The sequence below is a fragment of the Streptomyces bullii genome (genome assembly GCF_042657145.1).
GTDB classification, from domain to species: Bacteria; Actinomycetota; Actinomycetes; order Streptomycetales; family Streptomycetaceae; genus Streptomyces; species Streptomyces bullii.
On sequence record NZ_JBHSNY010000006.1, the window covers coordinates 225609 to 280847 of the forward strand.

General features: G+C 72.3%; 53 protein-coding genes and 3 pseudogenes (2 of these 56 running past the window's edge). 26 read left to right on the forward strand and 30 right to left on the reverse strand.

From position 1 onward, the window contains the following. The 6 genes and pseudogenes from ACFPZJ_RS18530 to ACFPZJ_RS18555 form a co-directional block, all read left to right on the forward strand. A protein-coding gene (locus tag ACFPZJ_RS18530; RefSeq protein WP_381022553.1) for a molybdopterin oxidoreductase family protein crosses the window boundary here: on the forward strand, window positions 1–572 show its 3' portion. 1348 nt of this gene lie to the left of the window's left edge; only the last 572 of its 1920 coding nucleotides appear in the window; its start codon lies off the left edge, out of view; it ends in the stop codon at window positions 570–572. Window positions 573–577: 5 nt separating this feature from the next. Further along, window positions 578–2410, forward strand: a complete 1833-nt coding sequence (locus ACFPZJ_RS18535) for an NAD(P)H-dependent oxidoreductase subunit E (protein WP_381023438.1) — start codon at window positions 578–580, stop codon at window positions 2408–2410. Then, window positions 2407–3267, forward strand: a complete 861-nt coding sequence (locus tag ACFPZJ_RS18540; RefSeq protein ID WP_381022556.1) for a 2Fe-2S iron-sulfur cluster-binding protein — start codon at window positions 2407–2409, stop codon at window positions 3265–3267. The genes ACFPZJ_RS18535 and ACFPZJ_RS18540 overlap by 4 nt, the downstream gene beginning before the upstream one ends. A gap of 17 nt (window positions 3268–3284) precedes the next feature. Next, window positions 3285–4133 (forward strand): formate dehydrogenase accessory sulfurtransferase FdhD, encoded by an 849-nt coding sequence (gene fdhD / locus ACFPZJ_RS18545; protein ID WP_381022557.1) that lies wholly within the window; start codon window positions 3285–3287, stop codon window positions 4131–4133. Between the two features lie 325 nt (window positions 4134–4458). Further along, window positions 4459–4758, forward strand: a pseudogene (locus tag ACFPZJ_RS18550) (LamG-like jellyroll fold domain-containing protein); the annotation flags it as partial. Between the two features lie 18 nt (window positions 4759–4776). After that, the gene (locus ACFPZJ_RS18555) at window positions 4777–6018 is read left to right on the forward strand and encodes a DUF4185 domain-containing protein (RefSeq protein ID WP_381022560.1); all 1242 of its coding nucleotides are present in this window, start codon (window positions 4777–4779) and stop codon (window positions 6016–6018) included. On the opposite strand, the gene ACFPZJ_RS18560 is transcribed toward ACFPZJ_RS18555, so the two are convergent. After that, window positions 5954–6967, reverse strand: coding sequence for a bile acid:sodium symporter family protein (locus tag ACFPZJ_RS18560; RefSeq protein WP_381022563.1), 1014 nt, complete (start codon window positions 6965–6967; stop codon window positions 5954–5956). The genes ACFPZJ_RS18555 and ACFPZJ_RS18560 overlap by 65 nt on opposite strands. Before the next feature lie 153 nt (window positions 6968–7120). Between ACFPZJ_RS18560 and ACFPZJ_RS18565 the strand changes: the two genes are divergently transcribed. The 3 genes from ACFPZJ_RS18565 (at window position 7121) to ACFPZJ_RS18575 (ending at window position 11093) form a co-directional block, all read left to right on the forward strand. Continuing rightward, the gene (locus ACFPZJ_RS18565; RefSeq protein ID WP_381022566.1) at window positions 7121–7999 is read left to right on the forward strand and encodes a LysR substrate-binding domain-containing protein; all 879 of its coding nucleotides are present in this window, start codon (window positions 7121–7123) and stop codon (window positions 7997–7999) included. Between the two features lie 315 nt (window positions 8000–8314). Then, complete coding sequence (locus ACFPZJ_RS18570) at window positions 8315–10141, forward strand: AMP-dependent synthetase/ligase (RefSeq protein WP_381022569.1); 1827 nt, start codon at window positions 8315–8317, stop codon at window positions 10139–10141. Window positions 10142–10217: 76 nt separating this feature from the next. Beyond that, window positions 10218–11093 carry an aldo/keto reductase gene (locus tag ACFPZJ_RS18575; RefSeq protein WP_381022571.1) on the forward strand — a complete coding sequence of 292 codons (876 nt, stop codon included), beginning with the start codon at window positions 10218–10220 and terminating at the stop codon, window positions 11091–11093. Window positions 11094–11480: 387 nt separating this feature from the next. Here ACFPZJ_RS18575 and ACFPZJ_RS18580 read toward each other — a convergent pair whose 3' ends face one another. Both ACFPZJ_RS18580 and ACFPZJ_RS18585 read right to left on the reverse strand, forming a co-directional pair. Further along, on the reverse strand, window positions 11481–12344 hold the full coding sequence (locus ACFPZJ_RS18580) for a methyltransferase (RefSeq protein ID WP_381022574.1): 864 nt from the start codon (window positions 12342–12344) through the stop codon (window positions 11481–11483). Between the two features lie 144 nt (window positions 12345–12488). Then, window positions 12489–14210 (reverse strand): glycoside hydrolase family 6 protein, encoded by a 1722-nt coding sequence (locus tag ACFPZJ_RS18585; RefSeq protein WP_381022577.1) that lies wholly within the window; start codon window positions 14208–14210, stop codon window positions 12489–12491. Window positions 14211–14734: 524 nt separating this feature from the next. Here ACFPZJ_RS18585 and ACFPZJ_RS18590 point away from each other — a divergent pair. Together ACFPZJ_RS18590 and ACFPZJ_RS18595 are read left to right on the forward strand one after the other, a co-directional pair. After that, a complete protein-coding gene (locus ACFPZJ_RS18590) occupies window positions 14735–17656 on the forward strand; it encodes a glycoside hydrolase family 48 protein (protein ID WP_381022579.1) in 2922 nt (973 codons plus the stop codon). Window positions 17657–17819: 163 nt separating this feature from the next. Further along, on the forward strand, window positions 17820–20477 hold the full coding sequence (locus tag ACFPZJ_RS18595) for a cellulose binding domain-containing protein (protein ID WP_381022582.1): 2658 nt from the start codon (window positions 17820–17822) through the stop codon (window positions 20475–20477). Window positions 20478–20642: 165 nt separating this feature from the next. On the opposite strand, the gene ACFPZJ_RS18600 is transcribed toward ACFPZJ_RS18595, so the two are convergent. Further along, entirely contained in the window at window positions 20643–21455 is an 813-nt protein-coding gene (locus tag ACFPZJ_RS18600; RefSeq protein ID WP_381022583.1) for a class I SAM-dependent methyltransferase, read from the reverse strand. A gap of 5 nt (window positions 21456–21460) precedes the next feature. Continuing rightward, window positions 21461–21766: a 4a-hydroxytetrahydrobiopterin dehydratase gene (locus tag ACFPZJ_RS18605; RefSeq protein ID WP_381022586.1), complete on the reverse strand. Its 306-nt coding sequence runs from the start codon at window positions 21764–21766 to the stop codon at window positions 21461–21463. A 137-nt stretch (window positions 21767–21903) separates the two neighbouring features. On the opposite strand from ACFPZJ_RS18605, the gene ACFPZJ_RS18610 reads away from it, so the two are divergent. Then, window positions 21904–22731 carry a helix-turn-helix domain-containing protein gene (locus tag ACFPZJ_RS18610; RefSeq protein ID WP_381022589.1) on the forward strand — a complete coding sequence of 276 codons (828 nt, stop codon included), beginning with the start codon at window positions 21904–21906 and terminating at the stop codon, window positions 22729–22731. Here ACFPZJ_RS18610 and ACFPZJ_RS18615 read toward each other — a convergent pair. Next, window positions 22713–23138 carry a hypothetical protein gene (locus ACFPZJ_RS18615; protein ID WP_381022591.1) on the reverse strand — a complete coding sequence of 142 codons (426 nt, stop codon included), beginning with the start codon at window positions 23136–23138 and terminating at the stop codon, window positions 22713–22715. The two genes, ACFPZJ_RS18610 and ACFPZJ_RS18615, sit on opposite strands and share 19 nt — an antisense overlap. A gap of 356 nt (window positions 23139–23494) precedes the next feature. Here ACFPZJ_RS18615 and ACFPZJ_RS18620 point away from each other — a divergent pair, with 356 nt between their 5' ends. The 3 genes from ACFPZJ_RS18620 (at window position 23495) to ACFPZJ_RS18630 (ending at window position 26063) form a co-directional block, all read left to right on the forward strand. Further along, window positions 23495–24358, forward strand: a complete 864-nt coding sequence (locus ACFPZJ_RS18620) for a helix-turn-helix domain-containing protein (protein WP_381022593.1) — start codon at window positions 23495–23497, stop codon at window positions 24356–24358. Window positions 24359–24578: 220 nt separating this feature from the next. Beyond that, complete coding sequence (locus ACFPZJ_RS18625) at window positions 24579–25394, forward strand: SAM-dependent methyltransferase (RefSeq protein ID WP_381022595.1); 816 nt, start codon at window positions 24579–24581, stop codon at window positions 25392–25394. A gap of 180 nt (window positions 25395–25574) precedes the next feature. Continuing rightward, window positions 25575–26063 (forward strand): nitrate reductase molybdenum cofactor assembly chaperone, encoded by a 489-nt coding sequence (locus ACFPZJ_RS18630; RefSeq protein WP_381022597.1) that lies wholly within the window; start codon window positions 25575–25577, stop codon window positions 26061–26063. Here the strand turns inward: ACFPZJ_RS18630 and dnaK are convergent. From dnaK to ACFPZJ_RS18650, 4 genes are all read right to left on the reverse strand, one after another. After that, the gene (gene dnaK / locus ACFPZJ_RS18635) at window positions 26060–27952 is read right to left on the reverse strand and encodes a molecular chaperone DnaK (RefSeq protein ID WP_381022599.1); all 1893 of its coding nucleotides are present in this window, start codon (window positions 27950–27952) and stop codon (window positions 26060–26062) included. The genes ACFPZJ_RS18630 and dnaK overlap by 4 nt on opposite strands. 94 nt (window positions 27953–28046) lie before the next feature. After that, the gene (locus ACFPZJ_RS18640) at window positions 28047–28604 is read right to left on the reverse strand and encodes a PI-PLC domain-containing protein (RefSeq protein WP_381022602.1); all 558 of its coding nucleotides are present in this window, start codon (window positions 28602–28604) and stop codon (window positions 28047–28049) included. Beyond that, complete coding sequence (locus ACFPZJ_RS18645) at window positions 28514–28891, reverse strand: glycerophosphodiester phosphodiesterase family protein (protein WP_381022605.1); 378 nt, start codon at window positions 28889–28891, stop codon at window positions 28514–28516. Before ACFPZJ_RS18645 ends, ACFPZJ_RS18640 begins: the two co-directional genes overlap by 91 nt. Before the next feature lie 105 nt (window positions 28892–28996). Further along, complete coding sequence (locus tag ACFPZJ_RS18650) at window positions 28997–29425, reverse strand: OsmC family protein (protein ID WP_381022608.1); 429 nt, start codon at window positions 29423–29425, stop codon at window positions 28997–28999. Window positions 29426–29601: 176 nt separating this feature from the next. On the opposite strand from ACFPZJ_RS18650, the gene ACFPZJ_RS18655 reads away from it, so the two are divergent. After that, window positions 29602–29778: a hypothetical protein gene (locus ACFPZJ_RS18655; protein ID WP_381022610.1), complete on the forward strand. Its 177-nt coding sequence runs from the start codon at window positions 29602–29604 to the stop codon at window positions 29776–29778. Window positions 29779–29977: 199 nt separating this feature from the next. Here ACFPZJ_RS18655 and ACFPZJ_RS18660 read toward each other — a convergent pair. The 3 genes and pseudogenes from ACFPZJ_RS18660 to ACFPZJ_RS18670 all read right to left on the reverse strand — a co-directional run. Beyond that, window positions 29978–30205, reverse strand: a pseudogene (locus ACFPZJ_RS18660) (AAA family ATPase); the annotation flags it as partial. A gap of 114 nt (window positions 30206–30319) precedes the next feature. After that, window positions 30320–32356 (reverse strand): phage holin family protein, encoded by a 2037-nt coding sequence (locus tag ACFPZJ_RS18665; RefSeq protein ID WP_381023441.1) that lies wholly within the window; start codon window positions 32354–32356, stop codon window positions 30320–30322. Between the two features lie 157 nt (window positions 32357–32513). Further along, window positions 32514–32915, reverse strand: a complete 402-nt coding sequence (locus tag ACFPZJ_RS18670; protein ID WP_381022613.1) for a hypothetical protein — start codon at window positions 32913–32915, stop codon at window positions 32514–32516. Window positions 32916–32997: 82 nt separating this feature from the next. Here ACFPZJ_RS18670 and ACFPZJ_RS18675 point away from each other — a divergent pair, with 82 nt between their 5' ends. Both ACFPZJ_RS18675 and ACFPZJ_RS18680 read left to right on the forward strand, forming a co-directional pair. Then, complete coding sequence (locus ACFPZJ_RS18675) at window positions 32998–33771, forward strand: MBL fold metallo-hydrolase (protein WP_381022616.1); 774 nt, start codon at window positions 32998–33000, stop codon at window positions 33769–33771. A gap of 50 nt (window positions 33772–33821) precedes the next feature. Next, window positions 33822–34439 (forward strand): DedA family protein, encoded by a 618-nt coding sequence (locus ACFPZJ_RS18680; protein ID WP_381023444.1) that lies wholly within the window; start codon window positions 33822–33824, stop codon window positions 34437–34439. Window positions 34440–34524: 85 nt separating this feature from the next. On the opposite strand, the gene ACFPZJ_RS18685 is transcribed toward ACFPZJ_RS18680, so the two are convergent. The 4 genes from ACFPZJ_RS18685 to ACFPZJ_RS18700 form a co-directional block, all read right to left on the reverse strand. After that, window positions 34525–35580, reverse strand: a complete 1056-nt coding sequence (locus ACFPZJ_RS18685; RefSeq protein WP_381022618.1) for an MBL fold metallo-hydrolase — start codon at window positions 35578–35580, stop codon at window positions 34525–34527. After that, window positions 35577–36827: an aminotransferase class I/II-fold pyridoxal phosphate-dependent enzyme gene (locus tag ACFPZJ_RS18690; RefSeq protein WP_381022621.1), complete on the reverse strand. Its 1251-nt coding sequence runs from the start codon at window positions 36825–36827 to the stop codon at window positions 35577–35579. The genes ACFPZJ_RS18685 and ACFPZJ_RS18690 overlap by 4 nt, the downstream gene beginning before the upstream one ends. Before the next feature lie 203 nt (window positions 36828–37030). After that, window positions 37031–37972: a hypothetical protein gene (locus ACFPZJ_RS18695; protein WP_381022624.1), complete on the reverse strand. Its 942-nt coding sequence runs from the start codon at window positions 37970–37972 to the stop codon at window positions 37031–37033. A gap of 128 nt (window positions 37973–38100) precedes the next feature. Continuing rightward, window positions 38101–38892, reverse strand: coding sequence for an RNA polymerase sigma factor SigF (locus ACFPZJ_RS18700; RefSeq protein ID WP_381023447.1), 792 nt, complete (start codon window positions 38890–38892; stop codon window positions 38101–38103). 243 nt (window positions 38893–39135) lie between these two features. Here ACFPZJ_RS18700 and ACFPZJ_RS18705 point away from each other — a divergent pair, with 243 nt between their 5' ends. From ACFPZJ_RS18705 to ACFPZJ_RS18720, 4 genes are all read left to right on the forward strand, one after another. Beyond that, window positions 39136–40932 (forward strand): thiamine pyrophosphate-requiring protein, encoded by a 1797-nt coding sequence (locus ACFPZJ_RS18705; protein ID WP_381022626.1) that lies wholly within the window; start codon window positions 39136–39138, stop codon window positions 40930–40932. 292 nt (window positions 40933–41224) lie between these two features. Further along, entirely contained in the window at window positions 41225–41656 is a 432-nt protein-coding gene (locus ACFPZJ_RS18710) for a DUF2795 domain-containing protein (RefSeq protein ID WP_381022629.1), read from the forward strand. Window positions 41657–41757: 101 nt separating this feature from the next. Beyond that, a complete protein-coding gene (locus ACFPZJ_RS18715) occupies window positions 41758–42189 on the forward strand; it encodes a CBS domain-containing protein (protein WP_381022631.1) in 432 nt (143 codons plus the stop codon). 118 nt (window positions 42190–42307) lie between these two features. Further along, window positions 42308–42856 carry a type 1 glutamine amidotransferase domain-containing protein gene (locus ACFPZJ_RS18720; RefSeq protein WP_381022633.1) on the forward strand — a complete coding sequence of 183 codons (549 nt, stop codon included), beginning with the start codon at window positions 42308–42310 and terminating at the stop codon, window positions 42854–42856. Window positions 42857–42972: 116 nt separating this feature from the next. On the opposite strand, the gene ACFPZJ_RS18725 is transcribed toward ACFPZJ_RS18720, so the two are convergent. Next, window positions 42973–43260 carry a DUF6158 family protein gene (locus ACFPZJ_RS18725; protein ID WP_381022636.1) on the reverse strand — a complete coding sequence of 96 codons (288 nt, stop codon included), beginning with the start codon at window positions 43258–43260 and terminating at the stop codon, window positions 42973–42975. A gap of 62 nt (window positions 43261–43322) precedes the next feature. On the opposite strand from ACFPZJ_RS18725, the gene ACFPZJ_RS18730 reads away from it, so the two are divergent. Continuing rightward, window positions 43323–44438 (forward strand): baeRF2 domain-containing protein, encoded by a 1116-nt coding sequence (locus ACFPZJ_RS18730; protein ID WP_381022637.1) that lies wholly within the window; start codon window positions 43323–43325, stop codon window positions 44436–44438. A gap of 15 nt (window positions 44439–44453) precedes the next feature. On the opposite strand, the gene ACFPZJ_RS18735 is transcribed toward ACFPZJ_RS18730, so the two are convergent. After that, window positions 44454–46073, reverse strand: a complete 1620-nt coding sequence (locus ACFPZJ_RS18735) for an ABC-F family ATP-binding cassette domain-containing protein (protein WP_381022639.1) — start codon at window positions 46071–46073, stop codon at window positions 44454–44456. 112 nt (window positions 46074–46185) lie between these two features. On the opposite strand from ACFPZJ_RS18735, the gene ACFPZJ_RS18740 reads away from it, so the two are divergent. The 3 genes from ACFPZJ_RS18740 (at window position 46186) to ACFPZJ_RS18750 (ending at window position 48828) form a co-directional block, all read left to right on the forward strand. Beyond that, window positions 46186–47682, forward strand: a complete 1497-nt coding sequence (locus ACFPZJ_RS18740; RefSeq protein ID WP_381022642.1) for a bifunctional phosphatase PAP2/diacylglycerol kinase family protein — start codon at window positions 46186–46188, stop codon at window positions 47680–47682. Between the two features lie 112 nt (window positions 47683–47794). Further along, window positions 47795–48616 (forward strand): class I SAM-dependent methyltransferase, encoded by an 822-nt coding sequence (locus ACFPZJ_RS18745; protein WP_381022644.1) that lies wholly within the window; start codon window positions 47795–47797, stop codon window positions 48614–48616. Window positions 48617–48657: 41 nt separating this feature from the next. Continuing rightward, window positions 48658–48828, forward strand: a complete 171-nt coding sequence (locus tag ACFPZJ_RS18750) for a hydrophobic protein (RefSeq protein WP_381022646.1) — start codon at window positions 48658–48660, stop codon at window positions 48826–48828. A 21-nt stretch (window positions 48829–48849) separates the two neighbouring features. On the opposite strand, the gene ACFPZJ_RS18755 is transcribed toward ACFPZJ_RS18750, so the two are convergent. From ACFPZJ_RS18755 to ligD, 11 genes and pseudogenes are all read right to left on the reverse strand, one after another. Beyond that, window positions 48850–49131: a gas vesicle protein K gene (locus ACFPZJ_RS18755; RefSeq protein WP_381022647.1), complete on the reverse strand. Its 282-nt coding sequence runs from the start codon at window positions 49129–49131 to the stop codon at window positions 48850–48852. After that, complete coding sequence (locus ACFPZJ_RS18760) at window positions 49128–49316, reverse strand: gas vesicle protein (RefSeq protein ID WP_365674545.1); 189 nt, start codon at window positions 49314–49316, stop codon at window positions 49128–49130. Before ACFPZJ_RS18760 ends, ACFPZJ_RS18755 begins: the two co-directional genes overlap by 4 nt. 122 nt (window positions 49317–49438) lie before the next feature. Further along, window positions 49439–50200 (reverse strand): annotated as a pseudogene (locus tag ACFPZJ_RS18765) (GvpL/GvpF family gas vesicle protein); the annotation flags it as partial. Beyond that, window positions 50197–50535 (reverse strand): gas vesicle protein, encoded by a 339-nt coding sequence (locus tag ACFPZJ_RS18770; RefSeq protein ID WP_381022649.1) that lies wholly within the window; start codon window positions 50533–50535, stop codon window positions 50197–50199. The pseudogene ACFPZJ_RS18765 and the gene ACFPZJ_RS18770, both read right to left, overlap by 4 nt. Beyond that, on the reverse strand, window positions 50532–51680 hold the full coding sequence (locus ACFPZJ_RS18775; RefSeq protein WP_381022651.1) for an SRPBCC family protein: 1149 nt from the start codon (window positions 51678–51680) through the stop codon (window positions 50532–50534). Before ACFPZJ_RS18775 ends, ACFPZJ_RS18770 begins: the two co-directional genes overlap by 4 nt. Continuing rightward, entirely contained in the window at window positions 51677–52348 is a 672-nt protein-coding gene (locus ACFPZJ_RS18780; protein ID WP_381022653.1) for a DNA primase, read from the reverse strand. Before ACFPZJ_RS18780 ends, ACFPZJ_RS18775 begins: the two co-directional genes overlap by 4 nt. Beyond that, a complete protein-coding gene (locus ACFPZJ_RS18785; RefSeq protein ID WP_381022656.1) occupies window positions 52345–52608 on the reverse strand; it encodes a gas vesicle protein GvpG in 264 nt (87 codons plus the stop codon). The genes ACFPZJ_RS18780 and ACFPZJ_RS18785 overlap by 4 nt, the downstream gene beginning before the upstream one ends. Before the next feature lie 4 nt (window positions 52609–52612). Next, window positions 52613–53386 carry a GvpL/GvpF family gas vesicle protein gene (locus ACFPZJ_RS18790; protein WP_381022657.1) on the reverse strand — a complete coding sequence of 258 codons (774 nt, stop codon included), beginning with the start codon at window positions 53384–53386 and terminating at the stop codon, window positions 52613–52615. Continuing rightward, a complete protein-coding gene (locus ACFPZJ_RS18795; protein WP_381022660.1) occupies window positions 53383–53817 on the reverse strand; it encodes a gas vesicle structural protein GvpA in 435 nt (144 codons plus the stop codon). The genes ACFPZJ_RS18790 and ACFPZJ_RS18795 overlap by 4 nt, the downstream gene beginning before the upstream one ends. A gap of 46 nt (window positions 53818–53863) precedes the next feature. Continuing rightward, complete coding sequence (locus ACFPZJ_RS18800) at window positions 53864–54223, reverse strand: gas vesicle protein GvpO (RefSeq protein WP_381022662.1); 360 nt, start codon at window positions 54221–54223, stop codon at window positions 53864–53866. A gap of 94 nt (window positions 54224–54317) precedes the next feature. Then, a protein-coding gene (gene ligD, locus ACFPZJ_RS18805; RefSeq protein ID WP_381022665.1) for a non-homologous end-joining DNA ligase crosses the window boundary here: on the reverse strand, window positions 54318–55239 show its 3' portion. It continues 5 nt past the right edge of the window; 922 of the gene's 927 nt are visible here — the last part of the coding sequence; its start codon lies off the right edge, out of view; it ends in the stop codon at window positions 54318–54320.

A 55239-nucleotide genomic window follows, 5' to 3' on the forward strand; every position in this document is an offset into this window, starting at 1 on the left:
GGTCCGTCTCTCCGGACCACCACGGCATGACGTACGAGCGGCTGGAGGAGCACCAGGGCATCCAGTGGCCGTGCCGCAGCACCGAGCGGCTCGAACCGCCCTATCTGCACGGCCGGTTGTGGGAGACGGATCCGGCCGCACGCGGCAGGCCCGCGCCGTTCGGGATCGTGCACCACGATCCGCCGGTCGACCTCACGGACGAGGAGTACCCGATCCGGCTCACCACCGGCCGGCGCCTCGACTCGTACAACACCGGTGTGCAGAGCGGCGGTTACCCCTCGCCCCTGCGGCGCGGCGAGTACATCGAGCTGTGCCCGGAGGACGCCGAGCGGTACGGGGTCGTCGTCGGCGAGGAGGTCCAGGTCACCTCCCGGCGCGGATCGGTGGTGGCGCCGGTGTGGATCGACACCGCGCTGCGGCCCGGGCTCGCCTTCATGACCATGCACTTCCCCGACGAGGTGGACACCAACCAGCTGACGATCGAGGCCAACTGCCCGATCGCGGGGACGGCGGAGTTCAAGGCGTCGGCGATCCGGATCGAGAAGCTCCCCGTGGCGACCATCGTGAGGTGACGCAAGTGGACCTGCGCTTCGGCGACAGCAAACCGACGGACGAGGAGAGGGCAGCCGTCGACGCCCTGCTCGGCCCTCCGGAGTCCTCCTGGGAGGGCGCCGCCCGCGACGAGATGAGGGCCGCCGATCTGAGGTGGGCCCGCGGCGGACGGGAGGCCCGGGACCGCCGCGACCTGCTGCTGCCGGGGCTGCACGCGATCAACGACCGGGTCGGCTGGATCAGCGAGGGCGCCCTCGACTACCTGTGCCGGCGGCTGACCGTGCCGCCGGCGGAGGCGTACGGGGTCGCCACCTTCTACGCCATGTTCTCCGTCAAGCCGCGTCCGGCGACCGTGCTCCAGGTGTGCACGGACCTGGCGTGCACGGCGGCCGGAGCGGCCGGGCTGTGCGCCGGGATCGAGGCACGGCTCGGCCTCGGCAGCGGGGTGAGCGTGGAGCGCAGCCCCTGCCTCGGCCTGTGCGAACGCGCCCCGGCGGCGCTCGCGATCAAGGCCGGGGACCCGGTGCGCACGGCGGTGTCGGCTCCGGCGACCGTGGAGGAGGCCGTCCTCGCCGCGACCGCCCCCGACTCGGCGCCGGAGGAGCCGCCCGCGGCGATGGCGGTGCCCCAGGCGCCTCAGGGGGACCTGATCCTGTTGCGCCGGGTCGGAATCGTCGACCCGTCCTCGCTGGACGACTACCGCGCCCACGGCGGCTACGCGGCCCTGCGCCGGGCCTTCGAGCTGGGCCCCGCAGGGGTCATCCGCGAGGTCACCGACTCCGGTCTGGCCGGGCGCGGCGGCGCCGCCTTCCCCACCGGCCGCAAGTGGCAGGTTACGGCGTCCCAGCCCGACCACCCGCACTACCTCGTCTGCAACGCCGACGAGTCCGAGCCGGGCACCTTCAAGGACCGCGTGCTCATGGAGGGCGACCCGTACGCGCTGGTCGAGGCGATGACCGTCGCGGCGTACGCGATCGGCGCGCACAAGGGCTACCTGTACCTGCGCGGCGAGTATCCGCGGGCCCTCGCCCGCCTCACCCACGCCCTTGCGCAGGCCCGCGCGCGCGGTCTGCTCGGCGAGGACATCCTCGGCCAGGGCTACGCCTTCGACATCGAGATCCGGCGGGGCGCGGGGGCGTACATCTGCGGTGAGGAGACCGCCCTGTTCAACTCCATCGAGGGCTACCGGGGCGAGCCGCGCTCGAAGCCGCCCTTCCCGGTGGAGAAGGGCCTGTTCGGCAAGCCCACCGCCGAGAACAACGTCGAGACGCTGGTCAACGTGCTGCCGATCCTGACGATGGGGGCCCCGGCGTACGCGGCGATCGGCACGGCGAAGTCCACCGGGCCGAAGCTGTTCTGCGTGTCGGGGAGCGTGGACCGGCCCGGGATCTACGAACTCCCCTTCGGGGCGACGCTGGGCGAGCTGCTGGAGCTCGCCGGAGTACGCAAGGGGCTCCGGGCCGTGCTGCTCGGCGGAGCGGCGGGCGGGTTCGTACGGCCCGACGAACTCGGCATCCCGCTCACCTTCGAAGGCACCCGACAGGCGGGCACGACGCTCGGCTCGGGGGTCGTCATGGCCTTCGACGACACGGTGCCCCTGCCGCGGCTGCTGGTGCGCATAGCGGAGTTCTTCCGGGACGAGTCGTGCGGGCAGTGCGTGCCGTGCCGGGTCGGGACCGTGCGCCAGCAGGAGGCACTGCACCGGATCGTGGAGCGTACGGGGGTCGCCGCCGCCGATGACATCGCCCTGCTCAGAGAGGTCGGCCGCGCGATGCGGGACGCCTCGATCTGCGGTCTCGGGCAGACCGCGTGGAACGCCGTGGAATCCGCCATCGACCGTCTGGGGGCGTACGAATGACCGCGATACCGCTGGGGGTGCCGCGCCGGCTGGTGGAGTTCACGATCGACGGGCAGGAAGCGCGGGTCCCGGAGGGCTCGACGATCCTCGACGCCTGCCGGGCCGCCGGGAAGGACATCCCCACCCTCTGCCAGGGCGACACGCTCACTCCGAAGAACGCCTGCCGCGTCTGCGTCGTCGAGGTCGAGGGCTCCCGCACCCTCGTCCCGGCCTGTTCCCGCAGGGCCGAGCCGGGCATGGAGGTGCGGACGGGCACCGAGCGCGCCCGGCACAGCCGCAAGATCGTCCTGGAACTGCTCGCCTCGTCCGTCGACCTGTCGACGACGCCGAAGGCCGCCGAGTGGATCAAGGAGTACGAGGCGAAGCCGGACCGCTTCGGCCCGGACGCGGCCCGGCTGAACGAGGAACCGAAAATCGACAACGACCTGTACGTGCGCGACTACGACAAGTGCATCCTCTGCTACAAGTGCGTGGACGCCTGCGGCGACCAGTGGCAGAACACCTTCGCGATCTCGGTCGCCGGGCGCGGCTTCGACGCGCGGATCGCCGTCGAGCACAACGCGCCGCTGACGGACTCGGCCTGCGTGTACTGCGGGAACTGCATCGAGGTGTGCCCGACGGGGGCGCTGTCCTTCAAGTCGGAGTTCGACATGCGGGCGGCGGGTACGTGGGACGAGTCGCGGCAGACGCGGACGACCACGGTGTGCGCGTACTGCGGCGTGGGCTGCAACCTCACCCTGCACGTGCAGGACAATGAAATCGTCAAGGTCACCTCGCCGCACGACAACCCGGTGACCCACGGCAACCTGTGCATCAAGGGCCGCTTCGGCTACCAGCACGTACAGAACCGGGACTGAACGGGACTGATGGGGACATGGGACGAGTCACGGAACGACGCAGGGTGCTCCGGATCCGGGACGGGGCGGTCTCCAGCCGTCCGGACACGCTCGTCGCCGAGGAGCCCCTGGAGATCCGGCTGAACGGCAAGCCGCTGGCGATCACGATGCGGACGCCCGGTGACGACTTCGCGCTGGCGGCGGGCTTCCTGGTCAGCGAGGGGGTGCTCGGCACCGCCGCGGACCTGCGGAACATCGTGTACTGCGCGGGCGCCACGGCGGACGGCTCGAACACGTACAACGTGGTGGACGTGCAGACCGCGCCGGGTGTGGCGATCCCCGACATCACCCTGGAGCGCAACGTCTACACCACCTCCTCCTGCGGCCTGTGCGGCAAGGCGAGCCTCGACGCGGTCCGTACGACGGCCCGCTGGCAGATCGCGGACACTCCCCCGGTCCGCGTGGACCCGGAGCTGCTCGCGCGCCTCCCCGACCGGCTGCGCGCGGCCCAGCGGGTCTTCGACCGGACCGGGGGCCTGCACGCGGCCGCCCTGTTCGACGAGGACGGGGAGCTGCTGGACGTACGGGAGGACGTCGGCCGGCACAACGCGGTCGACAAGCTGGTCGGCCGCGCCCTGCAGGACGGCGGTCTGCCGCTGTCCCGGACGATCCTGCTGGTCTCCGGCCGGGCCTCCTTCGAGCTGGCGCAGAAGGCGGTCATGGCCGGGATCCCGGTCCTGGCGGCCGTCTCCGCGCCGTCCTCGCTGGCCGTGGACCTGGCCGCCGAGACGGGGCTGACACTGGTGGGCTTCCTGCGGGGCAGCTCCATGAACGTGTACGCGGGCGAGGACCGCATCGCCCTGCGGGCCGCGGCCGCCCAGGGCTGAGACGGTTCCCCGCGACACGGCGGCGGGGCCCCGACCGGCGGGGAGCGCCCCCTGCGCCGCAGGGGCCCCGTCTCACCCCACCCGACCCCACCACCACCCTCGCCCCTCCGTGCCGGAGGTCCGCAACCGGCGACCGCGTCATCCGCACGACGTCCGCCCGCTCGGCCGCCGACAGCGGCGCCAGTGAACGGGCGCTCGCTCCGGTGCCGCCGATCGGCCCCCGACAGCGCCGCCAGGCGCGTCGTTCGCCGGCCGGGCGCCTGCTCACCGTCGCGACGGCGCCGCACCCCCGCGGTCGGCGTACGTCGGCACCGCCGGTGCCGGCGCGCCCGACGACGGCCGCTGGCACCACCTCGCCCCGCGTCACGGCGGAGGGCGGCTCACGCTCCTCCTCGACGGAAGGGCCGTAGCACCGCGGACATGCCCGGATCCGGTCCACCGCGACGTGCCGTTCGGTGCGAACGTCGGCCGACGCCTGGACGGCCGGGCCCACTTCGCCGACGCCATCGACGACGTGCGCGTCCGGAACCGGGCCTCCGGCGACGAGGAACCGGCCACCGGCCGCCCGGCTTCGGCCACGGCCGGCGCCGTTGTGTGGCTCCCCGTGGACCGGGTGCGCCGGTAGCCACTAACGTCCCGGAGCGTGCCCGACGCCACAGCACGAGCACGACAGCGCGCGGGAACCGGGATCGGCCTGGTGCTGGCCCTGGTTCTCGGGGCCGTGCTGCTCACCGGGCTCCCGCAGGACGGGGACCCGGAGGGCGGCGGACGGCGCGACGGCAGCGGCTGCGCACCGCGTGCGGTCGCCGCCTGGTCGGCCGACGACCGCCTCACCGGCGAGTTCGCCCGCTACGGCGACGACCCGGTCCGCACCGACGACTGGACCGGCGGGGACGGCACCCACTCGCTGCGGCTGCCGGACGGCCGGATCCTGTGGCTGTTCTCGGACACCTACCTGGGCCGGGTGCACGGCCCGCCCAACCCGGCCGGTGAGTCCCACGCATGGCGGGACGCGACCGCGCCACTCGTGCGCAACTCGGCCGTCGTGATGCGCGGCGGCCGCCTGGAGACCACCCTGCCCGCCCCGCTCTTCCCCGACCCGGCCCCGAACCAGTGGCGCTGGCCGGTGGCCGCCCGCGTCGAGTCGCGCTCCCCCGGCTCGTCCGAGCAGGTGGTGCGGGTGCTGCTGTGGGTCCGCGCGGCCGGTGCCTCCCCCTGGATCTACGGCGTGCCCACCGCGACGGAGGTCGCCACGCTGTCACTGCCGGACCTGCGCCTGGAATCGGTCGTGAACGTGCTCGACCAGCAGCTGGTGCCCGATCCGTCCCGGCGTGTCCTGTTCGGCACCACGCTGGTGAAGGAGGACGGCTGGACGTACGTCTTCGGCGGCGACGACGGCCAGGCCGCCTCCCGTCCCGCCTCGCAGGCGTACGTGGCCCGCGTCCCCGAAGGCCGGCTCGCCGATCCGGCCGCCTGGCGGTACTGGAACGGCTCCGCCTGGGGCGCGCGGCCCCGCCCCGTGCTGGGGGACGGGCGCCGCACGGGAGTGGGCAGCGCGTTCTCGGTGGTGCGGCAGGACGGGACGTACGTGCTGTTCACGATGGCGGCGGGCACCAAGGGGCTGACCACGGTCACGTCGTACTGGGCTTGTTCCCCGACCGGGCCGTGGCACGGGCCGACCGGGGAGTTCAGCCCGTCGCTGCCGCGCGGCGGGGTCGCCGCGTACAACCCGCAGGCGCACCCGGCGCTCAGCGGCGAGGGCCGTCTCGTGCTCAGCTACGACGTCAACTGGCTGGAGACCACCCAGGCGGCGGCGCAGCTCAGCCGGAACGTGTCCCTGTACCGACCGCGGTTCGTGACGCTGCGGCTGGCGCCGACGCGGTGACCTCTTCGCGGGGGTCGCGGGCCCGGCGCTTGGCGATCACCGCGCACACCATCAGCTGCATCTGGTGGAAGAGCATCAGCGGCAGCACGGCCAGCGAGGCCTGGGCGCCGAACAGCACGCTCGCCATGGGCAGCCCGGCCGCCAGGGACTTCTTCGAACCGGCGAACTGGAGCACGATGCGGTCCTCGCGGCCGAAGCCCAGCACCTTGCCGCCGTACCAGGTCAGCAGCAGCATCACGGCCAGCAGCACGGCCTCGACGGCGAGCAGCCCGGCCAGCCGGACCGGACTGACCTGGTGCCAGATGCCCTGGATCATGCCCTGGCTGAAGGCGGTGTAGACGACGAGCAGGATCGAGCCGCGGTCGACCAGCCCGAGAACCTTCTTGTGGCGGGTGACGAACCCGCCGATCCAGCGGCGCAGCAGCTGCCCGGCGAGGAACGGCACCAGCAGTTGCAGCACGATCTTCACCAGCGAGTCGGCGGAGAAGCCGCCGCCCGTGCCGCCGAGCAGCGCGGCCGCCAGCAGCGGGGTGGCGACGATGCCGACGAGCGAGGAGAAGGAGCCCGCGCAGATCGCGGCAGGCACGTTGCCGCGGGCGATGGAGGTGAAGGCGATCGACGACTGCACGGTCGACGGCACCAGCGTCAGGAAGAGCAGGCCCAGGTAGAGCGGGTGCGTCAGGAACACCGGGACGAGCCCGCGCGCGGCGAGCCCGAGCAGCGGGAAGACGGCGAAGGTGCAGGCCAGGACGGTGACGTGGAGCCGCCAGTGCTTCAGCCCGTCCAGCGCCTCACGGGTGGACAGCCGGGCCCCGTAGAGGAAGAAGAGGAGGGCGATCGCGGCCGTCGAGGCCCCGGACGCCGCGTCGGCGGCCGTTCCCCGCGCCGGGAGCAGCGCGGCGAGTCCCACCGTCGCGAGCAAGAGCAGGATGTAGGGGTCGATCGGCATCCAACTCGGCCATCGCAGGCTTTTCACGGTGCTCCACTTGCTCGGTGCTGTCGGCGGTACACGGGTCCCCCCTCCATCGTGCTCCCTCACCCGCCGATCGGGAATCCGGCACACCACACTCACTGTCATCACGTTCTGCGATAAGCTGCGGGAGTGTACGACCCCTCTCACCTGCGTACGTTCCTGTCGGTGGCCCAGACCCTGAGCTTCACGCAGGCCGCCCGGCGGCTCGGGCTGCGCCAGTCCACCGTCAGCCAGCACGTCCGGCGGCTGGAGGACGCCACCGGGCGGCAGCTGTTCACCCGGGACACCCACTCCGTGGAGCTGACGGAGGACGGCGAGGCGATGCTCGGCTTCGCGCGGCGGATCCTGGAGGTGCACGAGCAGGCCACGGCGTTCTTCACCGGCACCCGGCTGCGCGGCCGGCTGCGCTTCGGCGCGTCGGAGGACTTCGTGCTGACCCGGCTGCCGGAGATCCTGGAGGGCTTCCGCCACGACCACCCGGAGGTCGATCTGGAGCTGACGGTCGAGCTGTCCGGCACACTGCACGAGCAGTTGACGGCCGGAAAGCTGGACCTGGTGCTGGCCAAGCGGCGCCCGGAGGATCCGCGCGGCGAGCTGGTGTGGCACGACCGGCTGGTGTGGATCGGCGCGGAGCGGCTCCGCCTGGACCCGGACCGTCCCGTGCCGCTCATCGTCTATCCGCCGCCCGGCATCACCCGGGCGCTGGCCCTGGAGGCACTGCAGCGGCAGGGCCGTGAGTGGCGCGTCGCGTGCACGAGCGGCAGCCTCAACGGCCTGATCGCGGCGGCCCGGGCGGGCCTCGGGGTGATGGCGCACTCGCGGGGCCTCATCCCGCCGGGCCTGGTGCGGATCCCCGACCGGGCGGGCCTGCCGGAGCTGGGCCGCGTCGACTTCGTCCTGGTCCACGGCCGCCGCCTCAGCTCCGCCCAGGGCGCGGCGGACGCCCTGGCGGCGGCGATCCTGGCGGGCGGGGACAGGCTCCAGCGCAGCCGGCACCGGGGGTTGTGAGGGCCGGCGCGGCCGGCCGGAGTGACGGATTCCGCTGCTCCGACGCTGGGAGAAGAAAGGACGGTGGCGCTGTGGCCACATACCGGTGAGCGGCGCCGGCCGTGGCGTGGTCGTACAGATTCGGTGGAGATTACGGCACCGAAACTTACTCAACCGTCAGTTTTCTGTCCGACCCTTCCGCATGTGAGCGCATTGTCTGCCCGTGACCAGCCCGTACAAGTGCGTCACTCCCCTTCCCACCCCCTCCCGCCCCTTCTGCGCGTGGGGTAGCTTTCACGCGCTGTGCGGAGTGGCACGAAGAGCGGGGAGCGGGGTTTGCGCGAGTTCACCAACCCTCCGTTGACGCTGGCACCGCCGGTGGGCGGTCTGGCCGACGTCGTCTTCCACCATGCCCAGGAGGACCCGCTGCACATCGCGCTCGGCCGCAAGGACGACAGCGGCCGGTGGCGGGACGTCACCAGCGCCGAGTTCCGCGACGAGGTGCTCGCCCTCGCCAAGGGCCTGCTGGCCCAGGGGGTCCGCTTCGGCGACCGGGTCGCGATCATGTCCCGTACCCGCTACGAGTGGACGCTGTTCGACTTCGCGCTGTGGACGATCGGCGCGCAGGTGGTGCCGGTGTATCCGACGTCGTCGGCCGAGCAGTGCTTCTGGATGCTGTACGACGCCGAGGTCACCGCCGCGGTCGTGGAGCACGAGGACCACGCGATGACGATCGCCACCGTCATCGACCGGCTGCCGCAGCTGCGCCGGCTGTGGCAGCTGGACGCCGGCGCCCTGCAGGAGCTGTACGACGCGGGCGCCCACCTCGACGACGAGGTGGTGCACCGGCACCGGCAGGCGGTCACCCCGGACTCGGTCGCCACCATCATCTACACCTCGGGCACCACGGGCCGCCCCAAGGGCTGCGTCATCTCGCACGGCAACTTCATGTACGAGGCGGACACCGTGATCCGGCGCTGGGAGCCGGTGTTCCACTCCAGGAAGGGCGACGAGGCGGCGACGCTGCTGTTCCTGCCGCTCGCGCACGTCTTCGGGCGGATGGTGGAGGTCGCCGGGATCCGCGGCAAGGTGAAGTTCGGCCACCAGCCGCAGCTGAACGCCGCGGCGCTGCTGCCCGATCTGGCCGCGTTCAGGCCGACGTTCATCCTCGCCGTGCCGTACATCTTCGAGAAGGTGTTCAACGCCGCGCGCCGCAAGGCCGAGAAGGAGGGCAAGGCCGGGCCGTTCGAGAAGGCGGTCGAGGTCGCCGTGCGGTACGCGGACGCCATGGAGAACAAGGCGTGGGGCGTGGGCCCCGGCCCCTCGGCGGGGCTGCGGATGCAGCACCAGCTGTTCGACAAGCTCGTCTACTCCAAGGTGCGCGCCGCGATGGGAGGCCGTATCCGGCACGCGATGTCGGGCGGATCGGCGATGGACCGGCGGCTCGGGCTGTTCTTCGCGGGCGCGGGCGTGCACATCTACGAGGGGTACGGCCTGACCGAGTCCACGGCGGCCGCGACCGCGAACCCGCCCGAGCGCACCCGCTACGGCACGGTCGGGCAGCCCATCCCGGGCGTCACCGTGCACATCGCGGACGACGGCGAGATCTGGCTGCGCGGCGACAACGTCTTCCAGGGCTACCTCAACAACCCCAAGGCCACCGACGAGACGCTGCACGACGGCTGGCTGGCCACCGGCGACCTCGGTTCCCTCGACGAGGACGGCTACCTGACCATCACCGGCCGCAAGAAGGAGATCGTGGTCACGTCGGGGGGCAAGAGCGTCTCGCCCGGCGTGCTGGAGGAACGCGTCCGCGACCATCCGCTGGTCAGCCAGTGCATCGTCGTCGGCAACGACCGCCCGTACATCGCCGCCCTGGTGACCCTGGACCAGGAGGCCGTCGAGCACTGGCTGATGATGCGCGACAAACCGAGGATGACCCCGCAGCAGCTGGTGCGCGACCCCGACCTTGAGGCGGAGGTGCGGCGGGCCGTGGTCGCGGCCAACACGCTGGTCTCGCAGGCCGAGTCGATCCGCACGTTCCGCATCCTGGCGCAGCCGTTCACCGAGGAGCACGGACTGCTCACGCCGTCGCTGAAACTGAAGCGCAAGGCGATCGAGAAGGCGTACGCCACCGAGGTCGATGCCCTCTACCGTGCCTGAATCGTCCCGTCACGGGCACTTCGTCAACCCTGGAATTCTCCCGTCAGGAATGCATCGCGGCCTGTGATCGTTGACGATGGGAGTACCACCTGACGACAACCGTAAGGATCGAGAGCTCGTGAGCAAGGTCCCCCCGATCATCCTGAACAACGGCGTCGAGATGCCCCAGCTGGGCTTCGGTGTCTGGCAGGTGCCGGACGACGAGGCCGAGTCGGCCGTCACGACGGCCCTGCAGGCCGGGTACCGCAGCATCGACACAGCGGCGATCTACGGCAACGAAGAGGGCACCGGCAAGGCCATCGCCGCGTCCGGTGTCCCCCGCGAGGAGATCTTCGTCACCACCAAGCTCTGGAACAGCGACCAGGGGTACGACTCCACGCTGCGCGCCTTCGACGAGTCCCTGGCGAAGCTCGGCCTGGACTACGTGGACCTGTACCTGATCCACTGGCCGCTGCCCAGCCGGGACACCTACGTCGACACCTACAAGGCGTTCGAGAAGCTGCACGCCGACGGCCGGATCCGCGCGATCGGCGTCTCCAACTTCCTTCCGGAGCACCTGGAGCGGCTGATCGCCGAGACGTCGGTCGTCCCGGCGGTCAACCAGATCGAGCTGCACCCGCATCTGCAGCAGCACGCCGCCCGCGAGTACCACGCCGAGCAGGGCATCGCCACCGAGGCGTGGTCGCCGCTCGGCCAGGGCAAGGGCCTGCTGGAGGTCCCGGCCGTCGTGGCGATCGCCCAGAAGCACAACCGCACCCCGGCCCAGGTCGTGCTGCGCTGGCACATCCAGCTCGGCAACGTGGTGATCCCCAAGTCCGTGACACCGTCGCGGATCAAGGAGAACATCGAGGTCTTCGACTTCACCCTGGACGCCGAGGATCTCGCGGCGATCAGCGCCCTGAACGAGGACCGTCGCCTGGGCCCGGACCCCGCGACGTTCGAGATGGCCTGACGACCAGGCGCGGTGTGAAACGCCCCGGGCGGACCCCTGGTGGGTCCGCGCCGGGGCGCGTCGCGTTCTCAGGTGGGCTGTCCGAGGGCCGTACGACCACATCCGCCCGCGCGTCTGCGTCAGGGCGTCGATCGAACCCTGATGAGCGGGGCCGGGCCGAGCACGTCGGTGAGCGCGATGCCGGACCGGGCGGCGGGGTGGCTCTCGGCGGCGGCACCGACGCCGCTGCCGCCGCCGGTGATGAGCGTGACGTGAGAAGCGGTCCTGGTGCCCCCTGGGTGTCTCGACGAGCGCGAGTCACATGGGAGCACCGGGGAGTCCCTCGCTTGAGGCGCTGTCGAAGTCAAGCGCCGCATCCCGCAGCCGGACGCCGCGGGGCCGCGGTGGTCAGCCCGTCCGTACGGCCGTGTGCACCGTGTGCGCCGCCAGGACGAACACATCCGGCCGGCGGTGCACGCTCGCCTCGTCCTCGGGGTCGAGGAGCCGGTCGAGGGTGGCTCGGTCCTCGGCGTCGAGCCCGTCGGCGAGTCCCTCGCGCAGACGGGACAGGGACGCCGCGACATAGGCCCGGACCCGGTCGGAGGCCGGGGCGGGCAGGTCGAGGAGGAAGCTGCGCGTCCGGGTGTGCTTCAGGCCCGCCGCGGCCAGCAGGGCGGGCCAGTGCTCGGTCTCCGCGACATGGCCCGGCAGGTCGGCCCGCATCCGGGCGAACCACTCCGCCTCCAGCGCGTCGATCCTGGCCTGGAGCCCGGGCCGCCCGATGCCGATGTCACGCGGCAGGAACCGCGCCGGCAGACCGCCCTCCATGATCGCCAGAGTGCCGCCGGGGGCCAGCCGCGCGGCGAACGCGGCGAGCCCGGCACGCTGGTCACCGAGGTGGTGCAGGCTGCGGCTCGCCCACAGCAGGTCGGCCGGGTAGTCCAACTGGTCGAGGACGTCGGGCAGTTCACCGGTGAGCGTGCTGAAGCGGTCGGCGGCTCCCTGGCGGGCGGCGCGGGCCCGGGCCCGCTCCAGCAGCGGTGCGGAGCCGTCCACGGCCACCACCCGGGCGCCCGGGAACATCTCGGCGAACAGGCACGACAGGACGCCGGGTCCGCTGCCCGCGTCGACGATCAGCCCCGGCTCGGTCACCTCCTTCCCCAGCCAGGCCAGCGCCCGTTCGTTCATCGGCATGAACAACTCGGCCTGGGCTTCCAGCAGCGGGGCCATCTCGGCCCAGTCGATGTCGGTGTGATCGTGGTGGTGCGCCATGTCGTCAGCCTCTCGCTCGGATGCGCTCAGCGTGCGACGACGCACCGCGCGCGGGCCACTCCTGTTGCCGGTACCGCAAAAAGGCGATCCGCCGGAGCGGGGCCCCGAGGGCCGGCTCCGGCGGATCACCCGGGGGTCACCGGGTCAGGACAGCGGCGGGTACGCGTTCCTCATGAGCTCCTGGAACTGGGCGGAGAACCAGTGGCCGGAGATGGGCGCGTCCGGCAGGGCGCCCGACAGGTTGTTGCCGTTGCGCGGGTTGCCGGTGTACGTCGGGTCGCACATCCGGTCGAAGCCCTTGCCCTCGTCGTTGTCGATGAACTTGCTGGAACCGTCGGACTCCCCCGGCGGCTTCATCCACACGTAGGCGTCGATTCCGGGCTCCGGGTTGGCCCTCGGGCGTTCGCCGAGGCCGGCCCCGGACTGGTTGCACCAGTTGCCGACGTTGATGCGCCGGTCGATACGGCCGCCGTTGACGTAGGTGTCGACGGTGGTCGTCGCACCCGGGCCGGTGGGCCGGGCGGAGCCGCCCCAGCCGTTGCGGGAGGTGTCGATCAGCATGCCGACGCCCGAGGCGAAGCCCTGCTTGACCGCCTCGCCCCGGAAGGCCTGGGCGAAGGACAGCTCGTCGACGTAGCGGTTCCAGTCCACCCACTTCGACTCGCGGACCGACTTGCCGCCGACGGAGTCGTTGATGGTGAAGTACTGCTCCTTCAGGGCGCTGTAGTTGGCGGTGTTGGTGATGAAGCCCTGGACGTCGTTGACCGTGGCGCCCTCGGCGGTCGCCGCCTGCTTGATGGTCTGGACGGACGCCGAGAAGTTGTCGTCCCAGCCGATCCAGCCGTGGTGCCCGGCGTCCACGTAGTTGTAGACGTTCGGCACGTCACCGAGCTTGTTGAGCGCGTAGCCGACGCCCTTGACGTAGTTGCCGTTGGCCTTCATCGTGTCGCAGTTGGCGGTCGCGGTGGGCCGCGGCGTGACGTTGGTGACGAGGTTCGGCAGGGAGTCGATCTCGATCGTGTTCACGATCCGCAGCGAGGCGTACTTCGGGTCCGCGAGGATCGCCTTGATCGGATCGATGTACTGCGTCTTGTACTTGTCGATCTCGTCGGCCTTCAGCTCGCCGTTGGAGGCGAGCGCGGCGCAGTCGCGGCCGGGCAGGTTGTAGATCACCAGCTGGACGACGAGTTCGCCGCTGCCCTTCTGCCTCAGGGCCTCGTCGAGGTGGGCGCGCAGCCCCATACCGCCGTTCACACCGTTGATGGCGGCGATCCGGTCGAGCCAGACACCGGTGGGCTGGTTGGCGATCCGGCTGCCGCCCGGCTCGGCGGCGGCCTTGCGCGACCACTCCGGGTTCACGTACACCTTGGCGCCGGCGTACGGGTTGTCGACCCGGTTGCCCGTTCCGGGGGGCGGATCGGTGGGTCCGCCGGGCCCGCCGCTGCCGTCGTCGACGTTGCAGGTGACGCCGTCGAGGGTGAAGGTGCCGGGGACGGCGTTGCTGCCGCTGTAGGTGGCCTGGAAGCCGAAGCTGACCGAACTGCCGGTCGCCAGCGTGCCGTTGTAGGTCTCGTTGGCGGCGGTGACGGCGGTGCCGCTCTGGCTGAGCTTGGCGTTCCAGCCGCTGGTGATCTTCTGGTCGCCGCCATAGGTCCACTTCAGCGACCACGCCGACTTGGCGGCGCCGTTGTTGGTGACGGTGACGGCGGCGGTGAAGCCGGTGGACCACTGGTTCTGCACCTTGTAGTCGACCGTGCAGGGGACGGCGGCGGTGCCGGTCCCGCCGGGGTCGGCGGCGAGTGCCGTCCCGGAGGCCCCGGCGGTCAGCGCCAGGGCGGCGAGGAGTGCGGTTCTGGTGCGGCTCATGAGTGGGGGTTTCCTCTTCCGTAGGGGGTCCGTTGTCCGTGCGTCGTGGATCGCGTGGGATTCCCTCGGCCCTGCGTGAAGGACAGGGCGGGACCGGAGCTGCGGTCCCAGGTGGTCCAGGTCCGGTCCGGGCAGGAGAGGTCACTGCGGACGGGGAGTTGCGTGCGCGCGGGTGCGGATGCCGAAGCCGTGGCGACCGGTACGGGCGCCGTGCCGGGGGCGGTGACGACTCTCGCGCCGGCTGAAAGTACTGAACGCGGGGGGTGTCGCATGAGCGAGTCCTTGCAGTTCAGGCGCGTCGCGGCGGACGCGTCGACTGATGGAACCGCTCCCACTGGTGTCAACGAAGCTAGCGCCAAGTCACGGTAAAGAACAGGGGATTCACTGACTTTCGCTCAACTCGCCCCGTCGAATCTTTTCGACTCTTCGAACACCTTGACCCCCTTGACCCCCGTCCCCACTATGGGAGCGCTCCCACTGGTTCAAGCCTTGACTTCTCCGAGCCGCAAGGAGGAACCAGCACCATGCATCCCCCACCCAGGAGACGCAGAGCCGTGCGGCGGTTGTGGACCGCTGCCGTGGCGGCTCTCGCGCTTCCGCTGACGATGCTCTCCACGGCGTCGACTCCCGCCCAGGCGGCGGCGGTTCAGTGCAGCGTCGACTACAGGACGAACGACTGGGGTTCCGGCTTCACCGCGGACCTGACCATCACCAACCGCGGCACGGACGTCATCGACGGCTGGACGCTGGCCTACTCCTACACCGGCAACCAGAAGCTCCAGGGCACCGGCTGGAACGGCACCTGGTCCCAGTCGGGCCAGAACATCACGGTGAAGAACGCCTCGCACAACGCGCGGATCGCCGCCAACGCCGCCGTCTCCACCGGAGCGCAGTTCAGCTACAGCGGCACCAACACCGCTCCGGCCTCTTTCGCGGTCAACGGCACGACGTGCGCCGGCGCCCACCAGCCGCCGATCACCGTGCTGACCAGCCCGGCCGCGGGCGCCGTCTACACCCAGGGCGAAGCGGTCCCGATGGCGGCCACCGCCGCGGCCGCCGACAACGCCACCATCACCAAGGTGGAGTTCTACGACGACACCAAGCTGTTGGGCACGGACACGAGCTCGCCCTACTCGCTCTCGGTGTCTGATTTGACCGTGGGCAGCCATTCGCTGGTGGCGAAGGCGTACGACAGCCTGGGCGCCTCCGCGAGCTCCACGCCGGTCGGCATCACGGTCTCCTCGGGCCCGACGGTCGTCGCCTCGCCGACCCAACTCGGCGTGCAGCAGGGCAAGACGGGCACGTACGAGGTGAAGCTCTCCAAGCAGCCGACCGCGAACGTCACCGTCACGACGGCCCGGGCGAGCGGCAATTCGGGGCTCACGGTCACCGGTGGCGCGACGCTCACCTTCACACCGTCGAACTGGAACACCGCGCAGAAGGTGACCATCACGGCCGCGAACTCCGGTACGGGCTCGGCCGTGTTCGAGTCGACGGCCCCGGGTCACGCCAAGGCCGCGGTCACCGTGACGCAGCTGGCGGCGACGAAGGCGTACGACGCCCGGTTCCTGGAGCTGTACGGGAAGATCACCAACCCGGCGAACGGCTACTTCTCGCCCGAGGGCATCCCCTACCACTCGGTCGAGACGCTGATCGTCGAGGCGCCGGACCACGGTCACGAGACCACGTCCGAGGCCTACAGCTACCTCCTCTGGCTGCAGGCCACGTACGGCCGGGTGACCGGCGACTGGTCGAAGTTCAACAACGCGTGGGAGCTCATGGAGAAGTACATGATCCCCACCCGCGCCGACCAGCCGACGAACTCCTTCTACAACGCCTCCAAGCCGGCGACGTACGCGCCCGAGCTGGACACACCCAACGAGTACCCGGCGAAGCTCGACACCGGGGTCTCGGTCGGTTCTGACCCGATCGCGGGCGAGCTGAGGAGCGCCTACGGCACGGACGACGTCTACGGCATGCACTGGCTCCAGGACGTCGACAACGTCTACGGCTACGGCAACGAGCCCGGCAAGTGCGAGGCCGGCCCGACCGCGACCGGACCGTCGTACATCAACACCTTCCAGCGCGGTGCGCAGGAGTCGGTGTGGGAGACGGTGCCGCAGCCGACCTGCGACGCCTTCAAGTACGGCGGGAAGAACGGCTACCTCGACCTGTTCACCGGTGACGCCTCCTACGCCAAGCAGTGGAAGTTCACCAACGCCCCGGACGCCGACGCGCGTGCCGTGCAGGCCGCGTACTGGGCCGACAAGTGGGCCAAGGAGCAGGGCAAGGGCGGCGAGGTCTCCGGGACCGTCGCCAAGGCGGCGAAGATGGGCGACTACCTGCGCTACGCCATGTACGACAAGTACTTCAAGAAGATCGGCAACTGCGTGGGGCCGGCGTCCTGCCCGGCGGGGACCGGCAAGGACGCCTCGCACTACCTGCTGTCCTGGTACTACGCCTGGGGCGGCGCCACCGACACCTCCGCGGGCTGGGCCTGGCGCATCGGCTCCAGCCACGCCCACGGCGGCTACCAGAACCCGCTGGCCGCGTACGCGCTCGCCAACTACGCGCCCCTGAAGCCGAAGTCGGCGACGGGAGCGGCGGACTGGGCCAAGTCGATGGACCGGCAGCTGGAGTTCTACCGCTGGCTGCAGTCCAGCGAGGGCGCCATCGCGGGCGGCGCGACCAACAGCTGGGCGGGCCGCTACGCGACCCCGCCGGCCGGGAAGTCGACGTTCTACGGCATGTACTACGACGAGAAGCCGGTGTACCACGACCCGCCGTCCAACCAGTGGTTCGGCTTCCAGGCGTGGTCCATGGAGCGGGTCGCCGAGCTGTACCAGCAGACCGGCAACGCGCAGGCCAAGACGGTCCTCGACAAGTGGGTCGACTGGGCGCTGTCCAAGACCACGGTCAACCCGGACGGCACCTTCCGGATCCCGTCGACGCTGCAGTGGTCGGGCCAGCCCGACACCTGGAACCCGTCGAGCCCCGGCGCCAACAGCAATCTGCGTGTCACCGTCGTCGACTACACCAACGACGTCGGTGTGGCGGGCGCGTACGCCAGGACCCTGACGTACTACGCCGACCGCTCCGGTGACAGCGAGGCCGCGAGCACGGCCAAGGCGCTGCTGGACGGCATGTGGAAGAACCACCAGGACGCGCTCGGCATCGCCGTGCCGGAGACCCGCGCCGACTACAACCGCTTCGACGACCCCGTCTACATCCCGAGCGGCTGGACCGGCACCATGCCGAACGGCGACGCGATCAACTCCTCGTCGACGTTCGACTCGATCCGCTCCTTCTACAAGAGCGACCCGGCCTGGTCGAAGGTCGAGACCTATCTGAAGGGCGGGGCCGCACCCTCCTTCACGTACCACCGGTTCTGGGCGCAGGCCGACATCGCCCTCGCCCTGGGCTCGTACGCGGAGCTCCTCGAATAAGTCCCCGCTAACGCTCCGCGTGCACGGCCCCGGCACCGTCACGCCGGGGCCACGGCCGGGCGGCCCCCACCCGCACGGGGGCCGTCCGGCCTCGCGCGCCCGCCTTCTGAGAGGTCCCCGAAGGGTCTTGCTCGCGAGGCCCCTGAAAGGAAGGTCCCCCACCGTGCGAAGAATCCGCATGCTGACGGCCGTGCTGGCGCTGGCGGCCGGGCTGCTCGCGGGCGCCCCGCCCGCGCCGGCCGCCGAGAAGCCGAAGGTGACGGTCGCCGCCGACACCTACACCTGGAAGAACGCCCGGATCGACGGCGGCGGTTTCGTCCCCGGCATCGTCTTCAACCGCAAGGAGAAGAACCTGGCGTACGCCCGCACCGACATCGGGGGCGCCTACCGCTGGCAGGAGTCGACGAAGACCTGGACCCCGCTGCTGGACCACATCGGCTGGGACGACTGGGGGCACACGGGTGTGGTCAGCCTCGCCTCCGACTCCGCCGACCCGAACAAGGTGTACGCGGCGGTCGGCACGTACACCAACAGCTGGGACCCCAAGAACGGCGCCGTGCTGCGCTCCTCGAACCGGGGTGCGAGCTGGCAGAAGGCGAACCTGCCGTTCAAGCTGGGCGGCAACATGCCCGGGCGCGGCATGGGCGAACGGCTGGCGGTCGACCCGAACAGGAACAGCGTGCTGTACCTGGGCGCGCCCAGCGGCAAGGGACTGTGGCGGTCGACGGACTCGGGCGTGACCTGGTCCCAGGTGACGAACTTCCCCAACGTCGGCACCTACGTGGCCGATCCGAGCGACACGTCCGGGTACTCCAGCGACAACCAGGGCATCGTCTGGGTCACGTTCGACGAGTCCACGGGCACCTCCGGCAGCGCCACCAAGACGATCTACGTCGGGGTCGCCGACAAGGACAACGCGGTGTACCGCTCGACGGACGCGGGCGCGACCTGGCAGCGGCTGGCCGGGCAGCCGACCGGGTACCTCGCCCACAAGGGCGTCCTGGACGCGAAGAACGGCCATCTGTACCTCGCCTACAGCGACAAGGGCGGCCCGTACGACGGCGGCAAGGGCCAGTTGTGGCGGTACACGACGGCGACCGGCACCTGGACGAACATCAGCCCGGTGGCGGAGGCCGACACCTACTACGGCTTCAGCGGTCTGACGGTGGACCGGCAGAAGCCGGGCACGGTGATGGTGACCGCCTACAGCTCCTGGTGGCCGGACACCCAGCTCTTCCGCTCCACGGACAGCGGCGCGACCTGGACCAAGGCGTGGGACTACACGTCGTACCCCAACCGCGAGAACCGGTACACGATGGACGTCTCGTCGTCGCCGTGGCTGACCTGGGGCGCCAACCCGTCGCCGCCCGAGCAGACCCCGAAGCTGGGCTGGATGACCGAGGCGCTGGAGATCGACCCGTTCGACTCCGGCCGGATGATGTACGGCACGGGCGCGACGATCTACGGCACCGAGAACCTCACGAACTGGGACAGCGGCGGCAAGTTCACCATCACACCGATGGTGCAGGGCCTGGAGGAGACCGCGGTCAACGACCTGGCCTCTCCCCCGTCGGGCGCCCCGCTGCTCAGCGCGCTCGGCGACATCGGCGGCTTCCGGCACACCGACCTGACAAAGGTGCCGTCGATGATGTTCACGCAGCCGAACTTCACGACGACCACGAGCCTGGACTTCGCCGAGTCCAACCCGAACACGGTGGTGCGGGTCGGCAACCTCGACTCGGGGCCGCACATCGCGTTCTCCACGGACAACGGCGCCAACTGGTTCGCCGGCAGCGACCCTTCGGGAGCGAGCGGCGGCGGCACGGTCGCGGCGGCGGCCGACGGCAGCCGGTTCGTGTGGAGCCCGCAGGGCACGGGTGTGCACCACACGACGGGCTTCGGCACGTCGTGGTCGGCGTCCAGCGGCATCCCGGCCGGGGCGATCGTCGAGTCGGACCGGGTGGATCCCAAGACGTTCTACGGCTTCAAGTCCGGCAAGTTCTACGTCAGCACGGACGGCGGGGCCACCTTCAAGGAGTCCGCGGCGACCGGGCTGCCGAGCGGCGACAGCGTTCGTTTCAAGGCCCTGCCCGGCGGAAAGGGCGACATCTGGCTGGCGGGCGGCGCGACGGGCGGCGCGTACGGTCTGTGGCACTCCACGGACGGCGGGGCGAGCTTCACCAAGCTGGCGAACGTCGAGCAGGCCGACACGATCGGGTTCGGCAAGGCGAAGGCGGGCGCCTCGTACCAGACGCTGTACACCAGCGCGAAGATCGGCGGCGTCCGCGGCGTGTTCCGCTCCACGGACAAGGGCGCGACCTGGACCCGCATCAACGACGACGCCCACCAGTGGGGCTGGACGGGCGCGGCCATCACCGGTGACCCGCGGGTGTACGGGCGGGTGTACGTCGCGACCAACGGCCGCGGTGTCGTCTACGGCGACACCTCCGACACCGGCGGCGGGGACAACGGCGGCGGCGAGCCCACGCCTACGCCCACCGGCGCCTGCGCGGTGACGTACAAGGTCACCAACGAGTGGTCGGGCGGTTTCCAGGCGGACGTCCGGATCAGCAACACCGGGTCGAGTGCCTGGAGCGGCTGGTCGCTCACCTGGTCCTTCGCCGACGGGCAGAAGGTCTCGCAGATGTGGAACGCCGGCTTCACCCAGTCGGGTCCGTCGGTGACGGCGAAGAACGTCGGCTGGAACGGCACCGTGGCGGCCGGCTCGTCGGTCAGCTTCGGCTTCACCGGGAGCGCGTCGGGGACGAACGCCCGGCCGACCGCGTTCAAGCTCGGTGAGCAGAGCTGCACCGTGAGCTGACCCGGAGGGCGTGTGCCGGCGACGGCACGCGCCCTCACCGGCCGCTTACAGCTTCCACTCCCCGACCTGCTCGGCGAAGCCCGAGTCCAGGGCGAACTGGACCGTGGCCGCGCTGGGAGCAGGCGTTCTCCGTCGACGGCGGAGGCACCTGGCTGACCAACTGGGTCATGGAGTTCTCGCGGTCGGAGGCTCCAGTGGATGCGGCACGTCCGGCGGGGCCGGCTGGTCCGGCTGGTCCGGCGGCTTCCGGAACGCCCTGAGGGTGAAGACGGGGTCGGGGCGGGGCCGGTCCTGGTCGGGCAGTTCGGCGAGCCGGGCCGCGAACCGGTCGGCGAGCGGGCCGTCCGGGGGCAGCGTCATGAACCAGCCGCGCCTCAGGTCCGCGATCGTACGGCGCGGGCTGCGGCCCTGCCCGTGCCCGCGGAAGCGGGCCTGCCCGGCCGGTACCAGGCCGTGCTCGGCGGCGTACGCCTCGACGTCGGCCGCCGTGTCCGGGACGGGGCTGGGCGGGCGCGCGGCCAGCACGACATCGATGTCACTGCCCACGTTGTGGGAGGGGCCCTTGTCGACCGTGGTGACGTAGACCCCTCCGGGCCGCAGCACCCGAGCGCACTCGCCGACGATCGTCCGCACGTTCTCGGCGCTGCCCGCCAGGTGCAGCAGCCACACGCTGCTGACGGCGTCGAACTCGGCGTCCCGGAACGGCAGGCACCGGCTGTCGCCGCGTACGACGGCGCCGGGCAGGCGGGCGACGGCCCGGCGCGTCATCGCGCGGGCGAGGTCGACACCGGTCACCCGCATACCGTCCCGCGCGGCGGCCAGGCGCCGGGTGACGATGCCGGTGCCGCAGGCGACGTCCAGCAGACTGCGCGTGTCGCGCGGTACGAGACTCAGCACGGCCTCGGCGGCGGCCGCCGCACGGGGCTCGCCGCCGCGCGAGGCGTCGTACCGCTCCGCTTCCTTGTCGTAGTCCAGCACGCGCCTCAGTGTGCCCCGTGTCCCGGCGCCAGGTCTTCCACCCTGCGGGCGAGCTCGAAGTCCTTCTCGGTGACGGCGCCGCCCGCGCTGTGGGTGTGGACGGACAGGGAGACGGTGTTGTAGCCGAGGGTGAGGTCGGAGTGGTGGTCGAGTTCCTCCTGGACCTGGGCGACGTGGACGACCATCGCGGTCGCCGCGAAGTGCGAGCCGAGCCGGTAGGAGCGGGTGAGGCGGTCCCCGTCGAGCGACCAGCCCGGCAGCTCGGCCAGCCGGTCCTCGATCTCCTTGTGCGACAGCGGTTCGACGGCCATGGGCTGCGCTCCTTCCCTCGTACGCCCTGGTGCGGGTCCGGGCGGGGTTCCTCTCAGCCTGCCACAGGCCGGGCCCTCAGGCCCTGGTCAGGACGGCTGCCTCCCCGCTTCGGCCACTTCTCGACTACGGTCCTGGCATGACCACTGTCCCGTCCGGCAACGCCTCCGCCGCCCAGGGCGCGGGCCCGTTACTGCGCGCCTGGCGGCAGCAGCGGCGGATCAGCCAGCTGGAGCTGGCGCTGCGCGCCGACTCCTCCGCCCGGCACATCAGCTTCATCGAGACGGGCCGCGCCCGGCCCAGCGAGGAGATGGTGCTGCGGCTGGCCGAACACCTGGACGTGCCGGTACGGGAGCGCAACGCGCTGCTGCTCGCGGCCGGTTACGCCCCGCGCTACCCGGAGACCCCACTGGGCGACCCGGCGCTCGACGCGCTGCGCGAGGGCATCGAGCGGCTGATCCAGGGCTACGAGCCGTATCCGGCGCTGGTGTTCGACGCGACGTACCAGGTCGTGGCCGCCAACCGGGGCATCATGATGTTCCTCGACGGCATCCCGGAACACCTGCTCCAACCGCCGCTCAACGCGATGCGGCTGACCCTGCACCCCGAGGGCATGGCGCCGCGCATCCGGAACCTGCGCGCCTGGCGCGGTCATCTGCTGGAGCAGATGGAGCGGCAGATGGCGCTGTACCGCTCCGAGCCGCTGCGGGCGCTGTACGAGGAGGTGGCGGCGTATCCGGTGCCGGCGGCCGGGAGCGGGCCCGGGGCGGCCGAGGAGGACGAGCCGCCGTACGCGTACTTCGCGCTGCCGATGCGGATCGAGCACGAGGGCCGGACACTGTCGTTCGTCTCCTCGGTCTCCACGTTCAACACGCCGATGGACGTGACCGTCGCCGAGCTGGCCATCGAGACGTTCCTCCCGGCCGACCCGGCGACGGTCAAGTACCTTCACTCGACGATGGTCTGACGAGCCCTCAGGGCAGTCCACTGAAGGACGGCGAACCCGGCCACGGTCAGCGACTGGAACACGGTCCACACCGCGCCGACCGTGCTCGGCGTGAGCCACAGCCCGAGCGCGAGGAGACTCACCGCGGACCAGGCGAGGTTGACCTCGACGACGACCCGGACACCGAACGCGCCCGGAGCGCGCCGCGAGGCCAGCAGACCCACGCCCGCCGCGTACGCCGCGAGGAAGGCGCCGAGGGCGAGCAGCAGCAGGCCGTCGACGTCGAGGAGGCGTCCGAGCGGGCCGGACAGGGCGAGGTACGCCAGCGCGTTGGCGCCGGTCACCACCGCGTCCAGCGCCAGGAAGCGCCGCAGCATCGACTGCGGCTGCGAGGTCCGGGCGAGCGCGGCAAGCTGGGTCGCGGACATGGCGAATCACCCTCCATCGGGTCGAGCGGGGGAACGAGGACCGGGTCCCGGACCGGAGTGCGCCGCCCCGGAACCCGGCGACCTCCACGATCCCGCCGGGGGCCGGGGCGGGTCGATTACCCGCGGGGTAATGCCGGGGCGGCCGGTGGGTGCCGGCGCACCCCGCCCGCCCGGCCCCGATCCCTCTACCGCCGCCGCACCCCGATCCCTGTACCGCCCACGGCCACCACGAAGCCCCCGCGACCCGCCGTTCACTCATGGCTCCCCAGGGCTGGCGTCTCCCCCGCGTCCCGGTGAGACTGTCGGCGGGACATGACAGACTGATCGCATGCTTCGGCGCGTTGGGGAGGCGTGGCGTGAGTGAGCGGCGGGCCGCGCCCACCGTGGGCCAGGTGGTGCTGGGAAAGCGGCTGCAGGAGCTGCGGGAGGCAGCCGGACTCGGGCGTGAGGAAGCCGCCCGAGTGCTGAGGGTCGCCCCGGCGACCGTGCGGCGGATGGAGACGGCCGAGGTCGCGCTGAAGATCCCGTACGTGCAGATCCTGCTGTCCGCGTACGGGGTGCCGGACGATGAGGTCGCCGCGTTCGTCGACCTCGCCGAGGACGCCAACCGGCCGGGCTGGTGGCAGCGGTACCACGACGTGCTGCCGGACTGGTTCAGCCTGTACGTGAGCCTGGAGGGCGCCGCCCGGATCATCCGCTCCTACGAGCCCCACTTCGTACCCGGCCTGCTGCAGACCGAGGCGTACGCGCGTGCCGTCATGACGGCCGGGACGATCGGCACCGCCGGACCGGAGACGGTCGAGCGGCACGTGGCGCTGCGCATGGAGCGGCAGCGGCTGCTGGAGCGGCCGAACCCGCCCCACCTGTGGGTGATCATGGACGAGACGGTGCTGCGCCGCCCGGTGAGCGTCGACGGCACGGTGATGCGCGACCAGCTCGACAAGCTGCTGGAGTTCGCGGCGCGCGACCGGATCACGCTCCAGGTCGCCGAGTTCGCCGACGGCCCGCACCCGGGCACGTACGCGCCGTTCTCGCTGTTCCGGTTCGCCGAGCCGGAGCTGCCCGACATGGTGTTCACGGAGTATCTGACGGGCGCGCTGTACCTTGACTCCCGCAAGGAGGTCTCCGCGCATCTGGAGGTCCTGGACCACATGACGGCGCGCGCCGCCTCGACGCAGCGCACGGAGAAACTCCTGCGGGAGTACCGCGAGACGTTCTGAGGCGTGCACGGCGACCCCGGGCGGCGACCGCGTGCGGCGCGTGGGCCACGACCCGCGGTGCGTGAGCCGACGATCCGAGGTCCGTGGGCCGGCGATCCACGGCCCGTGGGCGGCAACCCGCAGTGCGTCGGCGGCGTCTTCCCTACGGCCCGCCCGTTGTGACGCGGGTCCGCCGCACCGTCCTTGCCCCGCACAGCGAGCCTCCAGGAGAAGACAGCGCATGACCGGATCCGACGCCGCGCCCGCCCGTGTCGACACCAGCCGGCCGCACCCGGCCCGGGTCTACGACTGGTGGCTGGGCGGCAAGGACAACTACCCGGTGGACGAGGAGCTGGCGCGGAAGATCCTCGCCGCGGATCCCACGGTGCTGCGCGGAGCGCGGGCCAACCGCCGCTTCATGCACCGGGCAGTGCGCACCGTGGCCGAGGCCGGGACACGCCAGTTCCTGGACATCGGCACGGGCATCCCGACCGAGCCGAACCTGCACCAGATCGCACAGGCGGTCGCGCCGGAGTGCAAGGTCGTGTACGCGGACAACGACCCGATCGTCCTGCGGCACGCCGAGGCACTGCTGACCGGCACCGTCGAGGGCGGCACCGACTACGTGCACGCCGACGTCCGCGACATCGGCACCCTGCTGCGCCGGGCGGGCGAGACGCTGGACTTCAACCGGCCCGTCGCGCTGTCGCTGGTGGCGCTGACCCACTACCTGGACGACGATCCCGACGGCGACGACGTCCACGGGCTGCTGCGCGAGTACGTCGCCGCGCTCGCCCCGGGCAGCCACCTGATCCTGTCCCAGGTCACCCCGGACCTCAACCCCGACGCCGTGGAGAAGGCCGCGCACCACTTCCGGCTCAGCGGCACCCCCTTCCATCCGCGCTCGCTGGCCGAGTTCTCCCGCTTCTTCGACGGGCTGGAGCTGCTGGGGCCCGGCGTGATCCCCGTCCACGGATGGCGGCCGGAGCCGGAGGACGTGGTGGCGCAGACGGAGGGCATCGTGCCGGTGTACGCGGGGGTGGCCCGCAAGCCCTGAGCGCAGGCCCTGACGCGAGCCTGACCGCGGCCCCGACGCGAGCCCTGACCGCGCGAGGGCCGCCCGCTCACCCGCGGCGTACGTCCCGCGGGCCCCTGACCCGTACGGGCCCCGCCAACGGGTGCGCTCCCCCGCCCGCCCCTAGCGTCGAGGCGAGGGAGCGCACGCCAAGGAGGCCCGATGCCCGGTTTCGAGGTGCTGTACCAGTCGGCGGCGCTGTGCCTGATGTACCCCGGCGAGGACTTCCGCGCCCGGCTGCCGCTGCTGCGCGAAGCCGCCCCGCAGCTGCGGGAGTTCCTCGACCATGCGGCCGTCACCCCGGCGCCGGAGCTGGCCGCGCACTACCTGCGGGTCTTCGGCGACGAGAACCGCCACCGGCTGTACCTGAGCTGGTGGCACGTGGGCGACAGCTGGCAGCGCGGGAAGGAACTGAGCCGCTTCCAGGAGCTCTACCGCGCCCACGGACTGCGGTTCAGCGACGAGGAACCGGCCGACTTCCTGCCGGGCGTCCTGGAGTTCACGGCCCGCACCGGCGACACCGAGCTGCTGACCGCGTACCGGGACGCCCTGGACCAACTTCGGACGCGGCTGGCCGCGTTGGGCACACCGTACGCGTCCGTCCTCGACGCCGTGCGCGCGACCCTGCCGGCCGCGCGCGCGGGAGGCTAGGCGGCCCCGCCCTTGGTGCCCTTGTCGTCCCTGTCCTCGTCGACGATCTCCGCGTCGACCACGCCCTCCTCGTCCTGGGAGTCCCCGGAGGCGTGGGAGCCCTGGGAGGACGCGGTGGCCCCCTCCGTGGGGGACTGCTGGGCCTGGGCGTACATCGCCTGCCCCATCTTCTGGCTGACGGAGGCGAGTTTCTCCACGCCGGAGCGCAGGGCGGCCGTGTCGGCCTGCTGCTCCAGCTGCCCCTTCAGCTCGGCGACGGCCGACTCGACCTCCGCCTTGGTGTCCGCCGGGACCTTGTCGCCGTTGTCGCGGAGGAACTTCTCGGTCTGGTAGACGAGTTGCTCGGCCTGGTTGCGGGTCTCGGCCGCCTCGCGGCGCTTGCGGTCCTCCTCGGCGTACTGCTCGGCGTCCCGCATCATGCGGTCGATGTCCTCCTTCGGCAGGGCCGAGCCGCCGGTGACGGTCATTTTCTGCTCGCGGCCCGTCGCGAGGTCCTTGGCGGAGACGTGCATGATGCCGTTGGCGTCGATGTCGAAGGCCACCTCGATCTGCGGGACGCCGCGCGGGGCGGGCGGCAGCCCGGTGAGGTCGAAGACGCCCAGCTTCTTGTTGTAGGCGGCGATCTCGCGTTCGCCCTGGTAGACCTGGATACCGACCGAGGGCTGGTTGTCGGTGGCGGTCGTGAAGATCTCCGAGCGCCGGGTCGGGATCGTGGTGTTGCGCTCGATGAGCTTGGTCATGATGCCGCCCTTGGTCTCGATGCCGAGGGACAGCGGGGTGACGTCGAGGAGCAGGACGTCCTTGACGTCGCCGCGCAGGACACCCGCCTGGAGGGCGGCGCCGACGGCCACCACCTCGTCCGGGTTGACGCCCTTGTGCGGGTCCCTGCCGGTGAGGTCCCGGACCAGCTCGGTGACCGCGGGCATCCGCGTGGAGCCGCCGACGAGGATGACGTGGTCGATCGCGGACAGCTCGATGCCGGCGTCCCGGACCGCCTGGTGGAAGGGCTTCTTGCAGCGGTCGAGCAGGTCGGCTGTCAGCTCCTGGAACTGGGCGCGGGTCAGCTTCTCGTCCAGGTGCAGTGGCCCCTCGGCGGAGGCCGTGATGTAGGGCAGATTGATCGTCGTCTCGGTCGACGAGGACAGTTCGATCTTGGCTTTCTCGGCGCCCTCCCTCAGCCGCTGCACCGCCATCTTGTCGCCGGACAGATCGATGCCGTACTGGCCCTTGAAGCGTTTGACGAGGTGGTCCACGATCCGCTGGTCCCAGTCGTCGCCGCCGAGGTGCGTGTCGCCGTTGGTGGCCTTCACCTCGATGACGCCCTCGCCCATCTCCAGCAGCGACACGTCGAAGGTGCCGCCGCCCAGGTCGAAGACCAGGACCGTCTGGTCGTTCTCCTTGTCCAGGCCGTACGCCAGCGCCGCCGCCGTCGGCTCGTTGATGATCCGCAGCACCTTCAGGCCCGCGATCTCACCGGCCTCCTTGGTGGCCTGCCGCTGGGCGTCGTCGAAGTAGGCGGGGACCGTGATCACGGCGTCGGTGACGTCCTCGCCGAGATACGCCTCCGCGTCCCGCTTGAGTTTCTGCAGCACCCGGGCGGACAGCTCCTGCGCCCGGTATCGGGTGCCGTCGATCGAGCCCTGCTCGGGGAAGCGCCAGTGCGCGTCCCCCATGTGCCGCTTGACGGAGCGCGCCGTGCGCTCCACGTTCGTCACGGCCTGCCGCTTGGCGACCTCGCCGACCAGCACCTCGCCGTTCTTGGCGAACGCCACGACCGACGGCGTGGTCCGCGCCCCTTCCGCGTTGGCGATGACGGTGGGCTCACCGCCCTCCAGCACGGCCACCACCGAGTTCGTCGTCCCGAGGTCGATTCCGACCGCACGTCCCATCGCTGTCCCCTTCCGCCAGGGCACCTCCGGACTTCCAGCACAAAACTTGAGTGGACCGTTGTCAATGCCATACGGGGGTACTGGCCGGTCCCGGTCAGGGCGCGGAGTGGCCGAAGGGGCGCGCCGAGCGCTCCGGGGCGTCCGGCGGCTCCCCCGTGTCCCGTGACCGCCCCCGCAGGTCCACGGCGTGCCGGGGCCGGTCGGTGACCAGCACGTCCACGCGGTCGTCGGTGAGGAAGGCCCGCATCAGCGCGTCGTCGTTGACGGTCCACACCAGGGTGAACAGCCCGTTGCGGGCGGCCTCGCGCAGCACGGTGGCACGGGCGAGCCGGTGGTGCACGACGACCCCGTGGGCGCCGCAGGCGCGGACCCAGCGCATCGGCGGCAGCTCGCTCAGCCGGGTCCCGGGCAGCCGGGCCGGCCCCACTTCCCTGCGGTCCCGGCCCAGGGACAGCGCGGTGCGCACGCCCGGGAAGGCCCGGGTGACGGCGGCGAGGGACCGGTCCTCCAGAGACGTGGCGACGAAGCCGTCCACGCCGAGCAGGGCGACGGCCCGGTCGATCAGCTCCCGCTCGTACCCGGCCTCCTCCAGGTCCAGGTGCCCCAGGAGCTTCCCGGCGACCAGCGCCATGACCTCGTCGGCGACGGGCACGGCGTACCCCGCCCGCTCGCACAGCTCGGCGTGGTGAGCGTGGACAGCGGCGGTCCGGTGCTGCGGACCCGGGCGCCGTGGTGGACGACGAGGACGCCGTCCGCGGTGCGCCGCACGTCGGACTCGACGTACTCCGCCCCGGAGTCCAGCGCGTCCTCGTACGCCTCCCGGGTGGCGGGCCGGCCCCGTTCGGCGCCTCCCTGGTGGGCGGATACGGCGGGTCGCGTCAGGGGTCGGCTCCCGGGGAAGTGCGCGGCATGGGAAGGGGGCGTCACGGAACGCGACACAGGGCAGTGTGCACGCCGCCCCGCAGGGGCGGGGGGGCTGACCGACGTCGCGCAGGCCGCCCCTGGTGGGACGGTCTGCGCGAGGTCGTACGGGGCCGGGTCGGGTCAGGCGAGCTTGGCCGACAGCGTGATCGGTACGGCCTTGAGGGCCTGGCTCACCGGGCAGTTGACCTTGGCGTCCTCGGCGGCGGCGACGAACGCGTCGTTGTCGATGCCGGGGACGGTGCCCTCGACCGTGATGTGGATGCCGGTGATGCCCTCACCGGGCTGGAAGGTCACATCGGCCGAGGTGGTCAGCCGGGTCGGCGGGGTGCCCGCCTTGTCGAGGATGTTCGAGAAGGCCATGGAGAAGCAGCTGGAGTGGGCGGCGGCGATCAGCTCCTCGGGGCTGGTCTTGCCGTTCGCCTCCTCGGCGCGCGAGGGCCACGACACGGGCTGGTCGCCGATGGCGCCGGAGGAGTCGAAGGTGACGACGCCGCTGCCCTTGAGCAGGTTGCCTTCCCAGACGGTGTGTGCAGAGCGCGTGGTAGCCACGGTTCTTCCTTTCGCATGTGGTCCCTTGGAGGGGTTCCGTGTCCCCATCCGATCACACTCCGGCTCAACGTACCCGGAAGACCGGACCGCGCGCGGTGAACGGCCGCCTGGCACCCCACGGAATCAGGTAGGCGTGCTCGCGCCGCACCCTCAGGACGTCGCACCACCCGTCGGTTATGACGAGGACCGGCGCGCCCAGGCGGGGAGTCGTCGGCGCGCTGCAGCAGGTCGATGCCGGGCTGGAGCACCGTGCCGCCGCGCCCGTGGACGCGGACCCGCCCGGCGATCTCCGTGACGGGCAGATAGCCCGCGTCACGACCCGGGCGGCCGGTACGTCCCGGGCCTGGGCGTAGGAGGCGATGGCGCCGAGCGCCTTGCCGAGCAGGACCCGGCCCATGGAGCCGGAAATGTCCAGGACCACGCCGAAGGTGCAGCGGGCGACCTCCTCCGGCGGGAAGTACCGGCCCGCGCGGGGCAGGTCAGCTGTGGCCGTCTGCCGCCGCGAGGGGCGGGCGTAGGACCGTACGGGCTCGGGGCGGGGCAGGAACTCTAGAACACCGAGCGCCCGTCGCGGATCTGCGGGACGCCGATCAGGTCCTCGGGGGCGAGATGGGTGCCGAGCAGGCTCACGCACTCCAGTCCCAGCGACTCGGCGAACTCCCTGACGAGGGAGGACTTTCCGATGCCGGGGGCGCCCCAGAGGAAGACCGGCCGCACGGTCGCGAGGCCGAGCAGCAGGTCCGGGACGCGGGCAGGGGTGACGGTGACGGCGGCCTGCAAAGCAGGGGCTCCTTGGAGGGAAGGGACGGGAAACGCTGGGAAACACGCGCGCGGTTGTGTGCGGCGGGAAGCGGTCCAGTGTGTGCGGACGAGAGCGACGGCGCAGCCGGTTTTTCAGGCGGCGCGCTCGTCCTCCTCCCCGTCCCGGTCCTGCCCCAGCGGCACCTGAGGCCCGTCCGACTCGCGCAGCCAGCGCCGCAGCACGCGGTGCACGTGCTCGGCGCCGACGAGTTCGGCCCCGTCGCCGGCCGGGGCGGAGAAGGCGCGCGGCGACAGCAGGAAGGCGCGGCCCTGGGCGCCGCCGAGGCCGCCGTGCGAGCCGATCTGCTCCTCGAAGGAGAGCACCTCGCCGTCGGCCGGGTCGTAGAAGGAGTTGACCATGATGTCGGCGGTGTGCGGGAAGGAGTGCGTACGGCGGACCACATCGGCGGCGCCCGGGCCGAACGGGGCGAGCGGTCCCGGGTTGTCGTCGAGGTCGTCGAGCGGGATCTCCGCGCCGTACGCGCCGAGGACGACGCCGCCGTGCCGTTCGCTGCGCACCAGCAGGAAGCCGACCCCCGGGTGGTTGGCGAGCGTGGGCAGCAGCGCGGGGTGCCGGGCGTCGATCTCCTCCTTGCTCATGCGGTGCGGCACGTCGGGGAAGCAGACCAGGCCGAGGTTGCCGGAGGCGAGCACGATCGGCTCCGAGCGGCGACCGGGGCGGTACTTCTCGCGGCCCTCCTCCACGGGGATGCGCAGCGCGGCGCGGACGGCCGCCCGGGCCTCGGCGCCGCTGCGGGTGCGCTCGGCCCGGCGCGGCACGGGCAGCCCGCACCCGGCCCGCACCAGGTCGCCGAGGGTGAGGCCGTAGCGGGCGCGGAAGGTCTCGCCGGGGCTCTGGCCGTGGTCGGAGAGCACGACGATCCGGTAGGGGCGCGGGGCGTGTTCGGCGACCTTCTCGATCAGCGCGAGGGAGCGGTCGAGGCGTTCGAGGACCCTCTCGGCGTCGTCGCTGAACGGCCCGGAGTGGTGCGCCACCTCGTCGTAGGCCACCAGGTCGGCGTAGACGGCGGTGCGCCCGGCGAGCATGTCGCCCATCACCGCGGCGACGACGACGTCCCGTTCCACGACGGTCGCGAACGCCCTCACGAGCGGGTAGAGGCCGCCCCGGGAGACGCGCGGGCGCCGCTTGCTCAGTCGGGCGCGGGTGGACTGGCCGATCTCCCGGCCCACTTCGGCGACGAAGGACAGGGCGGTGCGCACGGCGTTGGCCGGGTCGGAGAAGTAGGCGAAGTAGCCCGCGCGGGAACGGTTCTCCCGGCTGCGGCGGCGGGTGGCGATGGACAGCACCAGGGCCTGTTCGCCGGCGCCGCCGCTGAAGAGGTTGCCGCGGCTGGCGCCGTCGACGGCGAGCAGGCCGTCGTGTCCTGTACGCCGTGCGGCGCGGCGCTGGAGCTCGGCCGCGCTGGTCGGCCGGTTGCACACCACCACCTCCCGGCTGTCCTTCTCGTACCAGCGGAACGCGGGGACGTCGAAGGTGCTGCCGTGCAGGATGCCGAGCTGGCTGGCGCCGGTCTGGCTGGACCAGTCGGTGCGCCAGGGCGTGAGCCGGTGGGTGGGGCGGTGGCCGTCGCCGGCGTTGAGCCAGCGGGCGACGGTGGGCATCAGGCCCTTGCCGACGGCGTCCGTGAGCACGTCGTGGCCGACGCCGTCGAGTTGCAGGAAGACCGTGCCGGGGGTGGCGGGGCAGGGCGGTCCGGCCCGGCGGCGGCGCCGGTCGGCGAGCCGGTAGAGCCGGCGCCGGTAGGCGTCGTCGTCGCGTACGGCCAGGGCGGCGCCGGTGGCGGAGGCGACGGCGGACATCACGGCGGCGACCACGACCGCGGTCTCCCAGGCCGCGCCGCCGCGCTCGGCGGGGTTGAGGCGCAGGGCGAGCAGCAGCAGCGCGCCGTTGAGGAAGAACACCAGCAGCCCGAGCACGAGCGCCGGGACGAGCAGCAGCAGACGCACCAGCAGCGGCCACACCAGGGCCGACAGCACACCGAACGCGCCGGCGCCGAACGCGGCGGTGACCGCGATGTCGGTGGCGCTGTCGCCGTCCGCCGAGCGGAGCCGGAAGTCGGGCAGGATGCCGGCGAGCACGAGCATGGTGACCGTGGAGACCGCCCACACGGCGACGCTCCGGCCGATCTGACTGGCGGCCCGCCGCCAACGCCCGTCCCGCACGCAGCACACCTCACGTCCCGGCCCGTCGTCGGTGCGGGCCCGTACTCACCCTGCCACAACGGCCGGGCGGAGCTCTTTGTCCCCGGGCGCCGGAGCGGGGCGGCTAGCGCCCGTCGTAGCCGGCGGTCGGCATCGACAGCCGCCGGTGCACACAGGCCTTCATCGCCGCGTCGTACGACGGTTCGGTGTGCCCCACCGTCTCGACGCGCACCCCGCGCCGGGCGCACTCCGCGGTGAACTCCTCCACGGACGACAGGGCGCTCGCCAGTACCCGCAGACTGGGGGCGACGAACACGTCCCTCCCGGGCCGCACCCCGTCCCACAGCGCGCAGTGGTCGGGGCGCAGCCCCCGCACCAGCAGCTCACGGCTGACGACGTAGCCCCGCTCGGCGGCCCAGCGGGCGCACATGGCGTGCTGGCTGCGGGAGTCCACCAGGAACGGATCGGCGTCCAGTTCCTCCAGCGGCGTCAGACTCGCGATCGCCGTGACCCGGACCGGCCCCATGGCGTCCCCCTCACCTCCGGTTTCGTCGCCGACCCTACCCTGCCCGTAGGCTTCGGGGGAGTCGCGCGAAGGAGGCGAGGAGGTGCCGGTGGAGATCACCTGGTGGGGTCACGCGACGTGCGCGGTGCGGGATTCGAACGTACGCGTCCTCACCGACCCTCTGTTCGCGCGCCGGCTCGCACACCTGCGCCGCCGGCGCGGGGCGCTGCCGCCGCCCGACGCCCGGCGCGTGGACGTGGCACTCGTCTCCCATCTGCACGCCGATCACCTGCATGTGCCGTCGCTGGCCCGGCTCGCGCCGGGCACGCGCCTGCTCGTGCCCCGGGGTGCGCCGCGGGCCGTGCCGGGGCTGCGCCGGCTCACCCATCTACGGGTGAGCGAGGTGGCGCCCGGGGACGAGATTCGGGTCGGCGACCTGCTGATACGGGCAGTGCCGGCACGGCACGACGGCCGGCGGCTGCCGTTCGGCCCGCACCGCTCCCCCGCCCTCGGGTACGTCGTCGAGGGCGAGGCCCGCACCTACTTCGCCGGGGACACCGGCCTGTTCGACGAGATGGCCAAGGAGGTCGGGCCCATCGACGTGGCGCTGCTGCCGGTGGGCGGCTGGGGGCCCTACCTGGGCGAGGGTCACCTGGACGCGGCACGGGCGGCGCAGGCGCTGGCCCGACTGGCGCCGCGCAGTGCCGTGCCGGTGCACTACGGCACGTACTGGCCGATCGGGATGGACGCCGTGCGGCCCCATGAGTTCCACGCGCCCGGCGACGAGTTCGTGCGCCTGGCGGCCGGGCACGCGCCCGGCGTGACGGTGCACCGGCTGGCGCACGGGGAGAGCGTGCGCCTGGAGGTCGCGCGGTGACCTGGCCCGTCGCCGTGGCGCTGTCCGGGGCGCCGCTGTCCGCCGCGGCCGTGCTGGCCGCCGCACCGGTGGGTGTGCCGCCGGAGTCCACGCAGCAGGCGATCGGCTATCCGTCGCTGTTCCTGCTGGTGCTGATCGGGGCGCTGGTGCCCGTGGTGCCGACGGGGGCGATCGTGAGTTCGGCTGCGGTGGTGGCCGTCCATCAGACGGCGCCGTTCTCGCTGGCGCTGGTGTTCGCGACGGCGTCGCTGGCCGCGTTCCTCGGGGACATGGCGCTGTACTGGCTGGGTCGGCGCGGCATGCAGTCGAAGAACGGCTCGCGCTGGCTGGAGGCGCTGCGGGCGCGGGCGCCGGAGGACCGGCTGGCGCAGGCGCAGGGAAAGCTCGCCGAGCACGGCGTGGCGGTGCTGGTGCTGTCCCGGCTGGTGCCGGCGGGGCGGATTCCGGTCATGCTGGCGTGTCTGATGGCGAAGTGGCCGATGCGCAGATTCGCCAAGGGCAATGCGCCCGCGTGTCTTGCGTGGGCGGTGACGTACCAGTTGATCGGGATCCTCGGTGGGTCGCTGTTTCCGGAGCCGTGGGAGGGCGTGGTGGCGGCGGTCGCGCTGACCTTGCTGATCAGCGCGGCGCCGAGCGTCGTGCGGCGGGTGCGGGGCGGGGTCCGGTAGCGCCGCAGGGGGTCACGGTCGTCGTCGGGGTGCGGGTGGCGGGTGGTTGCTCGCGCGGTTCCCCGCACCCCTGAACTCCGGTGCCCTACAGGACTTTTGAAGCGCCCACCGGGAGGTCCCACAGGTCCTCGCGAGGCAGGCCCGCCTTTTCCCACGCCGCGCGTACACGGGTGAGGGGCTCGAGGACGGGTTCGGCGGACAGGACGAACGTCGCCCAGTGCATCGGCGCCATACGGCGGGCGCCGAGGTCCTGGGTGGCCCGGACCGCCTCCTCCGGGTCGCAGTGGACGTCGCTGAGCCACCAGCGCGGGTCGTAGGCGCCGATGGGCATGAGGGCGAGGTCGATGCCGGGGTAGCGCTGTCCGATGCGGGAGAACCAGTGGCCGTAGCCCGTGTCGCCCGCGAAGTAGACCCGCTGCCCGTCGGGCGCGGTGAGCACCCAGCCGCCCCACAGGGTGCGGCAGGTGTCGGTGAGGGTGCGCTTGGACCAGTGGTGGGAGGGGACGAAGTCGAAGCGGACGCCGCCGAGTTCGGCCGCCTCCCACCAGTCCAGTTCGGTGACGTGGGTGAACTGGCGGCGGTGGAACCAGCGGCCGAGACCGGCCGGCGCGAACACCGGTGTGTCGCGCGGGAGACGGCGCAGTGTGGGGGCGTCCAGGTGGTCGTAGTGGTTGTGGCTGATGACGACCGCGTCGACGCGCGGCAGGCTGTCCCAGGGGATGCCCACGGGGGTGATCCGGGCCGGGGTGCCGAGGATACGGCGGGACCAGACCGGGTCGGTAAGCACGGTCAGCCCGCCGATCTGGACCACCCAACTGGCGTGTCCCGCCCAGGAGACGGCGACCGTGCGGGCGTCGACGCGGGGCAGCGGCTGCGGCGCGAAGGGCAGCCGGGGGATGTCGGCGAGGCCCTCCTTGCCGGGGCGCACGGAGCCCTCGCGGGCGAACCGGGCGATGCCCTTCAGGCCGGGCAGCGGCGCGGTCAGCCGGTCGTGGAACGTGCGCGGCCACACCCGCCGTTGCGCCAGCGGCAGCGGGTCGGCGAGCGGCGGGAACGGGGGCGCCAGGGGGGACGGGTCCCCCGGAACGTCGGCCTCTGGGGTGGTCGTACTCGTGGTGGTCGACTCGGACTGCTGCGTCATCGAGGAGGCTCCCATCGCTGAGCGTCGTCGCGGAGATCGTCGAAGACCGACTTCAGATGGATCAACGCGCGTTGCACGTGTGGCAGTTCCAACGGCGTGGGCGACCTGAGGCATTCCGCGCGTTCCTCGTCCGAGCCGCCCCCCAGCAAGGCGCCGGTGGACAGCCGCACGCGCGGTGCCGCGAGGTCGTCGCCGAAGCGGTGGCCGCCCGGCGCGGGCATGCCGAGCCGGGCGGCGAGGAAGTCCTCCAGTTCCTGGGCGTCGCCGACGCCGTGCGCCTGCAGCGCGGGGCGCAGGGGGTCGAGGTCGACGTACAGGTGACGGCCGGCCTGCGGGGGCCGGGCGACGGCGCCCGCGCCCACGACGGTGGCGTGCGCGGCGGCGGCCACGCGCGCGTGCAGGTGTACGGCGGCACGCACGCGCGCGGTGACCGGCTCCGGTTCGGTCAACGCGTACCCGGCGCCGGCGGCGACGGGGGCGGCGACGCGGGCGCCGAGCGCGGTCAGGACGTCGAGCACGCGCGCGTGCAGGCCGTCCCCGGTGCCGTCCACCGGGAAACGGGCGACGGCGACGGGCCAGCCGGACGGCAGCAGGGCGCCGGCCAGGTCGGTGACGACGGTGACCCGCTCGGGCAGCATCTCGGCCGGGCTGAGCAGCACCGTGTCGTGCGGGTCGTGCAGGGTGTCGCGCCAGGTCTCGTCGCTGACCAGGTGCAGGCCCTCGCCGGCGGCGGCCTCGACGGTCTCGTGCAGCAGTTCGGGCGGGGCGACGGTGGCGGTGGGGTCGTCGGCGACGGACAGCACGAGCAGGCGCGGATCACCGCCCTCGGCGCGGACCCGGCGCACGGTCTCCAGGAGGGCGTAGGGGTCGGGGACGCCGCCGTTCTCGGCGGGGGTGGGCACATGGAAGGCGGGTCTGCCGAGCAGACGCGCGTACGGCGCCCACCAGGCGGCGCAGGGCCGCGGCACCAGGACATCGCCGCCGAGCGCGGCGGTCAGGGCGAGCAGCAGGGCGGGCGCGCCGGGGCCGGCGGCCACGCGCTCGGGTCGGCAGGCCAGGCCGCGCCGGTCCCAGTAGCCGCAGGCGGCCTCCCGCAGCGCGAGGCCGCCGCCGACCGGTTCGGCCTCGGCGCGGGCCGCTGCGGCGGCGACCACGGCGGACAGTTCGGGCAGCACGGGCAGCCCGTCCTCGGGGAGCGGTGGCCCGAACCGGACGGGGCCGTGGCCTTCCGGGTCCGTCCGCCGCATGCGTACCTCCGCGCTCCTGGTGCCGGGCCGGGCTGTCGGCGCGTCCTCGGCTCATGCTCCTGTGCCGTCCGCTGCCGGGTGGTGCGTACGGTGCGGCTCGTGCCCTCGGCCATTGAGTACCCCGGGTGCCGCCGCCCCATGGGCGCGCGGCCGGGTCGCGACGGTCACAGCATGGGCGCCGCGCAGCGGGGAACGCGGACGGGTCAGCCGTGGCTGCCGGTGTCCCGGTGCCGCAGCCGGTGCACGGCGGCGCCGGCCGCGCCCGCGATCAGCAGCCCGCCGGCGACGAGGGCGGGCACGGAGTCCGTGAAGGCCCCGCCCCGCCCGGCGCGCACGCCGTGCTGCACCGCCGCGCCGCCGCAGGGGGTGGCGTGCCGGTCGGCGCACCAGTGGCTCCTGCCGTGCGACGGCGGGACCGCGTGGGACGGGGGGTGGACGGGACGGGCGGAACCGGCGCCCTCGTCACAGGAGTCGCTGTACGACTCGGCGCACGGGTCGGTAGTGTGGCCGGAACCCGGACTGTCCTCACCGCCCTCGCACGAGGCGGCGTCCGACTCGGCACACCAGTCGGTCGCCGCCGACGCCGATGTCGACTTCGGCTCCGACTCCGACTCCCTTTCCGACTCCGACTCCCTTTCCGACTCCGACGACGACTCGGCCTCCCTTTCCGACGTCGGCTCCGAGGTCGAGGTCAGGGTGGACGGGCCGGAGCCGGAGTTGCCGGCGTGGGAGACCGTCAGCGGGGCGCTCCACGGCTCGCCCTCCGTTCCGGGCTCCGCCGGGCAGGTGCCGTCGACCGTCCACCCGGAGTCCTCCCCGGTCGCATCGGGGTCACCCTCGAAGTTCTCGGCGGGGGCGATTTTTGCGGTGCCGAGGTAGGCGGGGCCGGACTCCCCGTCGTCAGCGCCGGTGACCAGGCTCAGCTCGACGGTGCCTTCCTCGAAGGCCTGCGAGACGGCGTCTATGGTGGCGGGCGGTGTGCCGCTGGTCGGATCGCAGGAGACGGAGACGGTGACGCGCGCACCCCCGGCGACGGTGCTCGGGCTGACCTCCACGGTCGGCTCCGCCGAGGCGGGCGGCGCGAACACGCCCAGGGCGGCGCCGGCCAGGACGGCGGCGGACAGGGCACAGGCGGTGCGGGGCATGGGGCGGGCTCCTTCGCGCAGCGACGGCTACCCGGCCATCACAGCCCGCCGGCCGCTCCCCCGCGCGCGGCCGGGCCCCATTCGCGGGACGGGGGACGCCCGCCCGGGTGAAAAAGGACCGGCCGCGGCTACTGCGCGTCCCGCAGCACCTGCTCGCGCACCCGCCCGCAGCACCGGCTGATCAGCCGCGACACGTGCATCTGCGAGATCCCCAGCTGCTCGGCGATGCTGCTCTGTGTCATGTCCCCGAAGAAGCGCATGTACAGGATCGCCCGCTCCCGCTCGGGAAGGGCGGCCAGTCCAGGCTTGACCGCCTCGCGGTCGACGACCGTGTCCAGCGCCGGGTCGGGCGACCCCAGCGCGTCGCTGAGGGAGTACCCGTCCTCGCTCCCCGGCAGCTCCGCGTCCAGGGACAGCGCGGTGAAGCTCTCCAGGGCCTCCAGGCCGACCCGGACGTCCTCCTCGCTCATGTTCGCGTGCTCGGCGATCTCGGCGACGGTGGGCCGGCGGCCGGAGATCGTCTGGGACAGTTCCTGACCGGCGAGGCGGACCCGGTTGCGCAGATCCTGGACACGGCGGGGCACGTGCAGGGTCCACATGTGGTCCCGGAAGTGCCGCTTGATCTCTCCGGTGATGGTCGGCACGGCGTAGCTTTCGAAGGCGTTGCCACGGTCGGGGTCGTACCGGTCGACGGCCTTGACCAAACCGAGGGCCGCGACCTGGCGCAGGTCCTCGAGGCTCTCGCCACGGCTGCGGAAGCGTCCGGCGAGCCGGTCGGCCATCGGCAGCCAGGCCTCCACGATCTCGTCGCGGAGCGCGTCACGCTCGGGCCCCGCGGGGAGCGTGGCGAGCCTGCGGAAGGCGTCCGCGGTGTCGGGGGCGTCGTCGTGCGGGTGCTTCGCGCTGACTTGAGTCGGCATCATGCGTCGCAACTCCCTTGCGGGTGCTTTGGGTTGGACGGTCACCGTGGGAGCGCACCCGCGTTCGGGACAGGCGCGTCCTGGGCGGCGTCGCACCGCTCCCACGGACGTGCCTCCGGTCCGAAGCACTGAGACGCGCCTGCCCCCGGGACCCGGCCGCAAACCCCCGGGCAGGTTTTCCGGCAGCGCGGGGGGTGACTCGTACGGCTGCTGCCCTGTCCTCTGACGTCCGGGAGGTCGTCCATGAGCACCAAGGTCTCCGACCACGTCCTGCAGCGGCTGCGCGCATGGGGTGTGGAGCATGTCTTCGGCTATCCCGGGGACGGCATCAACGGCCTGCTCGCCGCCTGGGGCCGGGCCGAGAACGAGCCCCGTTTCATCCAGTCGCGGCACGAGGAGATGTCCGCGTTCGAAGCGGTGGGCTACGCGAAGTTCAGCGGCCGTCTCGGCGTGTGCGCGGCCACGTCGGGGCCCGGCGCGATCCACCTGCTCAACGGCCTGTACGACGCCAAACTCGACCACGTCCCGGTGCTCGCGATCGTCGGCCAGACGCACCGCACCGCGATGGGCGGCTCCTACCAGCAGGAGGTGGACCTCCACACGCTGTTCAAGGACGTCGCCTCCGACTTCGTGGAGACGGTGACGGTGCCCGAGCAGTTGCCGAACGTGCTGGACCGGGCGATCCGCACCGCGTACGCGCGCCGCTGCCCGACCGCCGTCATCATCCCCGGCGATGTGCAGGAGCTGGACTACTCGCCGCCCACGCACGAGTTCAAGATGGTGCCCTCCAGCCTGGACCGCAGCTCCTGGACGGCGGTCCCCTCCGACGACGCCGTACGCCGCGCGGCGGAGATCCTCAACTCCGGTGACAAGGTGGCGATCCTGGTCGGCCAGGGCGCGGCCGGGGCGCGGGCCGAGGTGGAACGGATCGCGGAACTGCTGGGCGCGGGCGTGGCCAAGGCGCTGCTCGGCAAGGACGTCCTCAGCGACGAACTGCCGTACGTGACCGGCTCGATCGGGCTGCTGGGCACCCGCCCGTCGTACGAGCTGATGCGCGACTGCGACACGCTTCTCACCATCGGCTCCTCGTTCCCGTACACGCAGTTCCTGCCGGAGTTCGGCAAGGCGCGTGGGGTGCAGATCGACATCGATCCGCACATGGTGGGGATGCGCTACCCGTACGAGGTGAACCTCGTCGGCGACGCCAGGGTGACGCTGGAGCGGCTGATCCCGCTGATCGAGGGGGGCCGCGGGCGCGAGTGGTACGACACGGTGTGCGCGAACGTGACGCGCTGGCGGGAGGTCATGGAGCGGCGCGCGGGGCTGAGCGCCGACCCGATCAACCCCGAGTACGTGGCCCGCGCCCTGGACCCGCTGCTGCCGGACAACGCGATCGTCACCTCCGACTCGGGGTCGACGTCGAACTGGTACGCGCGGCACCTGACCATGCGGCCCGGCATGCGCGGCTCGCTGTCGGGGACGCTCGCCACGATGGGCTGCGGGGTGCCGTACGCGATCGGCGCGAAGTTCGCCCACCCGAACCGGCCCGCGATCGCGCTGGTGGGTGACGGGGCGATGCAGATGAACGGCATGGCGGAGCTGATCACTGCGGCGAAGTACCGCGGCCAGTGGGACGACCCGCGCCTGGTCGTGGCGGTGTGGAACAACCACGACCTCAACCAGGTCACCTGGGAGATGCGCGCGATGGAGGGCGCGCCGTCCTTCCTGCCGTCCCAGGAGCTCCCGGACGTGCAGTACGCCCAGTTCGCCCGCTCCCTGGGGCTGACCGGCATCCGCGTCGAGAAGCCGGAGGACGTCGAGGCGGGCTGGCGCGCCGGCCTGGAGGCGGACGGCCCGGCGGTGATCGAGTTCCTCACGGACCCGGCCGTACCGCCGATCCCGCCGCACGCCACCTGGGACCAGATGGAGGCGACGGCCGCCTCGATCCTCAAGGGCGACGCGGACCGGGGGTCGATGGTGAAGCACGGCTTCAGGGCGAAGATGCAGGAGTTCCTGCCCGGGCGGGAGAAGAAGTCCTGACCGGGGGCGCCCCGACCGGTCCGCGCCGGTCGGGGTGCCGCCTGCCGTCCTGCGGCAGCAGCAGTTCCTCGTAACGGGCCAGCCCCAGCACCACTCCGAGCATGAGGAGCGGGAGCAACACGGCGAGCATCGCCATGGCGTGTCCTTCCCCGGGATGTGCGTGGGGGGCAGGGTTCGGGTCTCCCGCCGGGCCTCGGGCAAACTCCCGCGTCGCCGATCCCGCGGGCGAACCCTGTGTCGGCGTCCGGTGGACGGGTACGCGGAGCGGACCCCCGAAGGTCTGGAGGGAGACATGCAGCGAGGCAGCGACCGGCTGAGCCGTCACCGTGACGACGAGATGAAGCACGAACTGCAGGGTCTGCTGCGGTCCGGGCACCCGACCCGCAGCGAGGAGTGGCACGACCCGGAACCGGCCGCCGAGGACGACCCGGAGGTCGCCTACGGCCCGGTGACGCCGAGCCGCGCGCCGACGTCGCTGGAGGCGATCCGGCTGGAGCTGGCCCGGATCCTGGGCCGCAAGGCGTTCCCCGCGAACGCGCGCGACCTGGCTCGTGCGCTGCGCCTCCACCAGGCGCCCGAGGCGCTCGTGGAGGCGGTGGAGCGGCTGCCGCACCAGGCACGCTACGCCACCGTGCAGGAGGTCGCCGAGGCCCTCACCCGGAGCCGGGAGGCCGGGCCGCAGCAGACGGTACGGGCGGACACCGCCGGGCGGTTCCGGCGGTAGGACCGCGCACGAGGACCCGGCCCCGGGGAGCTGCGGGCGGCGTCGCGCCGACCCGGCCGTGGTGCCCCGTGGGCCGGGGAACGCAGGAAGGGCCCACTGTGATGGCTGAGTTCGTCAAGGACGTCATGACCCCGGGCGTGGTCGCCGTCCGCCCGGACGCGTCGCTCGTGGAGGCGGCGCAGTTGATGCGCGCGCAGAACATCGGTGACGTGGTGGTGGCCGACGGGCAGCAGGTCGTCGGCGTGCTCACCGACCGTGACATCACGGTGCGGGCCGTCGCCGAGGGTGTCGACCCGCTGACGGTGAGCGCCCGCACCGTGTGCACGCCCGACCCGGTGACGGTCGCGCCGCACGACCCGGTGTCGGCCGCCGTGGAGCTCATGCGCGCGCACGCCGTACGGCGGCTGCCGGTCGTGGAGAACGGGCTCCCGGTCGGCATGGTGAGCCTCGGCGACCTCGCCGAGGCCCAGGACCCGGACTCGGTCATGGCCGACATCAGCCGTGCCGAGCCGGACGTCAGGGGCGGCGCATGAGCCCACGGCCAGAACAAGCAAGAGCAAGCAAGAACAAGCACAGACAGGCCCGAACAACACAGACAAGCACGGACAAGCACGCACGCCACGTAAAGCACCGAAAGGACGCTGAACCACCATGCGCATCGCGTTTCTGACCGCACCCGAGGGCGTCGAGCAGGTCGAGCTCACCGATCCCTGGCAGGCGGCGAAGGACGCGGGCCACGAGCCCGTGCTCGTGTCGACGAAGCCGGGCGAGATCCAGGCGTTCCACCACCTGGACAAGGCGGACACCTTCCCGGTGGACGAGGTCGTGGGCGAGGCCTCGGCCGACTCCTTCGGCGGGCTGGTGCTGCCGGGCGGCGTGGCGAACCCGGACTTCCTGCGGATGGAGGAGAAGGCCGTCGCGTTCGTGCGGGACTTCTTCGAGCAGGGCCGGCCGGTCGCCGCGATCTGCCACGCGCCGTGGACGCTCGTCGAGGCGGACGTCGTACGCGGTCGGGTGCTGACCTCCTGGCCGAGCCTGCGGACCGACATCCGCAACGCGGGCGGCACCTGGGTCGACGAGCAGGTGAAGGTCTGCGACCACGGCTCGAACAAGCTGGTCACCAGCCGCAAGCCGGACGACCTGAAGGCGTTCTGCGAGACGTTCCTCGAGGTGTTCGCCGACGCCGGCAAGGAGGGCTGAGAGGCGGGCGCGGGCACTCCCCACCCACCTGCGAGGGGGTGCGCCCGCCCGCAGCGCGGAGGTGACGGCCGCGCGGAGTCGTCCGCGCGGCCTTCCTCGTGTCGCTCAGGCGCCGCTCAGGTGCCGGGCGCAGCGGGCGTGGCCGAGTCCGAGCCGGTCCGCTCCCGGGCCCCTTCACGTGTGCGGCCCGCCGCGACCGGGCGCCGGGGGTTGCGGCGCAGGTACTCGCCCTCCAGCTGGGCCATGCGCTCGTTGTGGGCCCGCAGCGCGTCGTTCGAGCCGTACAGCAGGGTGTCGTGGCGCGTGCGGTGGATGGTCTCGAGCTCCTTCATGAGCTGCTGGTCGTCCAGGTGGCTCGGGTCGACTCCGGTCATGGTGTTGCCCCGCTCGTCGTGTTCGTCCATGCGGTCCGGGTACCCGCCCGGTGAGCACTGCACTACCCCCGAGCGGCATCCGGGATGGAGCCATGGATCTCGCTTTTCTGCAGCCACTGTACGAGCGTCCGGGGCCTTGGGCCTCCGTGTACGTCGACACCTCCCGGCACACGGAGGACACCCCCCACGAGCGGCACCTGACCGCGCAGGCGATGGCCAGGCAGCTGGCCGAGCAGGGCGCGGACGAGGCGACCTGCCGCGCCGTGCAGAACGCGATCGAGGATCTGCGGCACTCCTCCGAACCCAATGGACGGGCCCTGTTCGCACGCGGTGGCGAGGTCGTCCTCGACCCGCCGCTGGCTCGTCCCCCGCGCGGCGGCGACTGGGCGCAGTGGGCGCCCCTGCCGCGGGTGACACCGCTGCTGGAGCTGCTGGGCGAGGATCCGGTGTGCGTCGTGGCCTACATCGACCGCAAGGGCGCCGACTTCGAGCTGCGCAGCGCGCTGGGCCGGGAGGACGCCGGCGGCGTCACCGGACGCCAGTGGCCCATCCACCGGACGAGCTCGGTCGACTGGTCCGAGCGGCACTTCCAGCTGCGGGTGGAGAACACCTGGGAGCACAACGCGGCGGAGATCGCCGACGCGCTCGCCGTGTGCCAGGAGGAGACCCGCGCCGACCTGCTGATCCTCGTCGGCGACGACCGCGAGCGGCGGGCGGTGCACGAACGGCTGCCCCAGCGGCTGCACGACCTGGTGGTCGAGGCGCCGCACGGCACCGGCAGCCGACTGCTCGGCGAGGACGTGGAGAAGGCGCGCACCGAGCATGTGCGGCGCCGGGCGGCGCAGGAGCTGGAACGGTTCCTCGCGGCCCGCACCCCGGACGACGAGGGCCGGGCCGGGGCCGTGGAGGGCGTGCCCGCGCTCGTCGAGGCGGCGCGTGAGCACCGTATCGACGAGCTGCTGATCCGGCCCGACGGACCCGACGCGCACCGCGAGGTGTGGATCGGTGAGGACCCGGACCAGCTGGCGGTGCGGCGCACCGACCTGAAGGTGCTCGGTGAGCAGCACTCCTGGCCCGCCCGTGCGGACGACGCGCTGATCCGCTCGGCGGTCGCCACGGACGCGCCCGCCCTGTCGGTGACCGCCGCCCCGGCGACCGAGCGGGAGGCGCCGGTGGGCGGCCTGGGGGCGCTGCTGCGCTGGAAGTAGGCCTGCTCGGCGGGCCTATCTGACCCGCTCCACCCGCCGCTCGTCCCAGACCGGGTCCGGGGTCTCCCGGACCCGGCCGTCGCTGCCGAACACCAGGTAGCGGTCGAAGGAGCGGGCGAACCAGCGGTCGTGGGTGACCGCGAGGACCGTGCCCTCGAACGCCTCCAGCCCCTGCTGGAGCGCTTCGGCGGACTCCAGGTCGAGGTTGTCGGTCGGCTCGTCCAGCAGCAGGGCCGTGGCGCCCTGGAGCTCCAGCAGGAGGATCTGGAAGCGGGCCTGCTGGCCGCCGGAGAGCCGCTCGAAGGTCTGCTCGGCCTGGTGGGTGAGCTCGTAGCGGCGCAGCCGGGACATGGCGGCGCCGCGGTCCTGGGAGTGTTCCGTCCACAGGATGTCGAGGAGGGTGCGGCCCTCCAGCTCGGGGTGCGCGTGGGTCTGGGCGAAGTGCCCGGGCACGACGCGCGCGCCCAGCTTCCACTGCCCCGTGTGCGCGACGTCGTCGCCGGCGAGCAGGCGCAGGAAGTGCGACTTGCCGGAGCCGTTGGAGCCGAGCACGGCGACGCGTTCGCCGTAGAAGACCTCCAGGTCGAAGGGCTTCATCAGGCCGGTGAGTTCGAGCCCCGCGCAGGTGACGGCCCGTACGCCGGTACGGCCGCCGCGCAGCCGCATCCTGATGTCCTGCTCGCGCGGCGGCTCGGGCGGCGGACCGGCCTCCTCGAACTTGCGCAGCCGGGTCTGGGCGGCGTGGTAGCGCGAGGCCATCTCGTGGCTGACGGAGGCCGCCTGACGCAGGTTCAGCACGAGCTTCCTCAGCTGGGCGTGCTTCTCGTCCCAGCGTCGGCGCAACTCCTCGAAGCGGGCGAAGCGTTCCCGGCGGGCGTCGTGGAAGGTGGCGAAGCCGCCGCCGTGCACCCAGGCGTCGGCGCCGGCGGGGCTCGGCTCCAGGGAGACGATGCGCTCGGCGGCGCGGGCGAGGAGTTCGCGGTCGTGGGAGACGAACAGGACGGTCTTGCGGGTCTCGGCCAGCCGCTCCTCCAGCCAGCGCTTGCCGGGCACGTCGAGGTAGTTGTCCGGCTCGTCCAGCAGCAGCACCTCGTCCGTGCCGCGCAGCAGCGCCTCCAGGACGAGACGCTTCTGCTCACCGCCCGAGAGGGTGCGGACCTGGCGCCACTGCGCCTTGTCGTAGGGGGCGCCGAGCGCGGCCGTGGTGCACATGTCCCACAGCGTCTCGGCCTCGTAGCCGCGGGCCTCGGCCCAGTCGGCGAGGGCCTGGGCGTAGCGGAGCTGGGACGCCTCGTCGTCGACGGTCATGAGGGCGTGCTCGGCCGCGTCGACGGCGCGGGCCGCCTCCCGGATGCGGGGCGGGGCGACGGAGACGAGCAGGTCGCGTACGGTCGTCTCGTCCCGTACGGACCCCACGAACTGGCGCATCACGCCGAGCCCGCCGCTGACGGTGACCGATCCGCCGTGGGGTGCCAGTTCACCGGCGAGCAGCCGGAGCAGGGTGGTCTTGCCGGAGCCGTTGGGGCCGACGAGAGCCACGACGGCCCCCTCCCCCACCCGGAAGGACACGTCGCCGAGCAGCGCCCTCCCGTCGGGAAGGCTGTACTCCAGGTGCGCGGCTTCGAGGTGACCCATGAGGAGCGATTCTGTGGGGCACGGACGCGGTCGGGCAAACGCTTTTGCCCGATCGCCGGCCCCGGCCCCGGCACAGGCACAGGAATCGCCCGGTCCCGGGTACTCGCATGACATGACGACCCCCGACGTGGACCTCACCGTCCCCAAGCGCGGTCACCACGTGCTGCGCGACGGTTTCCTGGCCCTGGACTGCCGGCTCTTCGAGGCCGTCGCCGCCCGTCACTGGCCCGGCGCCGACCGCGTGCTGCCCCGGCTGAGCCGGAGCGCGAACCACGGGGTGCTGTGGTTCGGCGCGGCGGCCGCGCTGGCGGCGAGCCGTACCCCGCGGGCCCGGCGCGCGGCGGCCCGCGGGCTGGCCTCGCTCGGCCTGGCCTCGCTGACCATCAACACCCTCGGCAAGCGCACGGTCCGGCGCCCCCGCCCGGTGCTGGACCCGGTGCCGCTGGTCCGGCAGCTGAAGCGGCAGCCGATCACCACGTCGTTCCCGTCCGGGCACTCCGCGTCGGCCGCCGCGTTCGCGACCGGTGTCGCACTGGAGTCCCCGGCCTGGGGCGCGGCCGTCGCGCCGGTGGCCGCGACGGTCGCCCTGTCCCGTGTCTACACCGGCGTCCACTTCCCGAGCGACGTCCTGGCGGGCGCCGCGTTGGGCGCGGGCGCCGCGTTCGCCGTGCGGGGCATGGTGCCGACCCGGGCGCAGATCGCCCCGCCGGCCCGTCCCCGCGCCGATGTGCCGGCGCTGCCGGACGGTGCGGGGCTGGTGCTGGTGGCGAACACCGCCGCGGGAACCGCGGACCGTGCCCGTGCCGTGCGGGACGCGCTGCCAGGTGCCGAGGTCGTCGAGTGCGAGCCGGACGACGTCCCGGCCGAGCTGGAGAAGGCCGCGGCCCGCGCCCGGGTGCTCGGGGTGTGCGGCGGCGACGGCACGGTGAACGCCGCCGCCCGTATCGCCCTGCGGCACGGCCTGCCCCTGGCGGTGCTGCCCGGCGGCACCCTCAACCACTTCGCGTACGACCTGGGCGTGGAGGACGTCCGCGACCTGGTGCGGGCCCTGCGCCACGGCGACGCGGTGCGGGTGGACGTGGGCCGGTTCCGCAGCGGTGAGCGGCAGGGCGTCTTCCTGAACACGTGCAGCCTGGGCGTGTACCCGGAGCTGGTGCGCGAGCGGGACCGCTGGTCGCACCGGATCGGCGGCTGGCCGGCCGGGGTGCTCGCGGCCTGGCGCGTGCTGCGGGCCGACGAGCACCCGCTGGAGGCCGCGTTCCAGGGCCGATCCCACCCTCTGTGGCTGCTGTTCGCCGGGAACGGCACGTACCACCGCATGGGCCTGGCGCCCGGCCGGCGGGTGGACCTCGCGGACGGGCGGCTCGACGTCCGGGTGGTGCACGGCGGTCGCCGGCCCGCCGTACGGCTGCTCGCCGCCGCCGTCGCCGGACCGCTGACCCGGTCCCCGGCGCATGCGGCGGTCCAGGTGGCGCGGCTGCGCCTGGACCGGGTCGCGCCGGGCACGCTGCTCGCCTACGACGGTGAGGTCACCGAGGTGGAGGGGCCGGTGACGCTGGAGAAGCTGCCCGAGGCACTGACGGTGTACCGGCCCCTGACGAACGACTGACGATCCGTCAGTCCGTACTGCTGTCCGTATAGCGATACGGGGGTCTCATCATCCGGTCGGTGTGCGTACGGTGATGCCATCCGGGACCGGACAGAAGGGGTGGGCATCAGCCATGCCGAAACCACGGGAGACCGCCGTCTACACGCACGGGCACCACGAGTCGGTGCTGCGCTCGCACACCTGGCGGACCGCCGCCAACTCGGCGGGGTACCTCCTCGGCTCGCTGGAGCCCCACATGAGGGTCCTGGACATCGGGTGCGGGCCGGGGACCATCACCGCCGATCTGGCGGAGCTCGTTCCCGACGGCCGGGTCACGGGGGTCGACCGGGCTCCCGGGATCCTGGAGCAGGCGCGCGCCACCGCCGACGCGCGCGGGCTCGCCAACGTCACCTTCGCGGTCGCCGACGTGCACGCCCTGGACTTCCCCGACGACACGTTCTGCGTGGTGCACGCCCACCAGGTGCTCCAGCACGTCGGCGATCCCGTCCGGGCCCTTCGGGAGATGAAGCGGGTCGCCAGACCCGGCGGGATCATCGCCGCGCGCGACGCGGACTACGCCGCCATGACCTGGTATCCGGCGTCCCGGGGCATGGACGACTGGCTGGACCTGTACCGGCGGGTGGCCCGCGCCAACGGCGGCGAACCGGACGCCGGACGCCGGCTGAAGGCCTGGGCGCTGCGCGCCGGGCTCACGGACATCACCGCCACCTCCAGCACCTGGACGTACTCCACGCCCGAGGAGCGGGCGTGGTGGAGCGGCCTGTGGGCCGACCGCACCGTCGCCTCCTCCTACGCGCGCCGCGCCGTGGACGGCGGGCACACGACGGAGCGGCGGCTGCGCGACGTGGCCGGGGCCTGGCGGGAGTGGGGCAGAGACGAGGACGGCTGGTTCAGCGTGCTGCACGGAGAAATTCTCTGCCGGAAGGAAGCCTGAAACGCCATATTCGGGAAACTCGGAAAGCAGGAGGTTCAGACATGGTTCCCATCCTGCTCGTGCTTCTTCTGGCGGTGATTCTTTTCGGCGCCGGATTCGCAGTCGAAGTACTTTGGTGGATTGCGTTGGCGGTTCTTGTCGTCTGGCTGCTGGGATTCTTCTTCCACGGCCCGACCGCGACAGGAGGCAGGGGCCGCTGGTACAGGTGGTGAGTTGACGTAAGTCTCCGGAACTCATTCCCGGGGAAGCAGAGGTCCCAGCGGCCCGAGGTCCAGGTTCAGGTCCTCGGGCCGCAGGCCGTAGCGCTCGCGCAGCTCGGTCATGCGGTCGTCGAGCAGCATCAGCGTGAGCCCGATGCGTTCCTCCTGCTCCTCGCTCAGGTCCCCCTGGTCGAACCGGCGCAGCGCTTGCCGCTCCATGAGCTGGCGCAGCAGCTCGACGACGGTCAGCACGAGCTTGACCAGATCACGCTCGACGGTGTCGGGTTCGAGGTCGAGTCGGTTGCGTGGGGTCACGACAGGTCTCCGAAGGGCGAGGGCACGTTCGCGTTCACCGAGCTGATGAGCGCGTTGAGGTCGATGCGGACGAGGTCGACGTCCGCGATGCGCAGCGTGATGTCCCCCGTGATGACGACGCCGCCGGCGAGCAGCCGGTCGAGCAGGTCCACGAGGGCCACCTCACGGCGTTCGACGACGGTCACTGCCGGCCCCCTTCGGTGGTCTCCTCACGGGCCTGGCCGGGCTCCTCGGTGGTCTCCTCAGACCTCCGGCCGGTCCCCCCGAGCGTCCCCTCGCGCGTCTTCTCACCCGTGTCCCCGCCGGCCTCCCCGCCGGCGGTCTCCCCCGCGAACGAATAGGCCGCCCACGGGCCGGTGAGTTCGACCCGCATTCCGGGCGCGTCGTCCTTCGTCCGGTCCACCAATTCCACGAATTCCTCGGAACGCGAGCGCGGCACGAGATAGGCGGCGTTGAGCACGTTCCGTCCGGCGTGGCCGGAGAGCGCCGGATTCTGCGGCGCGTGCAGCCGGGAATCCTCGGCGTAGCCGGACAGCGTTTCGTGCAGACGGCTCGCGAATCGCTCCGCCCGCTGCCACGTCTCCTCGTGCGACCTGGTCTGCATGCGCCGCTGCCGCAGGTAGTCGCGGCCCGACGCGGGCTTCTGAGCGGGCCGCGCGCTCTGCGCCGGCTCGGCCTCGACGTACACCTTGACGCCCCACTCGACGCGGCCCTCCAGCCGATCGAGGGTGCGCCGGAAGTCCTCCTCGCGTGCCTCGATCATCGTGCGGACGCCGCTGTCGTCCCGGAAGACGGTGCCGAGCCGCAGGGGCAGCGGGGTGGTGACCGTGGTGAGCGCGTCGATCACGCCCTGGTGCGCGCGGGCGGTCGCGGTCAGCCAGTCGAGGTCCTCCAGGTGGGCCCGGAGCGGTTCCTCCGCGAAGTCACGCTCCGGCACGTGGCTGACGACGGCGACGAGGCCGTGGTGGGTCAACACTCTGGGCGGGTCGCCCGCCACCCCCGTCAGCTCCGCCTGGAGCGGCGTGCCGAAGGGGCGGCAGACGGCGTAGACGTACCGCAGTCCGCTCACGGTGCCTCCTTCTGCGAGCGGCGGCCGGGCTCCAGTTCCTCCAGGCGGGCCAGCCTCTCGCGCAACTCGGCGTTCTCCCGGGCCAGTTCGTCACGGCGAGCCGACGAGGACAGCGCCGGATCGCTCTCCCACCAGTCGATGCCCATCTCCTTCGCCTTGTCCACGGAGGCGACGATCAGACGCAGCTTGATGGTGAGGAGCTCGATGTCGAGCAGGTTGATCCGGATGTCGCCCGCGATGACGACACCCTTGTCGAGTACGCGTTCCAGGATGTCGGCGAGGTTGGAGCCGCTGCTCTGCCCGTAAGGCTCGGGGAGCCGGCCGGACATCGTCATCGCCGGCTCCCTCCTTCGGCGTACTCCTCTTCGGCCTCCTCGTCGTACTCGCCCTCGTCCTCGGGCTCGTCCTCGTACGTGTCCTCCGGCTCGCCCTCCTCGGGCTCCTCCTCGCCTTCAGCCTCGTCCTCCTCGTCCTCCTCGTACTCGTCCTCGGGCTCCTCTTCCTCCTCTTCGTCCTCTTCCTCTTCGGCCGCCTCCGGCTCCTCGTCGTACTCGCCCTCGGGCGCCTCCTCCTCGGACTCCTCGCTGTCCTTGGGCTGCTCCTCCTCCTCGGCGAGCGCGTCCTCGTGGCTGCGGACGACCTCGCCGTCGCGGATCTCGCCGCGCCAGCTGTCCTCCGTCTCGCCCTTGAGGGTGATGAAGCGGGCGAAGTTCTTCAGGTCGAGCCGGGTCCGGCGGCCCTGGGCGCGCCAGATGTTGCCGGTCTTCTCGAACAAGCCGGAGGGGTAGTACTCGATGACGAGCAGCACGCGGGTCAGGTTGTCGGCGAGGCGGTGGAAGGAGACGACGCCCTTCGTCGTGCCCTTGGCGCCCTCCGACGTCCAGGCGATGCGGTCGTCGGGCACCTGCTCGGTCGTCTTCGCCTTCCAGCTACGGTTGGACCACCACACCTTCGCCTGCCAGTCGGAGGTGGTGTCGTCGGCGCGGCTCGCGCTCTTGACGCCCTTGGCGAAGGTGCTGAAGTCCTGGTACTGGGTCCACTGGTCGTAGGCGGTGCGCAGCGGCACACCCACGTCGATGTGCTCGATGATGACGGTGGGCTTCGCGCCCGCCCCGCGCTTCTTCTTGCCCTTGCCGCCGCCTACGTTCTGCAGCGCGCCGAGCACGCTGTCCTTGGCGTGCGAGGCGCCGGATCCCAGGATGGAGCGCAGCGGGCCCTTGCCCTCGCTCAGCTTGCGTCCGGTGTCCAGGGCCATCTTGGCGAAGCCCGGGCTCTTGCCCTCGGCTATGTCGTTGAGTCTGACCGTGGTCTCGCCGAGCTTGCGGCCCGCGCCGGTGAGCAGGCGCGTGGCCTGGGCGGCCAGGTACTCCTGCAGTTCGGCCTTGAGCCGGTCGGCGGCCTCGCTGTGGGCCATCTCGGTGAGCGGGTTCTTGGTCGCTCCGCGCGCCGCGGAGGACGCCGTTCCCAGGGTGTCGGTCATCGCTCACCGCCTCCCTTCGGCAGCGGGGCGCGGGCGCCGCGCGAAGCCGCCGTCGCCTTCTTCCCGGCCTGCCTGCCGTCGGCCTTTCCGGCCGTCGTCTTCTTGGCCGTCTTCTTGGCGGCCGCTGTCTTCCTGGCGGGGGCCTTCTTCGCCGCCTTCTTCGCGGGTGTCTTCTCTGCGGCCCGCGCCGCGGTGTCCTTCGACGGTGCCTTGCGCGCCGCCTCCGGCTCCTCGTCCTCCTGGTCCTCCTCGTCGCGCGGCTCCCGGCCCTGCGGTTCCTCCGCCTCGGGCTCCTCGTCCTCCGGCTCGCCGGCGTCCTCGGAGTCCTGGGCGCCGGACTTGTCCGGGACCACGCCCGACAGTTGGTCGCGCACCTGGGCCGTCCGGCCGTGCAGCCGGTCGGCGACGGCGTTGAGCTGCCGCTCGACCATGGCGCCGGAGGCGGCCTTGCCGACCCCGCGCAGGTCTTCCCGCAGCTGGTCCCCGATCTCCTTGAACTGCGGGTTGTTCCGCAGCTGTTGGGACATCAGGTCCGCCAGCCCCTTCGGACTCAGGTTCATCCGCTTCCCGGCGACGAGACTGCCGACGGCGACCGCCAGCTTCATCTTCTTCGTCCGCCCGAGAACGTATCCGGCCCCTATGGCGAGGCCCAGTCCCACTCGGTTCATCGTGCCGTCCCGTTGCCTGTTCCCGCGCTCCCGCGCGACGCGATCTCCAACCGGTCGAGGAGTTCGTCCTCGAGGCGGTCGAACTCCTCCTCCGTGATCTCTCCGGCCTCCAACCGCTCCTCGAGCCGGGACAGTTCGGCCCGGACGGTGGCGGGGTCGTAGTAGATCCGCTCCGCCTCGTTGAGCACCTGTCTGATGGCCCAGGCGCTGCCGCGCACCGGGGCGAACGGCAGCAGCAGCACCTCAGAGATCAGGCCCACGTCCTCACCCCGCTCCGGTGTCCGCCCCACCGGCCGCGGTGCCCGCCGGCTCGGCCGGGCCGGGCTCGACGAAGCTGTACGGCGGCAGCGGGCCGTTGATCCGCACCTCCAGGTGCGGCATGTCCTTGCGGACCTGTTCCACGGCCGCGAGGAAGTTCTCGGCCTGGCCGCGGTCCACCAGGAACGAGACGTTGGCCAGCCAGCCCGTGGATTCGGGACCCACGCTGACGGCCTCGGCGGCCGGTTCCAGGGCGCGCTCCAGAGCGGCACCGTCCTCGGACTCCTTGGCCTTGACGGCGGCCGCGACCATCTCGCCGAGCCGCAGCTTGTCGTCGTGACTACCGCCGCCGGCCTGCCGGTTGGCCTCCGCGAGCGAGCGGATCTCGGCGTTCTCGGCCATCACGTGGTGCAGGACTGCGTCTTCGACGTGGTTGGCCTTGATGTTGTACTCGACGCGGCCGTCCAGCGCACGCAGGCGCTCGTGGTAGTGCTCGGCGCGCTCGGCGAGCACCCCGGTGACGGTCTGGTCGTCCGGGGCGATGCTGCCGAACCGCATGGGCAGCACGCAGCCGGCCGCCCCCGCCTCGCTGAGCACGCTCTGGTGGGCGAGCAGGTCCCTGCGCTTGGGCCGCAGCCCCTCGGGCGCGTCGCTGACGATCGCCGCCAGCTCGCCCTCCCGCAGGATGCGCACCGGGCACGGCGGGTCGCCGACACCGCCCATGCCCTCCGGAAGCGAGGGGTGCGAGGTCGCCGCGATGCCGTAGACGTACGTGCTCACTCCTGGTCCTCCTTCCGGCGGGCCGACGTGGTCTTGCGGGCGCGGGGACGGGACTCGGGCTCGCGCTCGGCCCCCTCGTCACGGGCCTGCTTGAAGGCGTCGGAGATGGTCTCGGCGGCGCCGGACAGCGCCCCCTTGGACTTGCCGCGGGCACCGGACTCGGTGATCTCGCCGACCATGTCGGGCAGGCCCGGGCTCTTGCGCGGACCGGCCTCCAGGTCGAGCCGGTTGCACGCCTCGGCGAAGCGGAGATAGGTGTCGACGCTGGCGACGACGACTCGGACGTCGATCTTCAGGATCTCGATGCCGACCAGGGACACGCGCACGAACGCGTCAATGACCAGCCCCCTGTCCAGAACCAGTTCGAGTACGTCGTAGAGGCCGCTGCTGCCGCCTCCGCCGCCGGTCTGCTGTGCCGGTACGACTGTCATTCCGGCAAACCCTCCTCGTCTATCGGTGTCGGTCCGGTCGGGCGGCCTAGCGGCCGCCGGGCCTGCGCGCGTCGGCCCGTCCGCGCTCGTAGCGGCGGACGCGGCGGTAGCCGGTGAGCTGTCCTTGCGGATCGAGTTCCACCTGGTAGCTCGCCATCAGGCTCATCGTGTCGGGCACACGCTCGAGTTCGAGGACCTCGACCTCCAGCGACCAGCCCTCCTCCGTCTGCTCGAAGGACGACACGGACTCGGCGGCCATGCCGGTGAGCTCCTCGAGCTGACCGCGCGCCTCGCGCAGCACCTGCAGGGGGCTCGGCCGGTTCTCCGCCGTGTGGTTGTTGGACTTGTGAGAACTACGGGATTCCTGTGAACCCTGTGACTCTTGCGTGTTGTGTGTGTTCGACATGGCCACCTCCCCCTCCGTGTGGCCGCAAGTGTGTTCGCCAAACCTCCGGAGGCGCAGGCATCTGTACCGCCCCTGCTCAGCGGCGCCCGACGGCTCAGCCGCGCAGGGCGTTCAGCCGCCGCCGAGCGGGCCCCAGAGCCCGGCCGCGGCGCAGGAGACCGGCCCACGGGTCGGTACGGGCCTGCTCGACGGCGTCCGCGACGGTCCAGCGGCGGGCGTGCAGCTCGGGGTCGTCCAGCTGGTCCCAGGAGACGGGAGTGGCCACCGGGGCGCCGGGCCGGGCGCGGACGGTGTAGGGAGCGACCGCCGTCTGCGCGTACGCGTTGCGCTGCACGTCGAGATAGAGGCGGTCGCCGCGGTCCTTCTTGCGGGCGGCGGTGGTGAGCCGGTCGGGGTGGGCGTCGGCGAGGGTGTCGGCGACGTCCCGGGCGAAGGCGCGGACCTCGTCGACGTCGTGGCGTCCGTCGAGCGGGACGATCACGTGCAGTCCGCGCGACCCGGTGGTCATCAGCGCCGACGGCAGGTTCAGCGCGTCGAGCAGTTCTCCCAGCAGCCGGGCTGCGTGGCGTACGGCCTCGAAGTCGTCGCCCGCCGGGTCGAGGTCGAAGACCATCCGGTCGGGGCGGTGCGGGCTGCCGGCGCGGGACAGCCAGCGGTGCACGGTCAGGCTCGCCTGGTCGACGAGGTAGAGGAGGGTGGCGGTGTCGTCGCAGACGGTGTGGCAGACGGTGCCGCCCTCCTTGGGGAGCTCGACGCGCGTGATCCACTCCGGGTAGTTCTCCGGGGTGTTCTTCTGCATGAATCTGGGGCCGTCGATGCCGTCCGGCTGCCGTTCCAGCATCAGCGGGCGGCCCCGCAGGTGCGGCAGCATGAACGGGGCGACGGCCCGGTGGTAGTCGACCAGGTCGCCTTTGGTGTACTCCTTGGCCTCCCCGCTGCCGGGGAAGAGCACCTTGTCCGGCCGGTGGACGTGCAGCGTGCGCCGGCCGGCCCGCACCGTCCGCGCCCCGTCGCCG

Coding starts and splice junctions, on each gene's coding strand:
- ACFPZJ_RS18630 (WP_381022597.1), top strand. CDS start 25,575: ATGCCCGGTTTCGAGGTGCTGTACCAGTCGGCGGCGCTGTGCCTGATG.
- ACFPZJ_RS18575 (WP_381022571.1), top strand. CDS start 10,218: ATGGGAGTACCACCTGACGACAACCGTAAGGATCGAGAGCTCGTGAGC.
- ACFPZJ_RS18590 (WP_381022579.1), top strand. CDS start 14,735: ATGCATCCCCCACCCAGGAGACGCAGAGCCGTGCGGCGGTTGTGGACC.
- ACFPZJ_RS18690 (WP_381022621.1), bottom strand. CDS start 36,827: ATGCGGCGGACGGACCCGGAAGGCCACGGCCCCGTCCGGTTCGGGCCA.
- ACFPZJ_RS18775 (WP_381022651.1), bottom strand. CDS start 51,680: ATGACCGACACCCTGGGAACGGCGTCCTCCGCGGCGCGCGGAGCGACC.
- ACFPZJ_RS18730 (WP_381022637.1), top strand. CDS start 43,323: ATGGATCTCGCTTTTCTGCAGCCACTGTACGAGCGTCCGGGGCCTTGG.
- ACFPZJ_RS18725 (WP_381022636.1), bottom strand. CDS start 43,260: ATGGACGAACACGACGAGCGGGGCAACACCATGACCGGAGTCGACCCG.
- ACFPZJ_RS18735 (WP_381022639.1), bottom strand. CDS start 46,073: ATGGGTCACCTCGAAGCCGCGCACCTGGAGTACAGCCTTCCCGACGGG.
- ACFPZJ_RS18800 (WP_381022662.1), bottom strand. CDS start 54,223: ATGTCGAACACACACAACACGCAAGAGTCACAGGGTTCACAGGAATCC.
- ACFPZJ_RS18750 (WP_381022646.1), top strand. CDS start 48,658: ATGGTTCCCATCCTGCTCGTGCTTCTTCTGGCGGTGATTCTTTTCGGC.
- ACFPZJ_RS18705 (WP_381022626.1), top strand. CDS start 39,136: ATGAGCACCAAGGTCTCCGACCACGTCCTGCAGCGGCTGCGCGCATGG.
- ACFPZJ_RS18605 (WP_381022586.1), bottom strand. CDS start 21,766: ATGGCCGTCGAACCGCTGTCGCACAAGGAGATCGAGGACCGGCTGGCC.
- ACFPZJ_RS18715 (WP_381022631.1), top strand. CDS start 41,758: ATGGCTGAGTTCGTCAAGGACGTCATGACCCCGGGCGTGGTCGCCGTC.
- ACFPZJ_RS18695 (WP_381022624.1), bottom strand. CDS start 37,972: ATGCCCCGCACCGCCTGTGCCCTGTCCGCCGCCGTCCTGGCCGGCGCC.
- ACFPZJ_RS18655 (WP_381022610.1), top strand. CDS start 29,602: ATGACGAGGACCGGCGCGCCCAGGCGGGGAGTCGTCGGCGCGCTGCAG.
- ACFPZJ_RS18610 (WP_381022589.1), top strand. CDS start 21,904: ATGACCACTGTCCCGTCCGGCAACGCCTCCGCCGCCCAGGGCGCGGGC.
- ACFPZJ_RS18615 (WP_381022591.1), bottom strand. CDS start 23,138: ATGTCCGCGACCCAGCTTGCCGCGCTCGCCCGGACCTCGCAGCCGCAG.
- ACFPZJ_RS18625 (WP_381022595.1), top strand. CDS start 24,579: ATGACCGGATCCGACGCCGCGCCCGCCCGTGTCGACACCAGCCGGCCG.
- fdhD (WP_381022557.1), top strand. CDS start 3,285: ATGGGACGAGTCACGGAACGACGCAGGGTGCTCCGGATCCGGGACGGG.
- ACFPZJ_RS18780 (WP_381022653.1), bottom strand. CDS start 52,348: ATGAACCGAGTGGGACTGGGCCTCGCCATAGGGGCCGGATACGTTCTC.
- ACFPZJ_RS18585 (WP_381022577.1), bottom strand. CDS start 14,210: ATGAGCCGCACCAGAACCGCACTCCTCGCCGCCCTGGCGCTGACCGCC.
- ACFPZJ_RS18795 (WP_381022660.1), bottom strand. CDS start 53,817: ATGACAGTCGTACCGGCACAGCAGACCGGCGGCGGAGGCGGCAGCAGC.
- dnaK (WP_381022599.1), bottom strand. CDS start 27,952: ATGGGACGTGCGGTCGGAATCGACCTCGGGACGACGAACTCGGTGGTG.
- ACFPZJ_RS18745 (WP_381022644.1), top strand. CDS start 47,795: ATGCCGAAACCACGGGAGACCGCCGTCTACACGCACGGGCACCACGAG.
- ACFPZJ_RS18580 (WP_381022574.1), bottom strand. CDS start 12,344: ATGGCGCACCACCACGATCACACCGACATCGACTGGGCCGAGATGGCC.
- ACFPZJ_RS18740 (WP_381022642.1), top strand. CDS start 46,186: ATGACGACCCCCGACGTGGACCTCACCGTCCCCAAGCGCGGTCACCAC.
- ACFPZJ_RS18560 (WP_381022563.1), bottom strand. CDS start 6,967: ATGCCGATCGACCCCTACATCCTGCTCTTGCTCGCGACGGTGGGACTC.
- ACFPZJ_RS18770 (WP_381022649.1), bottom strand. CDS start 50,535: ATGACGATGTCCGGCCGGCTCCCCGAGCCTTACGGGCAGAGCAGCGGC.
- ACFPZJ_RS18720 (WP_381022633.1), top strand. CDS start 42,308: ATGCGCATCGCGTTTCTGACCGCACCCGAGGGCGTCGAGCAGGTCGAG.
- ACFPZJ_RS18685 (WP_381022618.1), bottom strand. CDS start 35,580: ATGACGCAGCAGTCCGAGTCGACCACCACGAGTACGACCACCCCAGAG.
- ACFPZJ_RS18670 (WP_381022613.1), bottom strand. CDS start 32,915: ATGGGGCCGGTCCGGGTCACGGCGATCGCGAGTCTGACGCCGCTGGAG.
- ACFPZJ_RS18710 (WP_381022629.1), top strand. CDS start 41,225: ATGCAGCGAGGCAGCGACCGGCTGAGCCGTCACCGTGACGACGAGATG.
- ACFPZJ_RS18540 (WP_381022556.1), top strand. CDS start 2,407: ATGACCGCGATACCGCTGGGGGTGCCGCGCCGGCTGGTGGAGTTCACG.
- ACFPZJ_RS18700 (WP_381023447.1), bottom strand. CDS start 38,892: ATGCCGACTCAAGTCAGCGCGAAGCACCCGCACGACGACGCCCCCGAC.